Here is a 56,210-nt window from a genome sequence, read left to right as displayed (position 1 = left end):
CAGGGCCTGCTGGAGTCCTTCTCCGAGACCTGCGTCCACTGCAACGGCCGCGGTGTCATCGTCCACCTGGACCAGCCGTCGGCCGGTGCGGCGGGCGGCAAGCGCCGCAAGCGCGCCCGGGCCGGCGCCGAGCCGCACGAGCACGAGCACGAGGCCGTGGCGGCCGCCCCGGTCAGCGCCGAGGAGGAGGCCGAGACGGAGGCGGAGGTCGCCGCCGAGGTCGCCGAGCCGGCCGCGCTGCCCGCGCCCGAGATGGCGCCGGACGAGGAGCTGTACAGCAGCATCGCCGAGGCGGAGGCGGCGGCCTCCCGGGGCCGTGGCCGGCGCCGGACGAGCCGTCGGGCGTCCGCTCCGGCGGGTGCGCCGAGGGCCCTGGCCGACGGTGCCGCCCCGGCGCCCACGGCGCGGGAGGTCACCGCCGAGCGGGAGGCCGGGCGCCCGGTGCGCCCGGAGCCGGCCGCCGAGGCGCAGTCCGAGCCGGTGGCCGTCGAGGACCCGGTGGTCCCGGCCGCCGTGACCGAGGCCCCCGAGGCGCCCGCCGAGGAGGCCGCGCCGAAGGGCCGTACGCGCCGTCGCGCGACCCGCAAGGTGTCGGCGCCGGCCGGTTCCCCGGCGGGGGCCGAGGCCGCGGTCGTGACGGTGTCGGAGCCGGCCCGTCCGCAGGAGGCCTCCGAGGCCCCGGCGGAGCCGGAGGCGCGGGCCGTGACCGAGCCCGCGGCCGAGCCGGTGGCCGAGGCGCCCGCCGAGTCCGCCGCCCCGGCGCGTCCGCGCCGCCGCGCGGTGCGCAAGGCGACCGCGCCGACCGCGCCCGAGGAGACGGCCGTCGTGGTCGTCCCGTCGGCGCCGGCGGAGCCGCAGGCGGCCGAGGAGACCGGGGCCGCCGACGCGGTGGAGGCCGCCGAGGCCGACGGGAGCGGTGACGAGGGCGCCGCCCCGGCCAAGAAGACGGCCCGCAAGGTCGCCAAGAAGGCCACGGCGAAGAAGGCCGCCACCAAGAAGACGGCGGCCAAGAAGACGGTCGCGAAGAAGGCCACGGCCAAGAAGGCGACGAAGACCGCCAAGACGGCCACGGCCGCGAAGAAGTCGGCGTCGAAGAAGACGGCGGCGGCGCGCTCGGCGTCCGCCCCGTCCTCGGCCGACGAGTGACCGGCTGAGCGAACGCCCGTGTGGGCCCGGGGCGCACACCGTCCCGGGCCCGCCGCGGTTCACGGCCGCGTGGGCGGCCCGGCCGCACCGGGAGTGCGGAGACCGGCACGGGCACGGCTCGGGCGGGCGCGAGTCCGGGGGGTTCCTGCCCCCGCACGGCACCCGCCGTGCCCGCGGTGTCCGGCGTCCGCGGAGTCCGCCGCGCGCCCTGGCGTGAGGAGCCGCACACCCGCCGCGCCCCGCCCGGTTTGACCCCCGAGCGGGCGGGCCCGTAACCTTGACCGTCGGCGTGTCCGTTGCACATGCCACATCCCCGTAAACCTCTTCCTCCCGGGCACACGGCTGACCGGGAGAGGTCGTCCCTGTTCCAGGGCGACTGGCCTGCGGGGGTGCCGTTTCTTCGAGCGAAAGAGAGATCCGCGTGTACGCCATCGTGCGCAGCGGTGGTCGCCAGCACAAGGTTGCTGTCGGCGACATCGTTGAGGTTGACAAGATTTCCACCGCCAAGGTTGGCGACACGGTCGAGCTCTCGACCCTGCTCGTTGTCGACGGCGACGCTGTGACCAGCGACCCGTGGGTGCTGGCCGGCATCAAGGTCCAGGCCGAGGTCGTGGACCACCACAAGGGCCAGAAGATCGACATTCTGCGCTACAAGAACAAGACCGGCTACCGTCGTCGGCAGGGCCACCGCCAGCAGTACACGGCGATCAAGGTCACGTCGATCCCCGCGGCTGCGAAGTAAGGGACTGAGGAGACATGGCACACAAGAAGGGCGCATCGTCCACCCGGAACGGTCGCGACTCCAATGCCCAGCGGCTCGGCGTGAAGCGCTTCGGCGGTCAGGTCGTGAACGCCGGTGAGATCATCGTCCGCCAGCGCGGCACCCACTTCCACCCCGGCGCGGGCGTCGGCCGTGGCGGCGACGACACCCTGTTCGCGCTGCAGGCCGGTGCGGTGGAGTTCGGCTCCCACCGCGGCCGCAAGGTCGTGAACATCGTCCCGGTCGCCTGACCGGAGGCTTTCGCGAGGCGGACCTCACTTCCCGGTCGGGAAGGCGGGTCCGCCTTTCGCGTGTTACGCAAGAGACATCCCCGTAGTTCTGGAGGCACCTACCATGACCACCTTCGTGGACCGCGTCGAGTTGCACGTCGCCGCGGGTAACGGAGGCCACGGCTGTGCCTCCGTACACCGCGAGAAGTTCAAGCCGCTCGGCGGCCCGGACGGCGGCAACGGCGGGCGCGGCGGCGACGTGATCCTCACCGTCGACCAGTCCGTGACCACGCTGCTGGACTACCACCACTCGCCGCACCGCAAGGCCACCAACGGCAAGCCCGGTGAGGGCGGCAACCGCTCCGGCAAGGACGGCGCCGACCTGGTCCTGCCGGTGCCGGACGGCACCGTGGTGCTGGACCGCGCGGGCAACGTCCTCGCCGACCTGGTCGGCCACGGCACGTCCTACGTCGCCGCGCAGGGCGGCCGCGGCGGCCTCGGCAACGCGGCGCTGGCCTCGGCCCGCCGCAAGGCGCCCGGCTTCGCGCTGCTCGGCGAGCCGGGCGACGTCGGCGACATCGTCCTGGAGCTGAAGACCGTCGCCGACGTGGCGCTCGTCGGCTACCCGAGCGCCGGCAAGTCCTCGCTGATCTCGGTGCTGAGCGCGGCCAAGCCGAAGATCGCCGACTACCCGTTCACCACCCTGGTGCCGAACCTCGGTGTGGTGACGGCCGGTTCGACCGTCTACACGGTCGCCGACGTGCCCGGTCTGATCCCGGGCGCCAGCCAGGGGCGCGGTCTGGGACTCGAGTTCCTGCGCCATGTGGAGCGGTGCAGCGTCCTCGTGCACGTCCTGGACACCGCGACCCTGGAGTCCGACCGCGACCCGGTCTCCGACCTCGACGTCATCGAGGAGGAGCTGCGGCAGTACGGCGGCCTCGGCAACCGTCCGCGCATCGTCGTGCTGAACAAGATCGACGTGCCCGACGGCAAGGACCTCGCGGAGATGGTCCGCCCGGACCTGGAGTCGCGCGGTTACCGGGTCTTCGAGGTGTCGGCGGTGGCGCACACCGGCCTCAAGGAACTGTCGTACGCGCTGGCCGAACTGGTCGCAGGCGCGCGCGCCGCCCGTCCGAAGGAGGAGGCGACGCGGATCGTCATCCGGCCCAAGGCCGTGGACGACGCCGGCTTCACGGTCACCCGCGAGGAGGACGGCCTCTACCGCGTGCGCGGCGAGAAGCCCGAACGCTGGGTGCGCCAGACCGACTTCAACAACGACGAGGCCGTCGGCTACCTCGCCGACCGGCTGGGCCGCCTCGGTGTCGAGGAGGAGCTGATGAAGGCGGGCGCCCGCTCCGGCGACGGCGTGGCCATCGGCCCCGAGGACAACGCGGTCGTCTTCGACTGGGAGCCCTCGGTGATGGCCGGTGCGGAGATGCTGGGCCGCCGCGGTGAGGACCACCGTTTCGAGGCGCCCCGGCCGGCCGCGCAGCGCCGCCGCGACCGCCAGGCGGAGCGGGACGAGTCGCAGCAGGAGTTCGACGACTTCGAGCCCTTCTAGCCGTCCGCCCCCGGGCGGGGATCCGCGGGCCGTGCGCCCGCCCGGGCCGCGGAGACCACGTACGGAAGCCGCCTCGCCGATGTCCGGCGGGGCGGCTGTGACTTACTCAACGCCCGGCGTGAGTTATGTCCATTACGCAGCATTTGATGGCAGTTAAGGGTCTGGCACGGCTATGCAGACGTGAGGTAAACACACTGCATACTTGGTATCGCCTTACTTTTGCCTCATGGCCTAGCGGAGCGGGCCGTTCGCCGAGCCGTTCCCGTCAAGGAGTACCCGCAGTGCGAAATCCTGAAGCATCCCGATTGGTCGGTGTGTACCGGCGGGCGGTTCCGGTCGGCGCGCGACGTGTCATCGCCGAGCATGTCGGCACCGACTTCCGGGAGCAGCTGAAGTCGGGGATCGCCGCGGCCGCCGAGATGCGCAACCAGGTCAAGCGGGTACGGGTCGTGCGCCGCAACCGGGAGCTGCTGGCCCGCCACGACCGCCAGGTCGTCACCGTGGACGGCGCCCCGCGCATCGCCCATGTCGTCCCCGACGTCACTCCGCTCCAGGCCCGCAGGGCGAACCGCGACGAGGTGGCCGCCGCGCTCCGTGCCGCCGGCGTCGACTACTTCTGCGTGCGCTCCTCCTCCGAGACCTCGGCCGCGATAGCCGTCCGCGCGGACGACCGTGAGCGGGTCCTCACCGCACTGCGCCAGGCCTGCCGAATACGCCCCGGCTACGTCGTCCGGGTCCGCAAGGGCCAGCCGCACGAGGAGTCCGCACTGCCCGGCTACGGGCACGGCCCGTGGAAACGGGTGGCCAACGCCGACATCGTCCGCTGCACCTGGTACCTCACCGACCAGACCGGCCGGCTGATACTCGGCCTGCGCTACGGCTGCGACATCGAGTTCTGGCGGCAGGAGGGCGACCAGCTGGTCTCGCCCCGCCGCAACGCCGTCGCCGAGGCCGTACCGGTGGCCGAACCGGGGGCGGAGGCGGACGACAGCCTCTTCACCGACCTCGCACCGCTCCCGGAGGACGAAGAGGAGCCGGTGCGCGTGCGTACCCGCCCGGCCTTCGCGGCGGCGGCGGTGGGCCGCAGGACCTTCCCCATCGACGTCGTCTACACCTGGGTGGACGGCTCCGACCCGGAATGGCTGCGCCAGCGGGCCAGCTTCTCCGACACCCCGTACCACGACGAGGCGGCCAACGCCGCGCGCTATCTCAGCCGGGACGAGCTGCGCTACTCGCTGCGCTCGCTGCACCTGTACGCGCCCTGGGTCCGCAACATCTACCTCGTCACCGCCGACCAGACGCCGCCGTGGCTGAACACGGACCACCCGCGGATCAAGGTCGTCAGCCACAAGGACATCTTCCGGGACCCGGCGTCGCTGCCGACGTTCAACTCCCACGCCATCGAGAGCCAGCTGCACCACATCGACGGCCTCGCCGAGCACTTCCTGTACTTCAACGACGACGTGATGCTCGGTCAGGAGATCCTGCCGCAGCAGTTCTTCCTGCCCAACGGACTCGGCAAGTTCTACCTCTCGCCCGCCCTCGTCCCGTTCGGCGACCCCTCCCCGGAGGACCCGCCCGTGGCGGCGGCCGGCAAGAACAACCGCAGGCTGATCGCGGAGCGCTTCGGCGACAACATCTTCCAGAAGATGAAGCACGTCCCGCACGCCCTGCACCGCAGCGTTCTGGAGGAGATCGAGCGGGAGTTCCCCGAGGAGCACCGCCGCACCGAGGCGAGCCGGTTCCGCAGCACCGGCGACATCTCGGTGGCCTCCTCCCTCCACCACTACTACGCGTTCCACACGCAGCGTTCCTTCTCCGGCGAGGGGCTGGTCTACCGGTACTGCGACGTCGGCAAGCCCGGCGTCGAGCGGGTGCTGGGCCGGCTGCTGGCCGCGCGTGACGCGCATGTGTTCTGCCTCAACGACACGACCTCCACGGAGGCCGAACTCAGCCGCCAGCAGGCCCTCATGGCCCGCTTCCTGGACGAGTACTTCCCCTTCCCCAGCCCCTACGAGCGTGGTGCGGACAACTGATGAGACAACTTCCTACCCCGCACAAGGTGATGCGCAAGGGGTATGACGTGGTGCGCTCGGCACGGTCGCGACTGGACAGTCTCGTTCTGGTACCGCCGAGCGCCGACGACTGGCCGCGGGTCACCGCCCAGCACCTCTCCCTTCTGGACGGCAGGACCCTCAACTTCTGCGTCCGCGTCCCCGAGGGGATCTCCGCCTCGGCGGCCTCCCTGCTGCTGGGCGGCTCCTCCTCCCCGGTCGTCGTGCCGCTGACGCTCGTCCAGCGCGGTGACGGCTCGGTCGAGGCGTCGGGCACCGCCGTCCTCGACCTGATGGAGGCGGACGCCGGCGAGCAGCGGCCGGTGCCGGTACCCGCCGGGGTGCGCAGGTTCCTGCTGGGCTCCGGGCAGTGGCGGCTGTCCGTCGTCTTCACCGACGCCTCCGGGGAGGACCGCCGGTTCGCCGTCGCCAAGGCGCCGCGGCTCATGCCCGACGGCCCGACCGACCCGGAGCCGGTCCGCGAGGACGGCACCTACTGCCGGCTCATCGCCTCCGGCACCGGCCGCGCGTACGTCTCCCTGGGCCGCGGCGACGCCGAGGCCGAGCTGATCGCCGTACGGATCGGCTGGTCCGAGGTGACCATCGAGGGCCGGCTCGTCAACGCGCCGGCCGACGAGTGCCACGGCGACATCGAACTGGTCCGCAGGAACGGCCGGACGGCCCGCGCGGTGCCGACCACCTGGCAGGGCGACACCTTCGTCGGCTCGATCCGTACGGCCGACTTCGGTGACTTCAGCGCCAAGGAGCAGATCTTCGACGTACGTCTGCAGCGGCCGCGGCGCCGGTCGCTGAAGGTGTCCCGGCAGCGCACCGACGTACGCAGCCCCCGCGACGTCTTCCGGATGCCGCACCGGCTGCTGACCTCGGAGGGCGACGACGCCGTGCTGAGGATCAACCCGTACTACACGCCCATCGGAAGCCTCGCCTTCCGCGCGGCTCACCTCCCCTCTGGATGTTGACAATGAAGATCACGTTTCTGCTCACCTGGGGCGACGAGATGGGCGGCACGGAGCAGGCCGTCTACACCCAGGCGACACATCTGGCGCCGCGGCACACCGTCGAGGTCCTCAGCGTCTTCAAGACCCGGGAACGCCCCTTCTTCTCCGTGGACGAGCGGGTCCCCGTGCGCTACCTCGTGGACCGCACCGGCAAGACCGAACGCCCGGTCCGCGAGAGCGACATCGGCGCCGAGGAGTGCCGCCGCCTGGCCGGGCTGCCCAGCGACCTGATCAGCCCCAAGTGGGAGGCGACGTTCGACGCCCTCTCCGACGTCGAGATGAACCGCGCCCTGCGCACCCTCGACACCGACATCCTCATCACCACCTCGCCGGCCCTCATGTCCGCCGTCGCCGACCTGGTGCCCTCCCGGGTGATCACCATCCACCAGGAGCACCGGCCCTCGCAGCTGCGCGGCGCCACCGGCGAGCCGCTGCTGCTGCGGGCCCCGGAGATCGACGCGCTGGTCGTGCTGACCGAGCGCACCAAGCAGTGGCTGGAGGAGTCGCTCGGCAAGGCCGCCCCGCGCCTGGCCGCCATCCCGAACGCCATCCCCGAGGGCTTCCGCCCCCGCTCCAGCCTCACCGGCAAGAGCATCGTGATGCCGCGCCGGCTGGTGCCGGACAAGCAGGTCGACCACGCCATCCAGGCGTTCGCCAAGGCGCTGCCCGACCATCCCGGCTGGCGGCTGCGGGTCTTCGGCGACGGCCCGCAGATGTCCCGGCTGCGCAACATGGTCCAGGGCCTCGGTCTGCACGACGCCGTGGAGATCCTCGGCCCGAGCCAGCACATGACGGAGGAATGGGCCAAGGCCAGCCTCACCATGCTGCCCTCACAGGACGGCGAGGCCTTCCCGCTGGTCCTCCTGGAGGCGTTCGCGGCCGGCGTCCCGGCGGTGGCGTACGACATCGTCACCGGCCCCGCCGAGATCATCCGGCACGGTGTGGACGGGCTGCTCGTGGCGCCCAACGACATCGACGGTCTGGCCGAGTCCATCTCCCGGCTGATGGGCGACGAGGAACTCCTGCGCTCCTACGGGGAGCAGGCGTACGAGGGCTCCGCCCGCTTCGCCGCCGACGTCATCGTCAAGCAGTGGGAGGAGCTGTTCACCGAACTGCTCTACCGCCGCGACGACCCGCAGCGGATGGCCGAGCGCGCCGACCGCATGGCACACCGCGTCGCCCACGGCGGCGCGGGCCGCTTCCACGCCGCGGTCGCCGCGGACCGCACGGCGCCCTCCTCGGGCGACCAGCGCGCCCGCGAACTGGTGATCGGCGCGGCCAACCGCAACCTGGTGCGGGCCAGCGGCCGCCTCTCCGAGGTCCGCGACGACCTCCAGGGATCGGACGTCATCCAGCGCAACTTCGAGACGGTCGTCGCCGCGCTGGAGAATCACGGCGTCCCCTACGTCCTGCTGCGCGACCGGGACGACACCCCGCGCCGGCGTCTGGCCGTGGACACCGTCCACCAGCTGGCGGCCCGCAAGGCCCTGGCCGGCGACTACGAGGGCAAGGCGGTCTACGCCGAGCTCCTCAAGCCCCGGACGCACGCGCCCGGCGTGCTGCTCGCCGAACGCCTGGAGGGCGCCGGAGAGGTGGCCGGGCTGCGGGTCTTCCGTCCCGTGGTGACCTCCAGCCGCACGCTGCGCTTCGGTCCCGCCTACGGCTGCGACATCGAGTTCTGGCGCCAGGTGCCCGAGGAGGAGGGCGGCGACGGCCAGTTCGTCGCGCCGCTGCGCGCCAGCGCCGTCGGTTCCAAGCTGCCGACGCTCACCGCGGACGCCCGACTGCGGGTGCGCGACCGGGAGTACCCGACGCTGGAGCCCTTCACCAAGAAGCTGGTCAGCGACATCACCTTCCCGGTGGACGTCGTCTACACCTGGGTCGACGACTCGGACCCCAGCTGGCAGGAGCGGCGCGCGCGGCGGCGCGCGGAACTCGGCTTCACCGCCGAGGCCGCGGGCTCCGGTGACGAGGCCGCACGCTTCCGCAACCGCGACGAGCTGCGCTACTCGCTGCGCTCACTGGCGATGTTCGCGCCCTGGGTGCGCAAGGTCTACCTGGTCACCGACGACCAGACCCCGCAGTGGCTGAACACCGCGCACCCGGACATCAAGGTGGTGTCGCACCGCGACGTCTTCACCGACACGTCCTGCCTGCCGACGTTCAACTCGCACGCCATCGAAAGCCAGTTGCACCACATCGACGGGCTGTCCGAGCACTTCCTGTACATGAACGACGACGTGTTCATCGGCAGGCCGCTCACCGCGCAGAAGTTCTTCCAGCCGAACGGCACCAGCCGCTTCTTCTGGACCCCGACCACCGTGCCGATCGGCGAGCCGAGCGAGACGGACGAGGGCTACTTCGCCGCGGCGAAGAACAACCGCCGGCTGCTGGAGGAGCGCTTCGGGGTGACCGTGGCGAACAGCTTCGCGCACGCTCCGCACCCGCTGCGCAAGAGCGTCCTGGACAGCATCGAGGCGGACTTCCCCGAGAGCGTGGCCCGCACCGCCGCGAACCCCATGCGGGGCTGGCAGGACATCTCGATGGTCTCCTCGTTGCACCACCACTACGGGTACCTGACGGGCAAGGCGGTGCCGAGCAGCATCCGGTGCGCCTACATCGACGTCGGCAACTACTCGCGTCACCCGGAGCTGACGCGACTGCTGGCGATCCGCGGCCACGACGTGTTCTGCCTCGGCGAGTCCCAGGACGCCGAGGTCCCGGACCAGGAGCAGGCCCGCATCATCGGCTCGTTCCTGCGCGCGTACTTCCCGGTGAAGAGCCCGTACGAGCTCTGAGGAGACCGCGTGACGACGGGGGGCTGTCCCGGTGCCGGGACAGCCCCCCGTCCGTGCGCCGTACGCCGCACCACGAGGGTCGCCCCCTTCCTGCCGTGCCCGCTATGCCCCGTTGTGCCGCATTCGATTTTCGCCGGGGCATCGGTCAAGGTGGTCGAAACGGTACGGACAGAGGAGACGGGACCATGAACTGGCTGGTCACGGGAGGCGCCGGTTACATCGGGGCGCACGTGGTGCGCGCCCTGGCCGAGGGCGGCGAGAACGTGGTCGTCTACGACGACCTGTCGACCGGCTCGGCCGACCGCGTGCCCGACGGCGTGCCGCTGGTCGTGGGCACCGTGCTGGACGCGGACCTCCTGGAGCGCACCCTGCGCGACCACGACATCTCCGGTGTCGTGCACATCGCGGCCAAGAAGCAGGTGGGGGAGTCCGTCGAGCGGCCCCTGTACTACTACCGGGAGAACGTCACCGGTCTGCAGACCCTGCTGGCCGCCATGACCGCCACCGGCGTCGACCGGATCGTCTTCTCCTCCTCCGCCGCGGTGTACGGCATGCCGGACGTCGAACTCGTCACCGAGGACACCCCCTGCGCGCCCATGAGCCCCTACGGCGAGACCAAGCTGGTGGGCGAGTGGCTGATCGCCGCCGCCGCCCGGGCGCACGGCTTCAAGGCCGCCGCCCTGCGCTACTTCAACGTGGCCGGCGCGGCCACGCCGGAGCTGTCCGACTCGGGCGCCTCCAACCTCGTTCCGATGGTGTTCGAGCGGCTGGACGCCGGGCGGGCGCCCCTGGTCTTCGGCGACGACTACGCCACGCCGGACGGCACCTGCGTACGCGACTACATCCACGTCCAGGACATCGCCTCCGCCCACCTGGCCGCCGCCCGCCGCCTCGCCGACGCCCCCGAGGGCACCTCGCTCGTCCTCAACATCGGCCGCGGCGAAGGCAGTTCGGTACGCGAGATGGTGGACCTCATCCTCAAGACGACCGGCCGGGAGGACGTCGTCCCGGAGGTCGCCGACCGCCGTCCCGGCGACCCGGCGAGCGTCGTCGCCTCGGCCGACCGCATCCGCGCCGAGCTGGGCTGGAGCGCCCGGCACGGCCTGAACGACATGATCGAGTCCGCCTGGCGGGGCTGGCGCCACCGGCACGGCTGAGACCTCAGGTGTGCCGCCGTCGCCTCCGGGGCAGGCGGGCGGCGGTCCGGTGGCTGAAACGGACGGGCGTCGGCCCGCCCCCTTCGCGTAGATTCGGCGTGGACTGCCGGTGCGGCGGCCGGATCGACGCGAAGGGCAAGAGGACAAGGTGGCAGGGGCAAGGCAGAGCGGGACAGCGGTCAGGCAGCCGGTGGTCGAGGCCCGCAGGATCGTCGTCAAGGTGGGCTCCTCGTCGCTGACCACCGCGGCCGGCGGCCTGGACGCCGACCGCGTGGACGCGCTCGTGGACGTCCTCGCCAAGAGCCGGGACGGCGGGGAGAAGGAGATCGTCCTGGTCTCCTCCGGCGCCATCGCCGCCGGACTCGCCCCGCTGGGCCTGCGCCGCCGCCCCAAGGACCTCGCCCGCCAGCAGGCCGCCGCCAGCGTCGGCCAGGGCCTGCTCGTCGCCCGCTACACCGCCTCCTTCGCCCGCTACGGCGTCCGCGTCGGCCAGGTGCTGCTGACCGGTGACGACACCAGCCGCCGCGCCCACCACCGCAACGCCTCCCGCACCCTCGACAAGCTGCTGGCGATGGGCGCCCTGCCCGTCGTCAACGAGAACGACACCGTCGCCACCGACGAGATCCGCTTCGGCGACAACGACCGCCTCGCCGCCCTCGTCGCCCACCTCGTCCACGCCGACCTGCTCGTCCTGCTCTCCGACGTCGACGGCGTCTACGACGGCGACCCCAGCAGGCCCGGCACCTCCCGGATAGCCGAGGTGCGCGGCCCCGCCGACCTGGCCGGCGTCGAGATCGGCAGCGCGGGCAAGGCCGGCGTCGGCACCGGCGGCATGGTCACCAAGGTCGAGGCGGCCCGGATCGCCGCCGCCGCCGGCATCCCCGTGGTGCTCACCAGCGCCGTCCACGCCGCCGACGCCCTGTCCGGCGGCGACACCGGCACCTACTTCCACCCCACCGGCAAGCGCTCCGCCGACCGGCTGCTCTGGCTCCAGCACGCCTCCACCCCGCAGGGCTCGCTCACCCTCGACGACGGAGCGGTCCACGCGGTCGTCGAGGGCCGCAAGTCGCTGCTGCCGGCCGGCATCGCCGCCGTCGAGGGCGACTTCACCGCCGGCGACCCGGTCGAGCTGCGGGACGGGCGGGGGCGCGCGGTGGCCCGCGGCCTCGTCAACTTCGACGCCAAGGAGATCCCCCGGCTGATCGGCCGCTCCACCCGCGAACTCGCCCGCGAGCTGGGACCGGCGTACGAACGCGAGGTCGTACACAGGGACGGTCTGGTGGTCCTGGAGCCGTAATGCCCCGAAACGTCCGGGCGACCGGGCGTGGAATGCGGGGACGTTCCGCAAAACCGCCCCATGAAGCCGTGCGGGCTGCTGCACTTTGTCCGAGGGACACATTCCGCACGAGCACTGGGTGAAGGAGGCCGTCGTGAGACGAGTACGCCCTGGGGCGGCGGCGTCCCGCGGTGGTGCCGGCGGGTCCCCCTCCCGTACGACCGGCGCGGAACGCGCCCTGACCAGCGTGGCGACCGGCGACCGCCACGACCAGGAGCGCGAGGCCGGTCAGCCGCGCGGCCCGGAGCGCACCGCCGAGGACGTGCGGGAGGGACGCGAGCCGGTCCGGACGGCGCACGAGACGGGACCGGCCTGCGACGGCCGCGCCCAGCCGGCGGACCTGCCCCGGCTGTGGCACATCACCCTGCGGGTCTCCGGCGCCCGGACCCCGGTCCAGGAGGTCCGGCGCGGGCTCGAGCAGCTCGCCCACGACCACCCCTTCCTGCTGACCAGCCGCTACGCCGACGACCACGCGGAGGTCCGCTACTGGGAGGAGGCCCGCGACCTGCACGACGCCGCGGCCGTCGCCCTGAGACTGTGGGGCGAGCACCGGCGCACCGCCCAGCTGCCGCCCTGGGAGATCGTCGGCCTGGAGGTCGTCGACCGCGACGCCTACCACCAGCGCCTCGCCGAGGGCTACGGCCCGCCCCCGGCCACCCCGGTCGGCGTCCACCCCTTCTGAGGGCGCACGCCGGCGGCCGGGCTCCTGAGGGCACATGCCGGTGGCCCGGCCTCTGGGGGCGCACGTCGGTGACCCGGCTTCTGAAGGGCGCACGCCGGTGGACCGGCCGTCTGCCGCAGGTCCCTTTTGACCCGTCTCGCGGCGTCTCGGGGTGTGGGACGTCCGGTGAACGGGCGCGCGCCGCGCACTACCCTTCCCCCATGACCACGCTCTCGCCGTACGACTCGATGTCCCCGGTCGCCCAGGCCGCCTACCGGGCCAAGGCCGCCGCCGCCGACCTCGCGCCGCTGCCGCGCGCCGAGAAGGACGACGCGCTGCTCGCGGTCGCGGACGCCCTGGAGGTCCGCACCGGCGAGATCGTCGAGGCCAACGCCAAGGACGTCGCCAAGGCCCGCGCGGCCGGTACCGGCGAGGCCATCGTGGACCGGCTCACGCTCACCCCGGAGCGGGTGCGGGCCATCGCGGCCGACGTGCGCGACGTGGTGGCGCTGCCCGACCCGGTCGGCGAGGTGGTCCGCGGCTCCACCCTGCCCAACGGGCTCGACCTGCGCCAGGTCCGCGTCCCGCTCGGCGTGGTCGGCATCATCTACGAGGCCCGCCCCAACGTCACCGTCGACGCCGCCGCCCTGTGCCTGAAGTCGGGCAACGCGGTGCTGCTGCGCGGCTCCGCCTCCGCCTACGAGTCGAACACCGCCCTGGTCCGGGTGATCCGCGACGCGGTCGGCGGCGCCGGGCTGCCCGCCGACGCCGTGCAGCTGGTGCCCGGCGAGAGCCGGGAGAGCGTGCGCGAGCTGATGCGCGCCCGCGGCCTGGTCGACGTGCTGATCCCGCGCGGCGGCGCCTCCCTGATCCGGACCGTCGTCAACGAGTCCACCGTCCCGGTGATCGAGACCGGCACCGGCAACTGCCACGTCTACGTCGACGCCCAGGCCGACCTGGACATGGCCGTGGACATCCTGGTCAACTCCAAGGCCCAGCGCCCCAGCGTCTGCAACGCCGCCGAGACCCTGCTCGTCCACCAGGACATCGCCGCCGAGTTCCTGCCGCGCGCCCTGGACGCGCTCGCCGGCGCCGGGGTCACCGTGCACGCCGACGAGCGGGTCATGGCGTACGCCAAGGGCTCCCGGGCCACGGTCGTCGAGGCCACCCCGGAGGACTGGGACACCGAGTACCTGTCCTACGACATCGCCGCCGCCGTCGTGGACTCGCTGGACCGGGCCGTCGCGCACATCCGGCTGTGGTCCTCCGGCCACACCGAGGCGATCGTCACCACCTCGCAGCAGGCCGCCCGCCGGTTCACCCAGCTGGTCGACTCCACCACGGTCGCCGTGAACGCCTCCACCCGCTTCACCGACGGCGGCCAGTTCGGTTTCGGCGCGGAGATCGGCATCTCCACGCAGAAGCTGCACGCCCGCGGCCCGATGGGGCTGCCCGAGCTGACCAGCACGAAGTACATCGTCACCGGCGACGGGCACATCCGGCGCTGACGGTCGGGGGCCGCGAGGGACCTCCGGACGGCCCCGCCGGCGATGGCCGGAAACCACGTCTCAGCAGGTGGATGAATTTCCGTACCGTCTGCCCAAATTGACCCCCCAGGTCTACTCTGGGTCTGTGCCGGAGGACGTGGGGGGCACGCCGTTCCCTGACGGCTGGGAGCCCGACGACGACCACGACCGCGGGGTGTCGGACGAAGAGTTCGCCTCCGTGGTCTTCGACGAGGCCTTCGTACGGGCGGCCGTGATCCACGAGCCGACCGCTGTGGAACGCCTCCTGGCCGCCGCGCAGGCCAGGGCCGAGGCCTCCGAGGCCGAGGCCCGAAGAGCCCACGCCCGCGGCGAGCGCTACGACGACGCCTACGACCGCCGCGGCTACGGACCCGAACACGACTTCGACGACCTGGACGACCCCGACGTCCTCGACGGTCTCCACGGCGGCCCGGGAGCCTTCGGCAAACAGGTCCGCTGGCACCGCCCCGTCGCCTGGGTGCTCGCCCTGGTGATGGGCATCGGCATGGTCGCGCTGGCCTTCGCCGCGGTCTACCGGGGCGGCTCGTCCGGTGACCGGGACCAGATGCCGCCGCCCGCCTCCACCGGCCTGGAGCAGGGCACCGCCGCCGCCCCCTCCGTCGGCCACGCGCAGCCGCCCGTCCCGGCGGCGCCGCCCACCCGCTGACGGCCGTGCCCCGGCCCCGGTGGGAGCCGGGTCGTCGTCTGGGTGAGGGCATGTCAGAAGTTGGCCCGGGGCCGGGTGTTTACCCGCGCTGCGCGGAACCCACCCTGAAAGTATGGGAGGGCGTGGAGAGCCGCCCGATGGGCCCCCCGAGGGCGCCTTCTCGGGCGCGGAGGACGAATACCGGTCCGTCGTCTTCGACGAGTCGTTCGTCCGTGCTGCCCGCCTCCAGGAGTACTCCGCCCAGGAGCGGACGATCGACCACACGCCCGCCGTGCGCCGCCGCCGCACCCCGCACACCGGGCTGTCCCGGCAGGCGCTGGCCCTCCTGCTGGTGATCGCGCTCGCCTTCGCCACCGCGATCTTCATGGGCATCCGCACCCCCTACCGCAGCACCCTGGCCGAACGGCCCGTGGAGGAGCTGCGCACGACCGTCGTCCCGCTCGCCCCGCAGGGCCCGGTGCCCGGCGCCGCCGACCCCCAGGAGCTGTACGCGCACAGCCGGGCCGCCGACTTCGAGGTCGGCGCCGAGGGCATCCCGTGGCCCGCCCACGGGAGCACCGCCCACTTCTCCGACAGTCAGGTCGTCGCCGCGCTGACCTACGCGCGGGACTACATCGTCGCCTCGTCCCTCGACCCGGCGGTGCTGACCGGCGGTTCCCCGGACGCCGTGCGCTCGCTGCTCGATCCGGGGCAGCTCGACCAGTTCGACCAGAGCTTCGCGCACCCGGCCGCCGACGGCCGGCACGTGCCCACCGGCTGGCTCGTCCGCTTCGACCCGGCCCGCGTCCGGCTCGCCGACCCGCGGATCCGGATGCGGGGCAGCCTGCGGACGGCGGAGTCCGACGCCGACACCCTGGAGGTCGCCGCGGACCCCACGGTCGTCTACGCGCTGAGGCCGGCGGGCGCCGCCGCCGACGCGCGGTCCTCGCTGTTCACCGTGCGGCGCGAGCTGCTGTTCCGCTTCGACCGCGACGACCTGCGGCTGCACCAGGTCCGGCTGGTCTCCAGCAGCGTCCAGGCGGGGCCGCTGTCCTGCCCCGGGGACAGCACCGAGCGCTTCCGGCCGCTGCTGGCCGGACAGAGCGCTAAGACGGGCGGCCCGGCCGCCACGGACCCGTACGCCCCGGACGCCGCCCCGGCCCTGTGCGGCGCCCTCGCCCCGAACGCCCAGCCGACGACGTGAGGTCCGCAGTCACGAACGCCCAGCCGACGACGTGAGGTCCGCAGTCACGAACGCTCAGCCGACGACGTGAGGTCCGCAGTCCCGGAAGCCCGGAGACCTGGGGCCTGGAGACGCGGGGGCCGGGGAACGGCGGCCGGAACGGCGGCCCCCAGACCTGGAGGCCCGGCCGGAGTTCCGGTGGCCAGTCCCGGTCAGTCGGAGGGGGTGCCGTCCGTGGGCGGCCGGTCCTTCGGGCCGGCCTCGGGGCCGTCCCCCGGGCCGCCGTCGGAGTCGCCCTTGGCGCCGCCCTTGGGCGGGGCCGACGCGAAGCCCTCGAACCCGCGCCGGACCCGGCCGCCCAGATCGCCGGCCCCGCCCGCCAGATCGCTGACCAGCTTCATCAGCGGGTCCTTTGAGTTCTTCACGTGGCTGGCGTAGTGCGCGGCCGACTCGCGGAAGGAGTCGCCGACCGACGTGTCCTGGTCCTCGCTGCGCCTCGGGTAGTGGCCGTCCAGGATCCGCTGGTAGTCGCGCGACTCCGACCACTTCCTCAGCTCGGCCGCCCGCACGGTGGCGAACGGGTGGCTGCGGGGCAGCACGTTGAGGATCTTCAGCACGGAGTCGCGCAGATCGCCGGCCTCCTCGTACTCCTCGGCCTGGCGCAGGAACGCGTCCACGTTCATCTCGTGCAGGTGGTTCCCGCCCGCGATCTTCATCAGGCCGCGCATGGAGGCCCGCGGGTCCTGCCCGACCAGCAGCCCGGCCCGGTCGGCCGACAGCTCCGACTTGCGGAACCACTCGCGCAGCGCCGTCACGATGGCCGTGATCGCCAGGGTGCCCAGCGGGATCCACGCCACCCGTACGGCCAGACTGGTCAGGAACAGCAGGATCGTGCGGTACACCGCGTGACCGGACAGGGCGTGGCCCACCTCGTGCCCGATGACCGCCCGCATCTCCTCCTCGTCGAGCAGCTCCACCAGACCGGTGGTCACCACGATGACCGGCTCGTCCAGACCGACGCACATGGCGTTGGGCTGCGGGTCCTGGTTGACGTACATCGGCGGGACCTTCTCCAGGTCCAGGATGTAGCAGGCGTCCAGCAGCATGTCGTGGAGGTGTGTGAACTGCTGGTCGGACACGCGCACCGAGTCCGACAGGAACAGCAGCCTCAGGCTGCGCTCGGGCAGCAGACCGCTGAGCGCCTTGAACACCGTGTCGAAGCCGCTGAGCCTGCGCAGCGCGACCAGCGCGGACCGGTCGGCCGGGTGCTCGTACGCACGCGAGGAGATCCCCGGGAAGCGGCTGCGCCGCCGGCTCGGCACCTTCTCGTGCCCGTGGTGCTGGCGACCGTCGTCGGACATGTCATCCCCCATGTGCGTCAGATGCGTCTGTATGTGCACGTGTGTCCGTGCATGTGTGGCCGTGTACGGCTGTACGGCCGGTGTAAGGCATGTGCGGCTCTTTGCCGCTCATGTCGCCGATGCGCCCCCCGGGGCGGGAGCCGGACCGGACGGCGCTACCGTGGACGGGCAGTCAGCGAAGGAGTCCCGCCATGGAGCACCATCCCGCAGTCGTCCGGCTCACCGAGGCCGCGAACACCACGGCCCAGCATCAGGGATCGGGGGACCTCCTTCGGATCGTCCTGGTCGTGATGGTCCTGGGGTGCGTACTGACCGGCTGGTTCCTGTTGCGCGGCTACAAGCGCAACGACGACTGAGCCGCCCGGAAGGTTCCCCTCCGCCGGCGGCCGCCGCCCGGGACCGGGCACGGGCCGCAACGGTGGAGTCGGCGTGAGCGGTGCGGAGGCGGCCGCTTACGATGGGCGGACATCTTTATCCCGCCCACACCTGGATAGGTCTGCCGAGATGAGCCTCCACCGCGCCGCCGCCCCGCTGGTCAACCTCGCCGAGGGCGGCAACCACGAAAGTCTCAACCCCGCGGTGACCGGCGGAGCCGCGCTCGTCATCCTGCTGCTCCTGCTCTGGATCACCACCCGCTTCAACCGCGACCGCTGAGCGCCGCCGGCGCCCCGGCCGGGCCTGGGAAGCCGTTCCCGGCGATCTCCCGGACGGGGCCTTCAGGCCGGGCCGGTAGGGTCTGCACGCATGGGACAGCAGGACATGCCTACCGGTCCGGCGAGTGACACGGTGAAACACCCCGGCCCCGGCCCCGGCGGCGGCCCCGCGATGTCGGGCAAGCGCCGCCTCGGCGTCATGGGCGGAACGTTCGACCCGATCCACCACGGCCACCTCGTGGCGGCCAGCGAGGTCGTCGCGCAGTTCGACCTGGACGAGGTGGTGTTCGTCCCCACCGGTCAGCCCTGGCAGAAGAGCCACCGCCAGGTCTCCCTGGCCGAGGACCGCTACCTGATGACGGTCATCGCGACCGCCGAGAACCCGCAGTTCTCCGTCAGCCGTATCGACATCGACCGCGGCGGCCCCACCTACACCGTCGACACCCTGCGCGACCTGCGCGCCCTCAACCCGGACACGGATCTGTTCTTCATCACCGGCGCCGACGCGCTCGGCCAGATCCTGACCTGGCGGGACTCCGAGGAGCTCTTCTCCCTCGCGCACTTCATCGGCGTCACCCGGCCCGGCCACCTCCTCAGCGACCCCGGCCTGCCGGAGGGCGGCGTCTCGCTCGTCGAGGTCCCGGCCCTCGCCATCTCCTCCACGGACTGCCGTGCGAGAGTCGCCAAGGGCGACCCCATCTGGTACATGGTGCCGGACGGAGTCGTGCGCTACATCGCCAAGCGCCAGCTGTACCGCGGCGAGTGAGCCGAGAGGGGCACCGGTGAACGACCGATACGACGCTGGGTACGGGGGCGACGCGGGGTACGGCGGCGAGGAGTACGAACTCGTCGGCTACGACGAGTACGGCCGGCCGGTCTACCGCCCGGTCCCCGCACAGCAGACCCCCGAGCAGACGTACGACGCGTACGGACAGCAGGGCTACGCCCAGCAGAACCACGCACAGCAGTCCTACGGCTACGACCCGTACGCGGCGGGCGGACAGCAGCAGGGCGCGCCGTCCGGCTACGGCGGCTACGACACCGGTCAGCAGGCCCCCGTCCCCGCCTACGACCCCTACGGCGCCCACACCGCCCAGGGCACGCACACCGGCTACGACCCCTACGGGACCGTCGCCCCCGCCGCCCCGTACGACCCCTACGGCCAGAACGCCGGCGGGCAGCAGCCTCGCCCGGCCGGCCAGACCGCGCACATCCCGCAGCAGACCGGCCCCACGCAGCACCCCGGCCCGGCGCAGCCCTACGCCCGGGCCGGGACGCACGAGGCGGCCGACGACCGGACGGCCGCCGGGACCGACGACGCGGACCGCCCCGGTGACGGCCGCGCCGACGACGGCCCGGAGGAGTCCGGTTCCGGCGAACCGGACTACCGCACCGAGCAGTTCGCCTTCGTCGAGGAGCCGACCGACGACTCCGAGGACGTCATCGACTGGCTGAAGTTCACTGAGAACCGCACCGAGCGCCGCGAGGAGGCCCGCCGCCGCGCCCGCAGCCGCGTCATCGCCCTGGTCGTCGTGCTGGCCCTGGTCGCGGTGGGCGGCGTCGGCTACCTCTGGTACGCCGGGAAGCTGCCCGGACTGTCCTCCGGCGGCGCCGGGGACGGCACCGCCACGGCGTCCGGGGCCCAGAAGCGCGACGTGGTCGTCGTCCACCTGCACGACACCGCCAAGGGCGGCACCTCCACGGCGCTGCTCGTCGACAACACCACCACCAAGCAAGGCACCACCGTCCTGCTGCCCAACTCCCTCGCGCTGACGGGCGACGACGGCACCACCACGACGCTGGCCAAGTCCGTCCAGGACGACGGCTCCTCGGGGACCCGCGACCAGCTCGGCGCGGTCCTCGGCACGGACATCGAGGGCACCTGGCGCCTGGACACCCCCTACCTCCAGAACCTGGTGGACCTGGTCGGCGGCATCGAGGCCGACACCGACGCCGACGTACCCGACCCGGACGCGAAGAAGACGGACACGAACACCTCTGGCTCGAAGACGTCCGACTCGAAGAAGGCGGACACCGGGAAGACCGGCGCCGCCGTGCTCGTGCACCGGGGCCGGGGCCAGACCCTGAGCGGCAAGATGGCCGTCGCCTACGCCACCTACCGCGCCCCGGGCGAGTCCGAGAACGCCCAGCTCCAGCGCTTCGGCCAGGTGGTGCAGGGAGTGCTGCGCAAGCTGTCCTCCGACCCGCAGGCCGCCACCGTCACCGTGCAGACGCTGGCGCAGATCCTCGATCCCTCGCTCACCGACAAGGACCTCGGCTCCTTCCTCGCCAAGCTCGCCGAGCTGGCCAAGGGCGGCGACTACAAGTCGGCGCTGCTGCCGGTCCAGTCCGACGGCACGCTGAGCGCGCAGACCAGCGACAGCGTCGTCAAGGAGATCCTCGGCGGGACCGCCAAGAGCCCCGACCAGGGATCGGGCGTGCGCGTCTCGGTCCGCAACGCCTCCGGCGTCAAGGACGACACCGAGAAGGCCCGCGTGGTCCTGATCAACGGCGGCTTCACCTTCCTGGAAGGCGGCACCGCCACCACCCGGTCCGCCTCCCAGGTCGTGTACGCCGACGAAAAGGACAAGCAGAACGCCACCGAGGTCGCCAAGACCCTCGGCCTGCCCACCGGCTCCGTGACGAAGGGCACGGTCACCGGAAACGCCGACGTCTCCGTCGTCCTCGGCCGGGACTACAAGCCCGCCGACGGGCAGTGATCGGCTTATCGCGTGGGACGCCGTCGGCGGTCGTGAGACCCTTGGTGTCAAGTGACCGCCGACGGAAAGCCATGCAGTGACCGCGACCGACCGCTCCATCGAGCTGATCAACACCGCCGCCCAGGCGGCCGCCGACAAGCTCGCGCACGACATCATCGCCTACGACGTCAGCGACGTCCTGTCGATCACGGACGCCTTCCTCCTGGCGTCCGCACCCAACGACCGCCAGGTCAAGGCCATCGTCGACGAGATCGAGGAGCGGCTCCAGAAGGAGCTGGGGGCCAAGCCGGTGCGCCGCGAGGGCGACCGCGAGGCCCGCTGGGTCCTGCTCGACTACGTCGACATCGTCGTCCACGTCCAGCACAGCGAGGAGCGAGTCTTCTACGCCCTGGAGCGGCTGTGGAAGGACTGCCCCGAACTCGACCTGCCCGCCGACGCCAGGGCCACCCGGGGCAAGGCCGAGGAGCACGCCAAGCTGCAGGCCGCCGAGGAGTCGGCGGAGCCGGACGGTGAGTGGCGGTGACCGGCGCCGGTGAGGGGGCCGGCCGCACCCCTGGCCGGGGCCGCCGCATCATCCTGTGGCGGCACGGCCAGACCGCGTGGAACGTGGAGCGCCGCTTCCAGGGCTCCACGGACGTCGAGCTGACCGAGACCGGGATCGGCCAGGCCCGCCGGGCCGCCCGCCTGCTGGCCTCCCTCGGGCCCGACGCGATCGTCTCCTCGGACCTTCGGCGGGCCGCCGCGACGGCCGCCGAGCTGGCCGCCCTCACCGGCCTGGAGGTCATCCTCGACGAGGGCCTGCGCGAGACCTACGCCGGCGTCTGGCAGGGCCTGACGCACGAGGAGATCATCGCCCGGTACGGCGCCGAGTACGCCGCGTGGAAGCGCGGTGAGCCGGTGCGCCGCGGCGGCGGCGAACTGGAGACCGAGGTCGCCGACCGCGCCGCCCCCGTGGTGCTGCGGCACGTCGAGAAGCTGCCCGAGGACGGCACCCTCGTGGTGGTCAGCCACGGCGGCACCATCCGCACCACCATCGGGCGCCTCCTCGGCCTGGAGGCCCACCACTGGGAGAGCCTCGGCGGCCTCTCCAACTGCTGCTGGTCCGTCCTCGGCGAGGGCGCCCGCGGCTGGCGGCTGCTGGAGCACAACGCGGGCACCCTGCCGGAGCCCGTCCTCGGCGACGACACCTGAGCCGCTCCGGGCCGGGGTCGGCCCCCGCCGGACCCGATTTCACTTTCCGGCAGGTCGCAGGCTAAAGTTCTTCTTGTTCGCCCCGCCGAGCGGGAAGAACACCAAGCGGCTCAGCTGCTTGGAGCGAGGGGCTATAGCTCAGTTGGTAGAGCGCCTGCATGGCATGCAGGAGGTCAGGAGTTCAATTCTCCTTAGCTCCACGGATCGGCACTCTGTAGAGTTGTCAAAGATCGGTGACGAGAATCCCGCCCCCCAGGGGGCGGGATTCTCTGCGTTTCCCCCTGGGTGAATGCGTCGGCCTGCTCCTGTGTCGGAGGCCACAACCGCTCCCTCCTGTCTCTGGGCAGCGCGACCTTCGCGCACGTCTCCGCGTCGTCCGGCGTGCTGACGATGCGGCACTCCGACAGCCCGTGCGGCGGTGGTCCTGGCTGTCGCCGACCGCCTCCGCGGACGGCCGGCGACGGGCGGGTTCGTGCCGGCGGCGCTGTCGGTGACCGGTGTCGCACCGGCGATCAGCGGCGGCGACGGCGGCGCGCTCGTCCACCTCTCCTTCGCCGGCGTGGGCGGCGGGCTCGCGCTCGGCTTCGGCCCCACGGCCGCCGGCGTGCCGGCCGCCGTACGGCCCGATGGCGCGGCGGACGCCGGCGGGCTGCCCGCCGCGGTCGCGCAGCTCGGTCAGCTCATCGGAGCCGCGGCGTTCGGCACACTGTTCCCGGGCCGGCTTGAGTCACTGAGGGGCCTGGGGGCGTATACCTCTGCGACGGCGCTCCCGGTGTACGTGTTCGCGCCGGCCGGGACGGCGGCGGGCACCGTGGCCGGACTGGTACCGAGGCGTCGCTGACCGTATCGGCCCGGCCGTGGCAGAATCAAACGGCCGGAAGGGGGCGCGGCCCGACGGGAGGGAGTACCGATGCCTGCGAGCATCCTCGAGGAGGTCGGTCGTCTCCTCGACGCGGCGTTGCCGGCGAACACGGCCACCCGCCTCCTGTGCCCCTCCTGCGGCAGTCTCCATGTGGCCCAAGTCCTCGGCGACAACGGCGGCATCTCGTACGTCTGTACGGCCTGCGGCCACAGCTGGAGCTGAGTGATGGGTGCACACAGGCGGAAGTGCGACTGGTGCGGCAGCGGTACGCCGATCGTCCGCGACATGGAGCCGGTCAACCCCGACTACCAGTACTGGTGCGAGGAGTGCGCGCGGGCGCTGATCATAAAGGGCGACCCGATCGAGACGTACCGTGAGCTGGAGGGTGAGCCGATCTACGGCCGGCTCCTGGAGGAACACTGCACGCTCAAGCGCTTCTACTCGTTCGTGACCGCGTGACGCGTGCTGTCGGCCGGGGTCCCGCGCGGATCTCGGCCGAAGTCGTGCATAACGGTGATACGGGGCACACCGGAAACCGATTTGGTGGATCACCCCCTCGACCGTGTAATGTTGGCATCGCCGCCGGGGAAACCGGGCGGAACACCACAAGGGGCTATAGCTCAGTTGGTAGAGCGCCTGCATGGCATGCAGGAGGTCAGGAGTTCAATTCTCCTTAGCTCCACAGTAGTCGAGGGCGGATCATCCGATCGGATGATCCGCCCTCGGTGTTTCCCCAACGCTTCCCGTCCGCCGCGCACTTCACGCGCCGCGGCCGAACGGCGGGCCACCCGGGGGAGGGTGACCCGCCGCGGCGGACGTCAGCGGCCGAGGGCCCGCCGGCCCCGCCCCTGGGAGAGGACCGGCAGGTTCCGGGCCGGCGCCTGCGCGCGGGTGTCCTCCTCCAGGCGCAGCGCCAGCGCGGGGCAGCGGCGTACGGCGCGCAGCGCCTTGGCCTCGGCGTAGCGCGGCACCTGTGCCTGCGCGACGGTCGGGAAGCCGTCGGCGCCCAGTTCGAAGACCTCCGGGAGGATGTCCGCGCACAGGCCGTGGCCCCGGCACAGCGTCCAGTCGACGTAGATCTTCTGGCGGCTCGGGCCGGTCTCCTCGGCCTCGCCGCCCGGGATGCCCGTGGGCGCCCTGCCCCCCTCGAAGAGCGGCAGCACGCCCTCCACGGGGCGTCCGCAGCCGTTGCCGAGGACATGGGCCGCCAGGTCGTCGGTGAAGGCCTTGACGGTCGACTCCAGGAACATCGCGGAGCCGTCCGGGTGCGAGCACGCACCGCGCCGCTTGACGTTCCGGGCGACCTGCTTGAGCGCCTCCAGAGCGGCCGGACCGCCGCCGTTCAGGATGTCCTCCATGCCGCGCGCGGCGGCCGGCAGACCGAGGTAGCACGGGCCGCACTGGCCCGCGCTCTCCTCCGCCAGCCACTTGGCGACCTGGAGCGACTCGCCCAGCGGGCAGGTGTTCTGGCCGATCGGCAGGATCGCCCCCGCACCCAGCGAACCGCCCACCGCGTCCAGCGAGTTGCGCGAGACGATCGCCTCGTCGACGGTCGCCGCGTCGATCCACTTGCCGTGGTAGCCGCCGGTCAGCACGCCCTGCGGCACCGGCGGCGCGCCGGCCAGCTGCAGCACGTAGCGCAGCGGCACGCCCGTGGGGACCTCGATCACCATGGGGCGGGCGACGGCGCCGGAGACCGTGAGCATCACGGTGCCCGGCTCGTCGTACAGGCCGGTGTTGCCGTAGCGCTCGGGGCCGATGCGGGCGGCGATGGCCAGCTGGGCGAACGTCTCCGCGTTGGACAGCAGGGTGGGCGCGCCGCCCACGCCGGTCTGCGAGGCGCTGACCTTGCGGCCCGGCGGGATGGCGGGGCCGCCGTCGATGGAGCGGATCAGTGAGGCGGCGGCGCCGGTGACCATGCGCACCGGATTGCGCTGCACGCGCGCGCGCAGCGCCGACCGGCGGCCGTTGCCGAGGCCGCGCTCGGCGAGGGCGGCCTCCATGGAGCGCTGGGTGGACTCCCGGGTTACCCCCACCACGAGCGTGCGGGCGCCCAGGGCCTCGGCGCACAGCAGGGCGCCGTCCAGGATGAGGTGTGGGGCACGGTTGATGAGCACCGTGTCCTTGCGGCAGGCCGGTTCGTCCTCGCTGCCGTTGACGACGACGACCGGCCGTACGCCGCGCCTGATCGCCGCTTCGGCGACCGAGCGCAGTTTCTTGTGGAAGGGGAAGCCCGCGCCGCCGCGGCCCCTGAGGTTGATGGCCTCGGCGAGCTGTGCGAGCTGCTCGCCGCCCAGCGGTTCGAGCGGCCCGTGCACCTTGAGGTGCATGGGCAGGTCGAGTCGTTCGACAAGGTCGAAGCCCGACGTGAGCTGAGGAAGGCCGACGACGCGGACTTCCGGGACGTCGGGCAGGGCCTCGTTCACCTATGGCCTCCGGAAGGCATGTTCCAGGGTTCGCCCGAACCCGGCGCGTCGAAGGGGGCGCCGGGGGGTGGTTCAGTGGCGGGACCGCTCGTGTACGTGTGTGTGGAGTTGTACGTGCCGTACAGCGGGTTCGTCTCACCGGTGTCGTACACGTCACGTCCGCCGTAGGCGCCCGCGCCCGGATCGGTGTAGGCGGGGATGGTGTGTCCCGTGTCGGTCAGGGGGTCGTAGGCCGACGGGGGAGCCTCGCCGACGGGCGGCGGCGACGGCACGGGCCAGCCGCCCGCCGGGCTGCCGGGGCTCTCGACGCGCGGCATCTGCTCCGTGGCCCGCAGGTCGTACGAAGCGTCCGGGTACGCCGTGCGGTCCGGCTGCGGGGTCGAGACGGCCCGGTAGGCGGCCGCGAAACCGGCGGCGGGCTCGGCCGTCACCGGGGCGCCGTACGCCGGTGACGCGGCGGGCGGGACGCGCGGCAGGGGGCCGGTGCCGGCGGCGCGCGCGGACCGGTCGGACGCCGTGCTCCCGTAGCCCGGCAGTGCGGACCGGTCCGCCCGGGCGCGGCTCGCGTCCAGGTCGTCGAGTTCGGGGCGGTCGCCGCCGCCGAGGAGGTTCACCAGCCGGTCGGCGATCCTGCGCTTGACCGGGCGCGGCGCCGCGCGCAGCGCCAGCGCGCCCATGACGCCGAGCAGGGACAGGCTGTACAGGATCACGAAGATCGGCTTGGCCTGGCGGCCCGCGTACAGGCCGTGGACCAGGGCCGCGCACCAGGCCGGATAGGCCAGCATGTGCATGGCCCGCCAGCGGGCGGCGACCGGCGCGGGGGTGGCGAAGTTGCTGCGCAGCGCGCCGGTGATGCCCACGAAGACCATCAGCAGCCCGGCCAGGGAGCCGAGGCCGATCAGGCCGGCGCTGCCGGTGACGCCGAGCGAGAACGGGATCACCGCGGCGATCACCTGGGTGTGGTCCAGGGCGATCTTGGTGGTGATGTGCAGCAGGAGGAAGGCGATCGAGGCGACGGCGGTGGTGCGGTGCACGGCCTGGCCGACGATCCGCTGGCGGGTGTTGAGGAAGATGCGGTCCTGGGCGACCAGGCCCCAGATCACCGAGCAGCTGAGGGAGACCAGGGAGAGGACGCCCGCGCCGAAGTTCAGGAACTCGCGGAACTGGCTGCCTCCCACCAGTACGGCCACGGGTATCAGGAGCAGGACGACAGCGGACGCCACCCCGTAGGCCGAGCGGCCCGGTTTGGGGAGCGAGCTGTTACTGCGACGACGGTTCATGGGGGCGACTCCGAGCGGTTCGGGTGAGCGGTCCCGAGAGGACGAACTCTAAGCGGCTCCAAACCGGTCAGTACGCGGTTTGAGTTATTGCCTTGTTATCTACGTGGCGGAGGGGCTTTCCGTTGTCCTCATAGGGATCGTTACGCCCGGTAAGCTTTGAACTTCGTTCAGCTTTTCCGGTCCTCCACAACCGGATCACCGCCCTCCCGGGTGGTCGGGCGCGGCCGGGCGAAGCTCCGTCGCGGCGCGCTCGACGGCTGCGGTACCCTGACGCCATGCGTGCCGTACGCCTTCTGCTTAGCGAGCCGCGCTGATCAGTCCCGACCGCCGACGATGCGGGTGGTCGGAATCGGCGCGGCGTCCCCTCCTGTGCGAGGGGATTTTTCGTTTCCGAAAGTCGCAGCCGTCGGCAGAGTCGATCTGATGGAGCTTTGAGGATCATGAGCGAGACGAACCCCGCCACCACCGCCGCCGCGTCGGCGGAGGCGGCGCCGCACCGCTACACGGCCGCGACGGCGGCCGAGATCGAGGCACGCTGGCAGGACTTCTGGGACGCCGACGGGACGTACGCCGCGCCGAACCCCAAGGGCGACCTGGCCGGGGACCCCGCGGTGGTGGCCCGTCCCAAGAAGTTCATCATGGACATGTTCCCGTACCCCTCCGGTGCGGGCCTGCACGTCGGTCACCCTCTGGGCTACATCGCCACCGATGTATACGCCCGGTTCCAGCGGATGACCGGCCACAACGTCCTGCACACCCTGGGCTTCGACGCCTTCGGCCTGCCCGCCGAGCAGTACGCCGTGCAGACCGGCACGCACCCGCGCGTGTCCACCGAGGCCAACATGGAGAACATGAAGGCCCAGCTGCGCCGGCTGGGCCTGGGCCACGACAAGCGCCGGTCGTTCGCCACGATCGACCCCGAGTACTACAAGTGGACCCAGTGGATCTTCCTGCAGATCTTCGACTCCTGGTACGACGACAAGGCGGACAAGGCCCGCCCGATCGCCGAGCTGGTCGCACAGTTCGAGTCCGGTGAGCGCCCCGTGCCCGGGCACACGCGCGCGTGGAGCGAGCTGACCGCCGCCGAGCGCGCCGACGTCCTGGGCGAGTTCCGCCTGGCCTACGCCTCCGACGCGCCGGTCAACTGGTGCCCCGGCCTGGGCACCGTGCTGGCCAACGAGGAGGTCACCGCCGACGGCCGCTCCGAGCGCGGCAACTTCCCCGTCTTCAAGGCCAAGCTGCGCCAGTGGAACATGCGCATCACCGCCTACGCCGACCGGCTGCTGGAGGACCTGGAGGAGCTGGACTGGCCCGAGGCCATCAAGCTGCAGCAGCGCAACTGGATCGGCCGCTCCGAGGGCGCCCGCGTCGACTTCCCGATCGACGGCGAGCGCATCACCGTCTTCACCACCCGCCCGGACACCCTGTTCGGCGCCACCTACATGGTGCTGGCGCCCGAGCACCCGCTGGTCGAGAAGTTCACCCCCGAGGCCTGGCCCGAGGGCACCCACGAGGTGTGGACCGGCGGCCACGCCAGCCCCGCCGAGGCCGTCGCCGCCTACCGCGCGCGGGCCGCCTCCAAGTCCGACGTCGAACGCCAGGCCGAGGCCAAGGACAAGACCGGTGTCTTCATCGGCGCGTACGCCACCAACCCGGTCAACGGCGAGCGCATCCCGGTCTTCATCGCCGACTACGTCCTGATGGGCTACGGCACCGGCGCGATCATGGCCGTCCCCGCGGGCGACCAGCGCGACTTCGAGTTCGCGCGCGCCTTCGAGCTGCCCGTCCGCTGTGTGGTCGAGCCCACCGACGGCCGCGGCACCGACACCTCCACCTGGGAGGACGCCTTCGGGTCGTACGACGCGAAGATCATCAACTCCGCCAACGACCAGATCTCCCTGGACGGCCTGGGCGTCACCGAGGCCAAGGCGCGGATCACCGAGTGGCTGGAGCGGGCCGGCGTCGGCGAGGGCACCGTCAACTTCCGTCTGCGCGACTGGCTGTTCAGCCGCCAGCGCTACTGGGGCGAGCCCTTCCCGATCGTCTACGACGAGGAGGGCATCGCCCACCCGCTGCCCGAGTCGATGCTGCCCCTGGAACTGCCCGAGGTCGAGGACTACTCGCCGCGCACCTTCGACCCGGACGACGCCGACACCCAGCCCGAGACCCCGCTGTCGCGCAACGAGGACTGGGTCAACGTCACCCTGGACCTGGGCGACGGCCCCAAGAAGTACCGCCGCGAGACCAACACCATGCCCAACTGGGCCGGCTCCTGCTGGTACGAGCTGCGCTACCTGGACCCGCACAACGACCAGAAGCTGGTCGACCCGGAGATCGAGCGGTACTGGATGGGCCCGCGCGAGGGCCAGCCGCACGGCGGCGTCGACCTGTACGTCGGTGGCGCCGAGCACGCCGTGCTGCACCTGCTGTACGCGCGCTTCTGGTCCAAGGTCCTGTACGACCTGGGCCACGTCTCCTCCGCGGAGCCGTTCCACAAGCTGTTCAACCAGGGCATGATCCAGGCCTACGTCTACCGCGACAGCCGCGGCATCGCGGTGCCCGCCGCCGAGGTCGAGGAGCGCGACGGCGCCTACTACTACCAGGGCGAGAAGGTCTCCCGGCTGCTGGGCAAGATGGGCAAGTCCCTGAAGAACGCCGTCACGCCGGACGAGATCTGCGCCGAGTACGGCGCCGACACGCTGCGTCTGTACGAGATGGCGATGGGCCCGCTGGACGTGTCCCGGCCGTGGGACACGCGCGCGGTGGTGGGTCAGTTCCGGCTGCTGCAGCGGCTGTGGCGCAACATCGTCGACGAGACGACCGGCGAGGTCACCGTCACCGACGCCGAGCCGGACGAGGAGACGTTGCGCGCCCTGCACAAGGCGATCGACGGCGTCCGCCAGGACCTGGAGGGCCTGCGCTTCAACACGGCCATCGCCAAGGTCACCGAGCTGAACAACCACCTGACCAAGGCGGGCGGCCCGGTGCCGCGGTCGGTCGCCGAGCCGCTGGTGCTGATGGTCGCCCCGCTGGCCCCGCACGTCGCCGAGGAGCTGTGGCGCCGCCTGGGCCACACCGACTCGGTCGTCCACCAGGACTTCCCGGTCGCCGACCCGGCCTACGTCGTGGACGAGACGGTGACCTGCGTCGTCCAGATCAAGGGCAAGGTCAAGGCGCGACTGGAGGTGCCGCCGTCGATCTCCGAGGAGGACCTGGAGAAGACGGCGCTGGCCGACGAGAAGGTCGTCGCGGCACTGGGCGGAGCGGGCATCCGCAAGGTGATCGTGCGGGCGCCGAAGCTGGTGAACATCGTCCCGGCGTGACGCTGCGGCGGCGCGGGCGACGCGCCTCGCGCGGGTCTCTCCAGAAGGTCTTCGCGAGGGTCTTCGCGCGCGGGCGCGCGGGGCGGTGACGGGGGCGCCGCACGCGCGGCGCGGTGACGGGAGGGTGCGGGCCGGGGCGGACGGACGTCCCGGACGGCACGTGAGGTGACCGTCTCCGGGTAGTCCCCTACGGGCAGGTTCGGGGTTTTTCGGAACCCGGGGCCTGCCCGCTGCGTTTACCGTTGAAGAGCGGCGCGGCCCGTGCCGCCGAGCCCGAGGAGGAGCGTCGTGGAAGCAGTCGTCGCAGTCTTCGCCCTGCTCTTCCTGCTGTGCCTGGCCTTCGGCGCCTACGCCACGGTCAAGGCGGTCGGCGCGGCCAAGCGCGGCGTGGACCGCACCATCAGCCAGGCCCGCCGCACGGTGGAGGACCACACCCTGCGGGCCAGGTCCCTCGCCCAGCCGGGACCGGCGGGCGAGCTGGCCGAGCTGCGGCTCAGCCTGCGCACCTCGATGCGCGCCACCCAGGACGCCCTGTACGCCGGCGCGGCCGAGGACGAGTCCCTCAAGGAGTCCCTCGGCCTGTTCGAGCGCCTCAGCGCGCACGGCCACGAACTCGACGGCGAACTCAAGCGCCTGGAGTCGGAGCCGGACCGCGCGACGCTCGCCGCCCGGCTCCCGGACCTGCGCGCCCGCACCCGCCGCATCACCCGGTCCGCCGACTCCCTGCGGTGGGCGGCCCGCGACCGCGCCCGCCGCTTCGCCGACGACGACCTGGACGCGCTGAGCGCGCAGATCGACGTCGAGGCCGGCGCGCTGCGCCACTGGACGCGCGAGGAGCCGCCCGCCGAAGCCCCGCAGGAGCGTCAGGCCGCCGGCCACGACTGGCGCACCGACTCCGGAACCGCGGGACCGGACCCGGCTCGCCCGGACGCGGCGCGTTCGCCGGACTCCGCCGGTCCGGGCCCCGCGCGCCAGCTTGACCGTCCCGCCATCACCCCGCCGACCCGTCGCCCCGCCTACTCCTGGAACAAGAAGCCCCGCCCCGAGAGCACCACCTGATCCGGCCACGGAACACCCGGTCAGAGGGGCTGGGCTGCCGTCCGGGCACTACGGCAGGTAACCTCCAGCTCATGTCCCGCCATGTCGCGATCGTCACCGATTCAACGGCCTACCTGCCGCCGCGGACGATGGAGCGCCACGGCATCACCGCGGTTCCGCTGACCGTCGTCCTCGGCGACCAGGCCTTCGAAGAGGGCACCGAGATCTCCACCCGCTCGCTCGCCCAGGCCCTCCAGAAGCGACGGTCCGTCACCACCTCCCGCCCCAGCCCCCAGGTCTTCGCCGAGACCTACCGCAAGGTCGCGGAGTCCGGCGCGAGCGGCATCGTCTCCCTGCACCTGTCCGCGGAACTCTCCGGCACCTACGACGCCGCGGTGCTCGCGGCCCGCGAAGCCCCGGTGCCGGTGCGGGTCGTGGACACCGGCATGGTCGCGATGGCGCTCGGCTTCAGCGCCCTGGCCGCCGCGGAGACGGCCGAGAGCGGCGGCACGATGGACGAGGCGGTGACCGCTGCGGAGAAGCGCGCCGGGAGCACCTCCGCCCACTTCTACGTCGACACGCTCGACTATCTGCGCCGCGGCGGCCGGATCGGCGCCGCGCAGGCCCTGCTCGGCTCCGCCCTCGCCGTGAAGCCGCTGCTCCAGCTCCAGGGCGGCCGTATCGAGCTGCTGGAGAAGGTGCGCACGGCGTCCAGGGCGATCGCCCGCCTGGAGGAGATCGCCGCGGAGCGGGCGACCGGGGCCGGAATCGACATCGCCGTCCACCATCTCGCCGCTCCCGAGCGGGCGGCGGCCCTGGCCGACCGGCTCCGGGCCCGGGTGACCGGCCTGGCCGATCTGCATGTGAGCGAGGTCGGGGCGGTGATCGGGGCGCATACCGGTCCGGGGCTGCTGGGGGTCGTGGTCTCACCGCGGTGAACCGGGGCGCGGCGACTCGGTGGCCGTCACCGGGGGTGAGGCGAGTGGTCGCCCCGCGGGCTGAGGCCAGGGTCTGGTCACTCGTGTGAGTGACGGAGTTATCCACAACCGGGCGGTGGTCCCCGGGTTTCGACCATGATCAGCGCGGATGTGCCGGTCTGCCCCATGCTCGGCCCATGGCACTTCGATCACGTTCACGCACAGCGACCGCGACCAGCGGGCCGGGACGGGTCCCCGGCTCGGACGGCCGCACCCGCCACCGCCGGCCCTCCGGCGGGCGCGGGGACGGCCGTGGAGCCGAAGGCGGCTTCGGGCGCCGGGCCGGTCACCGGGACGCCGGGGGCCGGCACGCGTCGGCCGAGGACCTGCGCAGACGCGCGCATGTGCTGTTCGCCGAACATCCGGACGCGGCGCGGGAGTCGGACACCGCGGTGGGGGAGCCGATCGCCGGCCGTCCTTGGGCGGGAGCCGCCGGGGAGCACAACACCGCCCCGGCCACAGCGGACCGCTCGCTCACCCGGGCCGACGAAGACCATGGCCGAGGCGCCGTGGCGGACCCGCCCGGGCCGAGGGCGGCGATGGCGTCGGCGGCGCAGGAGCTGCCCGCCTGGCGGGAGCGGGCCGGGGCCGCGCTGCGGGACCGCATGCCGCTGTGGTTGCAGACCCGCTGCGCCCTGGAGCGCAGGAACGTGGTCGCGCTCACGGTGGTGCTGGCCGTCGCCGCGGCCGTGGCCCTCCAGCACTTCTGGACGGGCCGCACCGAGACGGTACGGGCACCCGAGGCCGTCCGCGCCATGGCCCCCTACCCGAGCCGGGCACCGGGCGGGAGGACGGACAGGGAGACCGAGCCGGGAGGCTCCGTACCGCAGCCGTCCACCGGAGCCACCGGTGGCACGGCCCCGTCCGGCCCGGAGATCGTCGTGGACGTCAGCGGCAAGGTCCGGCGTCCGGGGATCCACCGCCTCCCGGCGGGCTCCCGGGTCGTCGATGCGCTGCGGGCTGCGGGCGGCACCCGCCCCGGCACCGACCTCGGCGGACTCAACCGGGCCAGGTTCCTGGTGGACGGCGAACAGGTGGTCGTGGGCGGCCCCGCCCCGGCGGCAGGCGCGGCCGTACCGGGATCGGCCGCGGGCGGCACGTCCGGCTCGGGCGGGGCGGCCGGTCCGACGGCCCCGGTCTCCCTCAGCACCGCCACGGTCGACCAGTTGGAGACCCTGCCGGGCGTCGGGCCGGTGCTGGCCCAGCACATCGTGGACTACCGCACCCGCCACGGGGGATTCCGCTCGGTGGACCAACTGCGCGAGGTGAACGGCATCGGTGAGCCGAGATAGTGCAGCTAACCTCTAACCATGAAGCCTGAGCGCGCTGTGTTGCTGCTCCGAATCTCTTACAGGAAACCCGAAGACGGCCAGGCGGAAGACGACCTCGCCGCAGCCAGGGCACGCCGCCGACAAGCCATCAGCAAGGGAATCGGCCGGCAGGAAGAAGACGGCCGCAACCTCGCCGCTCGACTCGGCTGGACCATCGCCAAGGTGATCCCCGAAGACGACACCTCCGCCTACAAGCGGCGCAAGGTCAAGCTGCCCGACGGCACCACCGCGCTACGCACTGTCCGGCCCGGCTTCCGCGCTGCCCTCGAAGGGCTCGCCTCCGGCGAGTACGACGGGCTCATCGCCGACGACCTCGACCGCGTAGCCCGCGACCCCCGCGACCTCGAAGACCTCATCGACGTGGTCGAGTCCCGCACCCCGAACATCCCGGTCACCTCCGTCACCGGCTCCCTCCGCCTCGACACCGACGCTGGCATCTCCATGGCCCGCGTCATGGTGTCCATCGCCAACAAGTCTTCACGCGACACCGCCCGCCGCGTCGCCCGCAAGCACCAGGAACTCGCAGCCGAGGGCAAGCCGGGCGGGGGAGGGTTCCGCCCCTACGGCTACACCGCCAAGTCCCGCGAACCCATCGACGCCGAGGCCGCCGTAGTCCGCGAGATCGCCGCCCGCATCCTGGGGGAGTGGGACGGCTGGACCCCCGAACAGCGCGGGAAGATCCAGCCCAGCGTGGGGGAATCACTCAGCTCCATCGCCGCCGACCTCAACCGGCGCGGCATCCCTACCGCCACGGGCGTCCCCTGGTCAGACCGGTCCGTGCGCAGCGTCGTGTCCAAGGCCTCTGTCGCAGGCCTGCGTGAGCACCGCGGCGAGGTCGTCGGGAAAGCGGTCTGGCCCGCCATCCTCGAACCTCCCGTCTGGGAACGGGTCTGTGCCCGCCTCGCTGGCCGCAACCGGGCTGTCGACCTCACGCTGCAGCGATGGCTCACAGGCGTGCTGCGCTGCTCAAGCTGCCAGCGGATGCTGATGGGCTGGCAGGGCAACAACGGGCCGCGCTACTGGTGCGCCACCCCCGAAGGCGGCTGCGGGAAGATCGCCGTCAAAGCATCGTTCGCGGAAGACGAAGTCCAGCGGCAGATACTCGAACTGCTGTCGCAGCCCGGCATCCTTGAAGGGCTGCGGACCCTCGCCGACACCGACACCACCGAGGCGGCCCGCGCCGAACTCGCCGAGGACGAAGCACAGCTCAAGCAGATGGCCGGTATGTGGGCGCGCCGGGAGATCACGTTCATCGAGTACACGGAAGCCCGCCGCATCGTCGAAGGCCGCGTAAAGCAGTCCCGCGCGCTGCTCGTCTCCCGGGCGCCGCGCATCCTGCGCAGCCTGCTCGCCGGAAACGTGGCAGAAGGCTGGGCAGCGCTGACCCCGGCCGACAAGCGGGAAGTCGTGCTGTCCCTCGTGCCCGGCTACGACGTACTCCCGCACGACCGCAGCAAGGGCAACCGCTTCGATCCCGGCCGGCTCGTCCCCTTCTCCGGCGCCGAGGCGTAGACGACGAAGCCCCCCGCCGATCCGTCGACGGGGGGGCTCGTGGGGGGCTACTCCAGCTCGGAGGCGAGGCCGCCCAGTTCCTCGCTGGTCAACTCGATCTGCTCAAGCTCGGCCTCCAGCTTCCGCAGCCGGAGCCGGGCCGCGCGCAGGGACCGCTTCACCTTCGCCGGGTCATCGCCGTCCCGCTCTGCGGTCTGCACCAGACGGGTCACCATCTCGGCCAGCTCCTGCGCTTCCCGGTTAGCCGGATGCTCCGCCGCCCGCCGCCGCTCCGCCGGCAACGCCAGAGCACGGAACTCCTCGGCCGCCTTGTAGGCGGCCTGGTCGTCTGCTTCCGGATCAGCGTCAACAGCCGGCGTGAGCCCCTGTCCCCACAACCATGCCGTCCGGGACTGTACGCGACGCCGCTCGGTCAGCCAGACATCGTCATCGCTCCAGGAGTCAGGGAGCAGGAGTGTCAACGGCGAGACGTTCAGGGCCAGAGCCAAGACAACAAGGTCGTCAGCGTCCACTCGGCGAGTACCAGCAGCGAGGCGGGACATGCCCAGCGGGGGGATGGGGCGCTTGAGCAAGGCCGTCGCCTCTGAAAGCTCCCGCTTCGACATGTTGCGCGCCTCGCGGATGCGCTCAACGTTGGCCCTCACCCGATCGCCCACGGGGCCCAGGGGGTTCTTCTTGTCATCAGCCACTTGGCCACTCTCGCATCGAAACGATTACGCCTCAACTCCAACGCGTCCCATCCCGGCACCTAGTTGATATCCGGGCAACTCAGGGATAGTGTCGATTACGCGAATCATCGAAGTGTTTATCGCGCTGATCGAAGGGATCGCTCATGCCTGCACGGCTGCTCACCGCTCCTCCGGAGGACGCGCAGCTTTTGCCTCGCGAAGCAGCTCGCCTGATCAACGTCTCACCCAAAACCCTCGCCAACTGGCGCGCGAGCGGCACCGGCCCCCGCTACACCAAGCTGTCGCCGGGGCGCGGGGGCCGTATCCGCTATCCGTTGAGCGCGGTCACGGACTGGCTCGCCGAGCGCAACGCCTTTCGCGAGGCCGTGTGATGGCCGACCGGAAGCAGATCACGCTGCTCGACATCTACCGCGAGCGGGACTTCAAGCTCACCCGCGAACAGGCCCGCAAGATCGTCACCTTGCTGCGTCTCACCGAAGAACGGCCGGCCCCCGCAGACACGCAGCCGAAGAAGCCCGACGTCGCATGACCCCAAACGCAGAAACACCCCGGGTGATAGCCGGGATGTTCCAGATCGACTCCGCTGGCACGCGGTGGTCTGCGTCCATCGTCGCACAGCCCTCCCGCACCAGGGCAGTGCACCCCAGCGGTGCCCACATCCGATCGCGAGTGCACGCCCACAAGCGGCGTCAGGACCGGCGCTCGCCTCGCGACAGGACACCCCACATGACCAGCAAGACCCCCGGAGCCTGGCCCGTCGACGACCCCGTCGACCTCGACGCCATCGAGGCACAAGCCGAAGCCGAGTACGGCGCGCAGTACATGCAGGCACAGGCCGAGAAAGCCCGCCGCCACCACGTCTTCGCCAGCATCCAGCAGCACCTGACGGAACAGCCCAACGCGCGCGCCATCAGGTCCGTGATCCGCCGCTACAAAGCCGACCTCGACCGCCTCGGCGACGCCGTCATCGCCGACAAGCAGAGCACGGAGACCAGCCAGTGAACCGCAAGCACCCCGCCCGTGAGCGCGGAAACCGGGTCATCCTCACCCCCGGCGGTGCGGCATGAACGTGAAAATCCCCCTGTGGTTCGCCAGCCTGGACGTTCACGTCTTCCCGTTCCGGCCCGACGACAACAAGCCTTACGGCAACTGCAAGCGGTGCGCACCCACCCTGCGAGACGGGAAGACCACCAACCCCGACTACATCCGGCACGAGCCGACCGCCTGCCCCTGCACCGCAGAAGGCGGCCGCTGCCACGGCCTGCACGCAGCCACCACCAACCCGGACATCATCCGCAAGTGGTGGGAAGAAACGCCCGACGCCAACGCGGGCGCCCACTGCGGTCGCTCCAACGTCGTCGGTATCGACCTCGACGCCCACGGGCACCAGCCCCCGGAGGACGGCGTGTTCATCCGCGGCGAGACCATCAGCCCAGCCGGCATCACCGACGGCTTGGACGTGTTCGCGGCCCTGTGCGAACTACGCGGCAGGTGCCTGCCGTGGATCGAACACGAGACGCTGACGGTCCGCACCAAGTCCGGCGGACTGCAGGCGTGGTTCCGTGTCCCCAACGGCTACGAGTGGCGTGGCGGTGACTCGGTCCGGGCCGGCTTCGGATGGCAAGCCGACTTCAAGGCAGGTGACCAGTCGCTGACCCTGCCCGGCACCGTGACTCGAAAGGGCAGCTACCGGGCGCTCGGTGAAGCACGGTCCATCGCACCTCTCCCGGCCTGGCTGCGTACCGAGCTGGAGCGTATCGGACGGTGGGTCGATCCGAACCCACGCCCGAGGTACATCGCTCCTCCAGCTCCGCCCAAGGATCTGTCCCGCTATACGGCGCGGGCGCTGGAGCGCGAGCTTGGCGACCTGGCTGCCGCGCAGCCCGGCGCCCTGCACGACGCTGTCCGGGACTGCTCGTACAGCATCGGCCAACTGGTCGGTGCCGGACTCATCGACTACACCGCCGCGCACGACGCGATCACCGCAGCGGCGGCACAAGCCGGGGTCAGCCCCGAAGAACGGAAGGCGCAGAGCACGATCCGCGACGGACTCAATGCCGGAATGCGATCGCCTCGCCAGATCGGAGAAGCCGCATGACCGCAGTATTCGATCCGGCCGCGATCGCCGCACAACTCACCGGACACATCGACCAGCGGCCCCGCTGCGAGCGTCACCCCGAGCAGGTGAAGCCCTGCCAGCACATGCTGTGCCGACCGCTCGCAGAGGTGGACTCCGAGGCTGATCGGGCCGACGACGCGGCAGATGACACGCACGATGAGGTTGAAACCGAACTCGCGCGCCGCATCACCGAACTGTCAATCCCCGAGCACCTGTGGGAACTCCCTCACCTGAAGTGGATCAAGCAGGAGGCGGACGCGATCAACGTCAAGCCCGAAGGGCTGCTACTCAAAGTCGGCAACCGGGCCGCCTGCATTGCGGGGCCACGCGTCGTCGGACACATCGACGCACGCGGAAACTTCCCCCTCACAGGGATCACCGCCACCGTCGGCCGGTCGTCCGCAGGATCGGGCACTTCCGACAGCGCCGTAAACCGGCTGCTGCCTGTACCCGCCGAGTTGAAGCAGCAGGCGCCTACCGCAGTCGACTTCGCCAGCCAGGCCGACACAATCGATTTCGGCTACCTGAGCCTCAACCCGTCCAGCGGATCAGCGCTTCTGGACCGGATGCAGAGGCGTCTCCCCGTCCTGAAGAAGGACAATGACGACGCCGAGGTGGAGACCGTGACCGTGGTCGTTCCCCGCGTGGAACTGAACTACGGGGAAGGCTCCACGCTGCTCAACACGCTTGAGAAGTCGAAGGGCTCAGGCAACAGCGGTGCCGGCCTCGAGAACATCATCTTGGACGCGTACTTCGGGGCGGAGCTGAAGTACGACACGACCGGAGAAAAGAGCCGAACGGCGATCCCGGCAGGCTCATACGCGATGGCGGTCAACGCGTACTTCCAGGTCGAGTTCATCGGGCAGGCACTCAGCCACACCCACGGCCTTGTGCAGCGCATGCCGATCGTTCCCATCGTCAAACCGGCCGGCGACGCCGAGGTGGCCAAGGCTGGGCTACGGGTGGCGAACGGCGAGGGCTTCACCGTCGAGGAGATTGAGGAGCGCCTTGCTGGCGTCCCTGAGCGGCCAGAGTCACCAGGGGAGATGCCGAACGTCGTCGACTTCCTAATGCAGCGCGACGGCGCTCCCGCCACTCCGTACAAGCGGATGACGATGTGCCGGTTGATGGCTCTGAACCTGCGGCTGATGGAAGCCGAGCGGTCCGGTGTCGCTGACCTCGATCCGCTGAAGGGGCACGCCGGGCAGGTGCAGTACCGGATTGCCGCGTGGATGGCGCTCCTGCGGTGCTCCTACCACATCAACGAGGACGACTGGGAAGTGGCTCAGGCGTTCGCAAGGGTGAGCGCGCAGGCGATCGAGCTGTGCCGAGAGTGGGCTGCAGCCGAAGACCGCAAGGCGGACTCCGAGGACAACACGAAGACGGCTCGGCGGGCTCGTGTCTCCGAGGAAGCTCGCACCCTCGCCCGCGGCGAGGCTCCACGGATCGTCAAGATGATCGGCCGGCGGATGCGGGAGCGGCTGAAGAAGAAGGGCGACCTCTCGGCATCGGACTTGACCGTGAGCGTCAGCCCGGCGGACGGCAGGGCGTGGGCGGAGATCGGCGGCGAAGGCGGTCGCAACGGCCTGCGAAACGCCGCACTGGAGTGGGGTCTGCAGCAGGGGTATTTCGTGCGGGTAGGCCGCCGGTACAGCGTGATCGCGGACTAGGAAATAATCACTCTGCGTAGCTGTCGGGAGTCTTGAGTGAAGCGGCCGACCAGACCCCTGACAGCTACCCCCTGACACCCCTGACACCCCTGACTACCCAGCGAGGAAAAGTCTCGGGTTTTACCCCAACGAAAACCCATAAAACGGACATCAAAATTCGCCTGTTGCAAACCAATAATCGCTGTTCAACGCATTCCATATGTCCGATTCAGCACTCCGCCAGCAGTCAGGGGTGTCAGGGGTGTCAGGGGGTGAGAGTCAGGGGTGAAGATCACACGCCCAAACCCAACGCAGCCACTAACTCTCCGTAGAGGACCGCAGTGAAGCAGCAGCAGCCGACAGACCGCACCAGACGACCTCCCCACGCTCCTCCACTCGCCCTCTCCGCGACCCACAACCAGCACGCGAAGGAGTCCGCCGTGTCCACCATCCTCAACTTCCATCCCGCGCCCCGCCCGATGTGGGTGCTCTTCAGCGACGACGAAGGCGGCACCACCTTCGCCCTCATGCCCGGATGGGCCACCTCCCGCAGCGACGACGGCTTCACCTGGACGAACCTCACCTGGCAGAACCTGCACAACTTCGAAGCCGACGTACTCGACCCGGAGTCCCACACCCTGATCCGCATGTGGGACTCCGGGACCCACCCGCGCCCCGCCCTCGACGAAGTCCTCGCAGCACTCCAAGCCCGCCCACGCGGCGCGACCACCGAGGAACTGGAAGCAGCCAGCACCGACTACCGGATGTGGTTCCCCACCCAGCCGACCGAGAACGACAGGCCCCTGGCCGCCAGCCACGACGCCTGACAGCACGACGGCGGGGCCCGCCCGTAGCAGGCCCCGGCCACCCCCAGTGTCCTCCAAGCCCCCGCCCGGATTCGGAGAGACCATGAGCGCGACGGACAGTCGCCAGCTCATCGAGAAGGCCCTCGCATCAGTCGAGGACCGCGTACAGCAGCAGATAGCCGAAGCCGTCGCCCGCCGCGAGAAGAACCGCCAGCAGCGCGCCCAGCTTGCCGCAGCACGACAAGCCGGCATCGCCCGACGGCACGCCGCACGGCTCCGCCACCAGGCCAGCCTTGGGGATACGCCCACAACTGCTGCTCAGCGTGGGGCAGCAGCCCACGCAGCTATGGGCCAGCAGCCCACAACCGTGGTGCAGCAGACCACGGTTGCCCGGACGGCAACCTTTGCTCAGACGGCAACGGTAGCCGGGCCCCCGAAGGACCAACGCGCCGAAGGGGGTTCCCCGCGGTCCCAGGAAAACCCCATCACTGAGGCTGCCGAGCGGGAAGCTTCCCGGCGCCGAGAGGCTTTCGGGCCGCTCGGGTGACCGGTGTGGTGCGGGTCGCGTGCAGGCGCGCGCGGAAGGCTCTCACCAGGAACATTGCGCACATCCGCAAAGTTGGTCGCGTGCAGGCGCGCGCGGAAGGCTCGACGAACGAAGGTGCACGATCATGAAACTTGGGATGCGAGATCTGCGCTGGCACGACGAGATCACGTCGCTGGCGCGTCGCCTCGGCTGGGTGGTGTTCGAGCAGGGCCGGGCGCAGCAGCGGCCCGAGGACCCGACGTTCATCGCGGTGCGCGGCGGTGCGGTGATCGCGGTGTGGCTGCGGTCGGCGGCGGTGCGGCCGTCGCGGGTGCCGCCGGTGGACCGGTTCCCCGGGGTGGCCGGCTACTGCTGGTCGCCGCTGGATATGGCGAAGGCGAGGGCGGTGCTGACGTCTTCGCCCACGGCGCCGGTGGGGGTGCTCGATGGGGCGGCGTGATCTGCCGCCGGGTGCGGTGCGGCTGTTGCGTGCGGACGGGTCGGTCCTGGTCCCGCCGAGCATCGCCGCCGAGGTGCTGAGGATCATCCTTCGTGATCTCGGGGCGCGGTTGTCGGTGGACGGGGGGAAGCTGTCGCCGACGGTCCACTCGGTTCTGTGGGCTCTGGATGCAGCGGCCAGCGCCGAGGACGCGAAAGGGTCCGGTCTGGTCCGGACCCCTGGCGGTTCCGTGCCCGGAACTCCCGTGGCGCCAGCGGTCAGTGTGGAGATCAGCACCGCGGAAGCGGCCCGCCGGATGGGCTGCTCGGAGTCTTACCTGCGGCGCCTTGCCCGGCGGGGTCGGGTGCCGGCGCGGAAGGTCGGAGCGGTGTGGCTGATCGAAAGGGCGGCCGGTGCCGCCGACGACGAGACGGAGGCGGCATGACGGAGATGGAGGCGCGGGCCCAGCTCGAGGACGCGCGACGCGAGAAGGCCGAACTCGACGAGCTGATCGCGGGTCTGGAGCAGCAGGTCCGGGAGGGCGACGAGACGGAGGCGCAGCGGGCACTCGCCGAGCGGTACGGGCTGCAGCGTCTGGCGCAGCTGCGGGCGGACGCTGCCGAGGAGCGGGTGCGCCAGGCGGAGGCTGCGGCCCTCGAGGAGCGGCGCCGGGAGGCGGAGGCCGCGGCTGCGGCGGATCTGGAGATCCTGAGCGTGGACCGGATCGCGGACGCGCTCACTGCGGCCGTGGACGCACTGGCCGAGCTGCAGCGCCTCGGCGATGCCCGGCAGGCGGCCATCGAGCGGCACGCGAAGACGTTCGTCGAGCTGGGGATGAGCGACCGCATCGCCCACCGGGACGGCGGGTGGGTGGTGTTCACGGCGGGCGGCGGCCGGTACGACACCGCCCAGGACGGATGCCAGGGGAAGCGTCTGGTGGAGCTGGCCGGCGAGGAGCTGGTGCGGCGCGGGCAGGCCGAGCAGCGCGCGGCGAAGGGGCACGGCCCGCTGGCACCGTTGCCGCACCCGGTGACCCGTTGCATCGCGCGACGCGAGGCGGAAGGGAAGGCGGCCTGATGGCTGAGCAGATCGGAGCGGAGCGCCTGGCGCTCATGTCGTCATGGGAGATCGACCAGGCGCGGCAGGCGGGGCAGCTCGACGACTACGTGGCCGAGCTGAGCACGCCGGTGTCGCACGCGCGGCCGTACACGGCGCCGACGGGCCCGGACGGGAAGCCGGTCGTGCAGTTGACTGCGGCGGAGGTGGAAGCTCTCTCCCCGCGGGAGAAGGCTGCGGCGCTGCAGGCGGGCCAGTTGCACGCGTACATGGCGGGCGACCTCGACCCGGCGAAGCCTGAACCGGAGGCGCCGAAGCGGGCGGCGACGCAGTTCACGGCGGCGCACGTGGCGCTGATGTCCCCGGAGGATGTGGAGTTCTTCCGGGCGGAGGGGAAGCTCGTCGACTACGACTCCGCCCAGGCGGCCGACGCGGCGCAGCCGGCGGGGGGTGTCGAACTGTGAGCGAGCAGCGGCCGGCGGAGGTGCTGGCCTACGAGGTGCTGCGGGCGCGGCTGTCGGGGGATGAGGCGCGGGCGCATCTGCTGGTGCGTCGGCTGCCGCGGCGGGAGTTGTTGACGTTCACGGAGGCTATGGCCGGTATCACCATCGAGACGCTGACGGAGATCCTGCGGGCGACTGGTTACGAGGACCCGGAGGGCTGGCTGTCGAACCTGTTGGAGCGGTCGTCGGAGGCGGCCGTCGATCGGGTCATCGCCGCCCAGGTCTTCGAGGACCCGCCCCCGACGGCCTGACCCCCGCCCACTGTGCCCGGCTGCCCCTGCGGCGGCCGGGCGCAGGCGTGCCTGGGGCTGTTAGGCCGGGACGTAGATGCCGGCGGCCCGCGCGATCTGGCGCACGTTCATGGCTGGCTGCAGGGGCGACGGCTTCCATCCGGTGGCCTCTTGGATGAAGCCTCCCTTGTCGGCCTGCTTGGCGTTCCACGCTCGGTCGAGGACGGGCAGGCGCATCCAGTTGAGGGGCTCGCCGGTGTTGGCGTTCACTGGGTGGGTCATGTGGGTCAGGAAGTCCTCGCGGAGCGGGAAGTCCGGCGGGTAGTCCTGGTGCGGTGCTGCCTCGAAGGTGCCGCCGCGGCCGACCGACGTGATGAACCAGAAGATCGGGACCTGTCCGGGCCTGTAGGTGTCGGGGCGCTTTCGGTGGTAGTAGTCGGCGTAGTCGTTGGCCCACTGGCGCCAGAGTTGTTGGGCGTCGGCTTCCTGGGGCAGGTAGTCGTCGCTCATCGCGGAACCGTCCGGCTCCCAGTAGAGGGCGAGGCGCGTGGTGTGTTCGTAACCGCCCCGCTTGCTGACGAACTTCCAGACGGTGGCAGCCGAGTAAGGCTGAACAGTGCTCATGGGCGCAGCGTAGATGTCGCCCGTGAGGCATGCCCTAGGTTATGAGTCTGACTCCGGATAATCTTTATTCTCTGTAGTTGGAACAGGGTCTTTCTGAGGGGGAGTTGATGACCGAGCTCGAGCGCCGGGAACAGCCCAGCGCGCCAGTCGTCCGGCAGTTGTCACCCGAGGCGCGAGCCGCGCTCGCCGCCGGCCGAGCGGACTCGACCCGCAAGGCATACCGCGAGGACCGACAGGCGTTCATCAACTGGTGCAAGAAGCGTGGCGAAACGGCGCTGCCCGCTACCCAGGAGCTGCTCGTCGAGTACGTCACCCACCTGACCCGCACGCCTCGCCCGCGCACCGGCCGGCCGTCGGCGCCGAGCTCCATCGAGCGGATGCTGTCCGCCGTCACGACGATGCACGCCGAGCTGAACCTGCCGAAGCCAGAGACGAAGGGCGCCCGCACCGTCATCGCCGGCTACAAGCACCAGCTGGCCATCGACAAGAAGCCCGGCGGCCGTCAGCGGCAGGCAAAGGCCGCGCTGCCGCCTGCACTGCGGAAGATGCTGGCCACCCTCGACCGCGACACGCTAATTGGCAAGCGAGACGCGGCCATGCTGCTGCTCGGCTACGCCGCGGCCACTCGCTCCTCGGAACTGGTCGGCCTGGACATCGGTGACCCTGTCGAGTGCGACGAGGGCTACATGGTGCAGGTCTACCGGGTGAAGATGAAGAAGTTCACCGATAGCGCTGTGCCTTACGGCAAGAACCCTGCTACCTGTCCCGTCCGCGCCGTCCGTGCGCTCATTGCCGCGATGCGGGAGGCCGGCCGTACCGAAGGGCCGCTGTTCGTGAGGATCGACCGGCACGGGCGTATCGCCCCGCCGATGAAGCGGCGCGGCAAGCCGATCGGTGACCCCTCCGGGCGGCTCACCCCAGAGGCCGCGTCCGACGTCATCGAGCGCCTGGCGGAGGCCGCCGGCTTCGAGGGCCGTTGGCGCGGCCATTCCCTGCGCCGAGGGTTTGCCACCGCGGCCCAGCGTGGCGGTGCCTCGATGATTCGCGTCGCACGACAAGGCGGCTGGGCCGACAACTCGACGTCGCTGGCCCGGTACTTCGACGAGGGCGACCCGTGGGAGGACAACCCGGTCACGGGCCTGTGAGGCGAGCCGCGACACTCCGAACAACCCTGGAGAGCCCTGCTGTCCGTGGCGGCCATGGTGACCTAACTGTGCCGACCCGTGACATTGGTTCCACGGACTGAGCCCGCACGCCTGAACTTCTCAACTTGTTGACAAGTTACGATGCCGCCCCTAACTTCGTAACAAGTTAGGAAGTCAGGGAGGTGGGGCATGCTTCAGATCCAGATTGGTCCCGAAAAGGCCGCGGACCCGGACGACAGCCTGGAGCGGTCGACGATCGGATGGCGCCCGGGGATGACGGAAGACGAAGCCTGGGAAGCCGGGCGTGGCATCTGGAAGTTCAACGCGGACCGGGCCCTGGCACAGGATGAGGTGCAGATCGTCAACACCGAGGGCATGGTGCTCGCGGTCGCCACGATCACCGGTATCTCCAAGCATGGGGACCGGTACGCCCTCCAGGGGGAGTTGCTGCGCGGTGACGCGAGGGTGGGCAAGCCCACCGCGACGCCGCATCGGTCGCGGAACTCCGTCGCCTACTTCTGACCGGCGGCCGGACGGTGCGCATGTGACCGACGACACCCGCGCACCGTCCAGGGCTGGACGGTAAGCCGACCGGATGTCAGCGATGTTGAGGGCACGTTCAGGAGGGGAGTTCCATGTCCCGCTGGTTTGCCAATCCCGACGCCATTGCCGCGCCCGACGACGTGGAGTGGGCACCGTGGGTGCGCTACACGCGCATGCCGCCGGTGTACGACGCGCCTGGAACCAAGGAGGTGGCGGCGTACACGCCGGAGGAGCAGGCGCTGAACTCTGCTGTCCACGAGTCCGGGCACGCGGTCCTCTACATGGCCGCAGGCCACCGGATCAACAGCATCACCCTCGACCCGGCCGACGGTCTCCAGCGCGAGGCCCAGGCCAGTGTCGATTACGACCCGGGGGCCACCGGGCCGTGGCTGGACTTCGTGCTCAAGGACGCGGCCGGCGAACGAGCCGAGACTCGATGGCTGCACGAGACCGGCCGCTGGACACCGGGGCGCGCATGGGTAGCGGAACGCCACGCCTGGCACGACCGCAAGCACGCTGACGAGGTCATGAGGACGTGCCACGGCCGTGAACTGACCTTCAACGGCGACCACGGCGACTGGGGCGACTACGCATGGATCATGGACCGTACCGACGAGGCACTGGACCCGGTATGGGACCAGGTCCTCACCCTGGCCCACTACGTCGCCGAACACCGGCAGGTCACGGGCGAGGAAGCCGCCCAGATCACGGGCTTCGCCCGCTGAGTGGCCGCGCATCGCAACGCACCGCTGACACCGGAAGGACGGTTACGGCTGTGCCAACGCATAGACGCCGGGCGGCCTGTCGCACATGTCGCCGCCGAGGCCGGGATCTCCCGCCGATGCATCGCCAAGTGGTACGCACGCTGGCAGGCGCACGGGGAGAATGGCCTGCTCGACCACTCTTCCCGGCCCACTGAACTACTACAACCACGAACGGCCCCACGCCGCCCTCGGGGGTCGACCGCCGATCAGCCGGACCCCCGGCAGCGACTACCGCGTCACCTTCGACCAGCCGCCGGAACCACTCGACACGTTCCCGCAGCAACTTGTCTTCGAGGACTTCGTGTAACCAACGTCCTGCGACACCACACTTAGGCGCGTGCCTGTAGTGCGATGTTCTGCAGGACCTGGGCGGAAGTGACTTCAGGGTCGTGCCGGTCATGCTCGGCGGCGAGCTGGTGGAAGGCAGCGGCGAACGCTCCGAAGGCGGTGAAGATCGGACTGCTGATCGCCTTGGCGATGGCAGACGCGACCTCTTGTGGGGCAGCGTCATCGGCGACGTCGACAGTCCTCGGGAACATGTCCTTCACCAGTTCGTTGAGAAGGGCTTCACCGGGAGCGTCAAGCTCCGGGGAGCCGTCACCGATGTACTCGCGGGTCTTGGTGAGAATCGCGACCACGCGCAACATCACTTCTTCATCAGTCATGGCGCGAGCCTAGATTCCCCAGAGAACCCCCGTTCGCGAACTAGGCTCTAACCGCATAAGGGATGCGGTAGTACGTCCCTGACCTGTGGTGTTTTAGCCTGGTTACTCGCTGATGGCACAGCCGGTCTGCTGGGGCGAGTAGTCCGCGCACCGACGAGCCCCGCCCGAGTGGCGGGGCTTCGTCATGCCGTGGCCTGTCACATCCGGTGAGGCAGTCGGAGAGCGGTGATGGTGCCGGTGAGGCCGGTGGAGAAGTCGACGTGCAACCGGCCGCCGGACTGCTGGAAGCGGGTCTCGCTGAACGGGCCGATGAACGTCTCGCCGTTGGCGGCGACCGGTGCAGTCAGGTCGCCCTGTCCGGCCATCCAGGCGGCGGTGCTGTCGCCCGCCCGCACGGTGACGGTCCCGCTGCTGCTGGCGGTGTTCGTGACGCGCAGGACGGTGCGTTCGAAGTCGGCGCCGGTGATGGCTGCCCCGTTCGCCACCAGGGTGGAGTTGATGGTGAGGCCCGCCGGGGTGGCGCTGTAGTCGTTCGGGGCGAGTGGCGCAGGGGGCAGGTTCGTTCGTGTCATGACGGACTCCTTGGCGGGGTTGGTTATGCGCTGGTGCGCGCGGGGTGGGAGCGGCCGGCGTCGTCGACGGCCGCCGCGTACAGCTGGCGGCACTCCGGGAGCGTCAGGCCGAGCGTGCTGGCGAGCGATTCGGCGACCACCATCGACGGCGTGCGCCGGCCGGCCTCGATGAAAGACAGGTAGGGCTGAGGGATGCCGGCCTGCCGTGCCGCCTCGCCCTGGCTGAGGCCCATCCGCTCCCGAGCCGCGCGCAGGAGAGGCCCGAGGGCCTTCGGAGGGACGCGTCGCACCCGCACGTAAGCCTTTGAAGGCATGGTCGCACGTCCAATCTGCCTTTGAATCCTAGGTTAATCCATACCCTAGGTTATAGAATCTTGTGCTAGGTGCCTGTGTCTGCCTTGGGACGGTCTCGGACACGGGCACCGCCTACCAGAGGCGGGAGCACAGGCATGGCAGAGCCAACGGTCGTTGGCAGGACCCGGGTCTCACTGACCCCGGACACGTCCAAGTTCGGGCCGCAACTGCTCGCCGACCTGCCCAAGGCGGTACGGCCTGGCGCCCTCGCCGCCGGCGACGCCATCGCCGACACGCTGACCCGCAAGGTCAACGAGGCCGTCGCCAAGATGAAGCCGGTCATCAAGGTCGGGCTCGACCTCGACACGGCCGCGGCGAAGACCAAGCTCGACAAGCTGACCGCTCCGCGCACCATCAAGCTCGACATCGACCTCGACACCGGCCCGGCGAAGGCCAAGCTCGACAAACTAACGGCAGCGCGCACCGTGAAGGTCACCGCCGACCTCGACGACAGGGCGGCCACCACCGCCCTCGACAAGCTCACCGCGGACCGCCGGGTGAAGGTGACCGTCGACGTCGACGAGACGGCCGCACAGCGGAAGCTGTCCGGTCTCCTCGGTCAGCGCACCGTGGACGTCCTCCCGACGATCCAGCAGGCCGCCTACGACCGTGCGGCGAAGCTCCTCGACAAGCTGTGCGCGGACCGCGTCGTCAACATCCGCGCCTCAGTCGACACCCGGGTCGCCGCGAACGAGATCCGCAACTTGATTCAGCGCCGTCAGGTCCGTATCGGTGTCGACGTCGACACACGCGTCGCCGCCGACAGCCTGGCGAACCTGACGCGGCGCCGGTCCATGACGATCCAGGCGCGCGCCGACACGGCCGGTGCCGATGCCGCGATCCGCGCGGCCACCCGCGACCGCACCGTGAACGTGCGCGTGAACTCGCGGGGCCTCGGTGACCTCACCCGGTCACTGGGGAGAGCGGGCGGCAGTGGCGGCGGCCTGGGCTCACTGACCGGGGCCCTGACAAGCCTGCCCATGCTGATCGCGTCGTCACTGCCCACGATCGCCTCCTTCGGGCAGGCCCTCGCCCAGATGGGTCCGCTCGCCGCGACTGCCGCCCCCGCCATTGCGCTGCTCGGCGGGGCGTTCGCCGCTATCAAAGTCGGCACGTCGGGCGTGGGTGATGCGATCAAGGCGGCGTTCCAGCCGACCACCGCGGAAGCGAACAAGGCCGCCTCCGCCACGAAGGCTGTCGAGTCCGCACAGCGATCCCTCGCCCGCGCCCAACAGTCCCTGAGCGACGCCCAGGTGCAGGCCGCCGAGAGGGTGCAGCAGGCGCAGCAGCAGGTCGGGAACGCCGAACGGCAACTCACCTCAGCGCAGCGCGACGCCCGGCAGGCGCAGGCCGATCTCACAGCGGCCCGCAAGCAGGCCGTGCGGGATCTGCAGGACATGAACGCGCAGCTCGCAGACGCTCAGCTCGACCAGCGGGCGGCCACCCTCGCCGTGCAGCAGGCCGAGGAAGACCTCGCCCGCGTGCGTTCCGACCCGGCCGCGACCCAGCTGCAGATTCAGCAGGCGGAGCTGGCTAAGGACCGGGCGGTGCAGGCACTGTCCGAGCAGAGCACCGCCACGCAGCGCCTGCAGAAGGACACGGCCGCAGCGAACAAGGCCGGCGTCGAGGGCTCGAAGGCGGTCGTGCAGGCCCGCCAGCAAGTCCAGCAGGCCAACCAGCAGGTCGCCGACCAGCAGCGCTCTCTCGCGCAGGCGCAGGCCGACGTGGCCAAGGCGCAGGCGGACGGGCAGCGGCAGATCGCCGACGCCCAACAGGCCGTAGCCGACGCCGCCAGGGGTGTGGCGGAGGCGCAGCAGGCCGCGGCCTCGCAGACGTCCGCGTTGGGTGACGCCCTGGCCAAGCTCAGCCCGAACGCGCGTGCGTTCGTCGGGACGATCCAGAGCATGGCGCCGGCCTGGCGGTCGATGAAGCTCGACACCCAGGACGCGCTGTTCGCCGGGCTCGGAGCGCGGCTGAGTCAGGTGGGTGGGCAGATCCTGCCGACCGTGCGGACCGGCCTCACTGGCGCCGCCAGCGAACTGAACCTGATGGGCAAGAACGCCCTGACGGCGGTCTCGAACCTGGAGAAGGCCGGCACGCTGGGGAAGGTCTTCGACGGCGTCAAGCAGTCCCTCGGCAACCTCAACCGGATACCCGGCCAGCTCGTCACCGGCTTCGCCCAGCTCTCAGTGGCTGCCCAGCCGGCGTTCGACCGGATGACAGCAGGCGCGGGGTCGGCCGTCGACCGGGTCATGGCCAAGCTTGAGGCGGGCCTCAAGAACGGTCAGCTGGAGAAGGCCATCAGTAATGCGCTCGACGTGGCGGTGCAGTTCGGGCACGTGCTCGGCAACGTCGGCGGCATCCTGTCGGGGATCTTCAAGGCCGCCAGCGCTGCGGGTGGTGACTTCTTCGGGACGATCGGCGCGGCCCTCGCAGAGATCAACCGGGTCATCAATATGCCCGAGGTGCAGAAGGCGCTGACTCAGGTCTTCGTCGCGTTGAACGCCGTGGCGAAGCTCCTGGCCGGCGCGCTCGGGCAGGCCCTGCAGGCGGTCATGCCGATCCTCGCCGCCATCGCCCCCGTCATCACCCAGCTCGCCACCCAGCTCGCCCCCGTCTTCGGGCAGGTCATCGGGACGCTGGCTCAGGCGCTCATGCCGATCGTGCAGGCCCTGCTTCCGATCGTCGCCCAGGTCATCACGGTCGTGGCGCAGATGGCGCAGATCCTGCTGCCGCTGCTCCAGCCGGTCGGACAGCTCCTCGGCGTGATCCTGCAGGCGCTCGCCCCGATCATCACGATGATCGGCCAGAACCTGAAGATCGCACTCGCGGCGTTCGTCCAGTTCCTCACCCCGGTGATCACAGCCCTGATCCCGGCGGTGCAGTTGTTCGGGCAGTTGTTCGCACAGCTCGCCCCGCTGTTTCCGCCGTTGTACGCGGCACTGCTCCCGCTGATCCCTCCGCTGGCGCAGCTCACTGTCGCCCTGATCCGCTTGGCCATTCAGGTCATCACCCCGCTGATGCCGCTCATCGTGGGCTTGGCGCAGCTCCTGACGGGCGTCCTGGCCGGCGCCGTCAGCTTCCTGGTGCCGATCGTGACGACGGTGATCGGCTGGTTCACCAAGTTCGTCAACGCGGCTTCGACCGCGGTGAAGTGGGTGGTGAAGGGCTTCCAGTGGCTGTTCGACGTCCTGCTGGGGCACAGCATCATCCCCGACATCGTGCGCGGCACGATCGACTGGTTCTCCCGCCTGTGGACGAAGATCAAGCAGATCGTCGGGTGGATCGTCTCCGGGATCGTGGACCGGTTCACCGACATCAAGAACGGCGCGGAGCGGATCTGGAGAGGCTTCTGGAACACGATCAAGTCCGTCGCGTCCGGGGCATGGGACACCATCCGCAAGGGATTCGACAGTTTCGCTGACACGTTCAGGGGTGCGTTCCGTGACCTGAGGGACGGCATCGGCACCGTCTGGAACGGCCTCAAGAAGCTCGCCGCCGCACCGATCCGCTTCTTCATCGACACCGTCTACAACAACGGCCTCGTCCGGGTGTGGAACGCGACCGCGGGCAAGATCCCCGGCATCCCCGACATGGCGAAGATGCCCATACCGAAGGGCCTCGCTCGCGGTGGCATCCTCCCTGGCTGGTCCACGTGGCGTGACGGCGACGACCAACTCGTCCCGATGCGGCGCGGCGAAGGCGTCTACGTCTCCGAGGTCATGCGCGACCCGTATGAGCGGGCCCGCCTCCACGCCCTCAACGCGGCCGCGATACGAGGCACCCACCCCGCTATCGCCCGCGCCCAGTACGGCTTCGCCGAGGGCGGCATCTTCGGCGGCATAAAGAGCATCGGCTCGTCCATCGCCGACGGTGTCGGCTCCGTGCTGAAGAAGGGCGAAGGAGCGGTCCGCGGCGGCCTCGCCGACGTCGCCGAGAAGGCTTTCAAGCCGATCAAGGCAGGTGTCACCAAGGCCCTCGGCGCGAACCCGCGTACCTGGCCCGGCGCGGTCGCCCAAGCTCCCCTGAACCTGATCGACAAGGCGATCGACTACATCCGCGGCAAGGACATCCCCGACGCGTCCGGGCGGTGGATCAAACCGGTGAACGCTGCATTCGGCACCCGCTTCGGGGTGAAGGGGGCCATGTGGTCGTCGGGCCGGCACACCGGCCTCGACTTCCCTGCCGCGACCGGCACGAAGGTCGTCGCGGTCGACAACGGCACCGTCGCCAAGGTGGAATCCGGCGGCCCTTACGGCAAGCACGTCACCATCTCCCACGGCGGCGGCCTGTCCTCCCTGTATGCGCACATGTCCGCGATGGTCGCGAAGGCCGGCGCGAGTATCCGGCAGGGCGCACGGGTCGGTTCCGTCGGCGCGACCGGTAACGTCACCGGGCCCCACCTCCACCTCGAGGCCCGCATCAACGGCAAGCCGGTGGACCCCATGCCCTACCTCACCAGCGGCGGCGACGGCGGATCCGGGGTGCAGCGGTGGCGTGGCGTCGTCCAGCAGGCCCTCGGCGAAGTCCACCAATCCCTGTCCCTGGTCAACACGACGCTGCGCCGCATGAACCAGGAGTCCGGCGGCAACCCCACCGCCGTCAACCGCTACGACTCCAACTGGAAAGCCGGACACCCCTCCGTCGGGTTGATGCAGGTCATCGAGGGTACCTTCCGCCGCTTCGCCGGGAAGTACCGCAACACCGGCCCCTTCATGTACGGCGTCAGCACCAACCCCATGGCCAACGTGTACGCGTCGATGAAGTACGCGCTGGCCACCTACGGCAGCCTGTCCCGCGCCTACAACCGGCCCGGCGGCTACTCCCTCGGCGGCATCGTCAACATCCACCGCGGCCAGCCCCGCGGCTACGCGTCCGGCGGCGTCATCAACGTCGCCGGAAAGCGCATCGACACCGGCCCCATCGCCGCGTCCGTGGGCGCCGACTTCCTCAAGCAGCTCGCCGGCACGGCCTCGGCTATCGACTCGGCGATGTCGAAGGTGGCCACCGCGATCCGGAACGCGTTCAAGGGCGTCAAGACGACCCTGGACGACCGGCTGCTGTACGCCATCAAGACGCAGACGGCGAAGCTGGACGCGCTCGCCAAGCAGCGCGACGCGATCGCCGCGAAGATCGCCGCCGCGAACCAGCTGGCCGCCGACGCCACCGGGCAAGCCGTCCAGTACACCGCCCTCACCAGCCTCCCCAACGGGGGCAACGTGTTTGACGCGGGCGGCATCCTCGCCGGACTCAACACCAGGCTCGCCCAGCTGAAGAAGTTCGGCGCCAACCTGACCATCCTCGCCAAGCGCGGACTCAACAAGACCTTGCTGCAGCAGATCATCACCGCGGGCCCCGAGTCCGGCGCCGCCTACGCGCAGGCTCTCGTCGACGCCACTCCCGCGCAGCTCACCCAGATCAACGCCGCGCAGTCCGCGATCACCAAGGCCACCGGCGCGTTCGGGAAGGACGCTGCGGACGCCATGTACGACGCGGGCGTCGACTCGGGTAAGGGCTACCTGGCCGGCCTGGCCTCCACGCAGAAGGCCATCGAAGCGCAGATGGCGAAGATCGCGAAGGCCGTGCAGAAGACCATCAAGGTCCAACTGCAGATCAAGTCGCCGTCGCAGGTGTTGCGTGGCCTGGGCCGGTTCACCGGCCTCGGCTACGCGCAGGGCGTCGAGGACACGGTGCCGCAGGCGCAGGCCGCCGCCGCCCGGATGGCCGGCACGGTCCGCGCTACCGCCACAGCGACCGCCGCGAGCATCCGCAACCAGCAGACCATCAACCAGGGCGGCGACCGGCACCTCCACTACAACGCCGCCGTCCGCGAAGTCCCCACCCGCCAGAGCATCCTCGACGCCCTCGCCATCGACGACATGCTCCACCGAACCGCCGTGGTCGGAGGCTGACAGCTTGGGCAGGCCGGCCGGAAGGGTGAGAGCCGTCCGCGCCGCGCCCACACAGCCCCTCGCCGGGAGGCGCGGGCACGCGAGAGGCCCTCAGGGGAAGCGGAGCCCTGGGGGCCTCTCACACGCTGCCGGTGGCCGTCCCTGACGGGGGACAGGGGCGGCCACCTACCCGCGGCCGGTGCGGTCGGCGACACAGCCGGCCACGGGCGTTCAAGGGCGCGCGGGGGCCGTCTGCCGAGGCACGGCCGGCCGGCATCCGTGCGGGTGCAGGAAGACGTTCGGCGCGGCCCCGCTCGGCGAGTCAACGGGAATCTCCACAGGGGTGCCGTTGATCGGCTTGTCGCAGTGGTCGCAGATCACCATGCCGCTGCCTCCCCCGTCAGCCGGTAGCCGCCGGGGCCGAACGCCGCGGCGACCACGGCGGGATCGTTGAGCCGCCCGGTACCGTCCGGACTGCGCAGCCAGAACCGGCCTTCTGACTGGACACCGACAGGCGGGCAGCGAAGCACCCAGCCCGGTGGGTGCACCCGGAGCTGGCGCACGTCGTCCAACTCGTCAGCGGCGTCGATCGGGACGAGCCACCACAGCCGGTCTCCGTTCGGGTCGGCCAGGATGGGGCCGCGTTGGTCCTCGCGGATGCGGCTGGCCGGCCGCCACCCGGACGTGAGGCGGGACTCGGCGACGAGCCAGCGCCCGCCGGTCATCAGCGGTGCCAGACAGTCGGCGTCCCAGATGAGTTGCACAAGGTCGGGGCGGTCGGTGCAGTCGGCGAGCCACGCGTTCCCTGCCTGGTGCCGCCCGGCGAGAGTAGAAAGGGCCATGACCGGCAAGCTAGGGCGTGCAATTGCATGACCGGGCGGTGATTGCGCCTGATTGCGTGGGCTGTTGCGCAGGTTGGCCGGGATTGCTCAAGCGGAGTTGAGCGACGTCAGGGAGGCGCGAGCACGGCCGATGAGCTGGCGGGCCCGTGGCCCGGTCTCGGCGGACTCGGCGAGCCAGTCGAAGGCCCGCTCATACAGGGCGATGTCCTCGTCGCCGGTCAGCCACAGTTCCTCACTGATCGTCTCGACGATGACCAGGCGCCGGTCATAGATCCAGAAGCCGTGCGGCGGGCTACGGCGCAGCTGCGCCCCAAACGGCAGGATGCCCAGTTCGATACGCCGCTGCCCGACCAAGTTGTACAGGCGGTCCAGCTGCTCCGCCATCACGTCGACGGGGCACGGCCGGTGATACAGGGCGGCCTCGCACAGCAGGAACCGGAACGTCTTGCCCGGCGTGTACAGGGCCTCTTGGCGGCGCATGCGCGCCTCGACCGCGGCGTCCGTCGTCGGGGGGATCTGCCGGAAGTCGGCGAGCGCGTCGAACACGCAGCGGGCGTACTCCGGGGTCTGGAACAGGCCCGGGATGCGGGACACCTCGAGGCCGCGGATCAGCTTCGTGTCCTCAGTCTGCCGGACGGCTATCTCCTGCCGGCCGCGGTGCCCGCCCGCCAGAGAGCGGCGCCAGGACCGGTGCCGCTGCTTCATGTCCAGCGCGGCCAGCAGACCGTGCAGCTCACCCTCGACGTCGGGGCGTCCGACCGCGTGCGCCCAGGCGGTGAGGTCGTCGCGGCTCGGGGTCTGCTTCCCGGTCTGCAGCCGCGACACCTTCGACGTCTGCCAGCCCAGCGCGGCCGCGATCCCTTTGCCTTCCATGCCGGCCTCGACGCGCAGCTCCCGCAGGCGCGCGCCGAGGGCTTCCCGGGCGGTCTGGAAGTCGGTGCTCACACCAGTGAAGCTACCGCTTCGCGAAGACGCGCGCGGGCACAGCGTGATGCCAGGCGGCATCCCGTGCCTGGCAGGCGGCGACGACTTCGGCGGGGTCCTCGGTGACGTACACGCCGAGGGTGGTGTCGTCCTCGTCGAACGCGAACCGGGCCACGGTGCGGGAGTCGAACAGCCAGAAGTCGTAGTCGGGTAGCCGCAGCTGCTCGGCCTGGCCGCGGGTGAGGTGGCGGATGTCCTCCCCGGCGGCGACGTTGCCGGGTGCGCTGGCCATGAGGAACCGCTGCCCCTCGGTGGCGGGCTCGTCGACGATCCGCACCCGCTCGAACCGTTTCCCGGCCTCGACCTGCACGGCCACGTTCTGCCGCCAGGCGTTCGCCGGTTCGGCGGCGATGTCCTCGCCGGCCAGCCAGCGCTGCCACTTCTCGCTGCGCCGGTCGGAGGCGTAGCCGCAGCGGGTCTCCAGCCGCCAGGCGGTGTGCCGGAACTCGCGGAACAGGTGGGCGATGGACGAGAACGGGCGCAGCTCGGGGGCGGGGGTGCGCGGCGCGTACCGGGTCAGGAGACTGCGGGGCACCCGGACGAACGTCTCGGACGGCTTCACGTCCCGCAGCTGCACCAGGTGGCCGGGGTCGGTCTCGCGGTCGCCCTGGACAAGGATCTCGTCCGTCTCGGGCACCTCGTACAGGGTGGGGCAGTCGCCGTCGTCGCTGGTGGTGCCGAGGAACCTGAGCGTCATCGCATCCTCCGTCGCTGCTGGTCGGAGAACCAGGATGCGTGCAACTGCGCAAGCCCAACCGGGGATTGCAGCGGATTGCTCAACTGGTGGGCAGGGCCCTGGTTGCGCGCAACCCCTATCAACGCGGAAGGGCCCCCAGCCGAAGCGTGGGGCCCCGAAGCGTGAGACGGGCTACTGTCCTACTTATCGCCGTCGGTTTGTGCGTCGTCTATCTCGATCTGCAATGAAGCCTGCTGGCACTTGTACAGGTAGACATCCAGGTCGTCCAACGATCCGTGTGCTCGCTCGCCGAGCGATACGGCCAAGGCCGCGAGCGACAAGGAAAGGGTGCGGAGATCGTTGCTGGCCATCAGGTTGGTCA

At 71.1% G+C, this 56,210-nt stretch carries 55 protein-coding genes, 2 tRNA genes and 1 pseudogene (2 of these 58 running past the window's edge); 46 read left to right on the top strand and 12 right to left on the bottom strand.

Annotated features, from left to right (window positions below):
* The 13 genes from AB0N63_RS07930 to AB0N63_RS07870 form a co-directional block, all read left to right on the top strand.
* Positions 1–1,146, top strand: the final stretch of a protein-coding gene (locus AB0N63_RS07930) for an Rne/Rng family ribonuclease (RefSeq protein ID WP_365525603.1). 3,195 nt of this gene lie to the left of the window's left edge; the window shows 1,146 of its 4,341 coding nt (coding positions 3,196–4,341); the start codon falls outside the window, past its left edge; it ends in the stop codon at positions 1,144–1,146.
* A 421-nt stretch (positions 1,147–1,567) separates the two neighbouring features.
* Positions 1,568–1,888 carry a 50S ribosomal protein L21 gene (gene rplU / locus AB0N63_RS07925; RefSeq protein WP_030749991.1) on the top strand — a complete coding sequence of 107 codons (321 nt, stop codon included), beginning with the start codon at positions 1,568–1,570 and terminating at the stop codon, positions 1,886–1,888.
* 14 nt (positions 1,889–1,902) lie between these two features.
* A complete protein-coding gene (gene rpmA / locus AB0N63_RS07920) occupies positions 1,903–2,157 on the top strand; it encodes a 50S ribosomal protein L27 (RefSeq protein WP_009188584.1) in 255 nt (84 codons plus the stop codon).
* A gap of 103 nt (positions 2,158–2,260) precedes the next feature.
* A complete protein-coding gene (gene obgE / locus AB0N63_RS07915) occupies positions 2,261–3,697 on the top strand; it encodes a GTPase ObgE (RefSeq protein ID WP_365525598.1) in 1,437 nt (478 codons plus the stop codon).
* Between the two features lie 281 nt (positions 3,698–3,978).
* Positions 3,979–5,733 (top strand): stealth family protein, encoded by a 1,755-nt coding sequence (locus AB0N63_RS07910; protein ID WP_365525596.1) that lies wholly within the window; start codon positions 3,979–3,981, stop codon positions 5,731–5,733.
* Complete coding sequence (locus tag AB0N63_RS07905) at positions 5,733–6,731, top strand: hypothetical protein (RefSeq protein WP_365525593.1); 999 nt, start codon at positions 5,733–5,735, stop codon at positions 6,729–6,731. The genes AB0N63_RS07910 and AB0N63_RS07905 overlap by 1 nt, the downstream gene beginning before the upstream one ends.
* A 2-nt stretch (positions 6,732–6,733) precedes the next feature.
* Positions 6,734–9,568 (top strand): stealth conserved region 3 domain-containing protein, encoded by a 2,835-nt coding sequence (locus AB0N63_RS07900; RefSeq protein ID WP_365525592.1) that lies wholly within the window; start codon positions 6,734–6,736, stop codon positions 9,566–9,568.
* A 185-nt stretch (positions 9,569–9,753) separates the two neighbouring features.
* Complete coding sequence (galE, locus tag AB0N63_RS07895) at positions 9,754–10,725, top strand: UDP-glucose 4-epimerase GalE (protein WP_365525589.1); 972 nt, start codon at positions 9,754–9,756, stop codon at positions 10,723–10,725.
* Positions 10,726–10,915: 190 nt separating this feature from the next.
* The gene (gene proB, locus AB0N63_RS07890; protein WP_365525687.1) at positions 10,916–12,022 is read left to right on the top strand and encodes a glutamate 5-kinase; all 1,107 of its coding nucleotides are present in this window, start codon (positions 10,916–10,918) and stop codon (positions 12,020–12,022) included.
* Positions 12,023–12,155: 133 nt separating this feature from the next.
* Positions 12,156–12,743 (top strand): hypothetical protein, encoded by a 588-nt coding sequence (locus AB0N63_RS07885; RefSeq protein ID WP_365525586.1) that lies wholly within the window; start codon positions 12,156–12,158, stop codon positions 12,741–12,743.
* Between the two features lie 200 nt (positions 12,744–12,943).
* Complete coding sequence (locus AB0N63_RS07880; RefSeq protein ID WP_365525584.1) at positions 12,944–14,230, top strand: glutamate-5-semialdehyde dehydrogenase; 1,287 nt, start codon at positions 12,944–12,946, stop codon at positions 14,228–14,230.
* Positions 14,231–14,327: 97 nt separating this feature from the next.
* Positions 14,328–14,915 carry a hypothetical protein gene (locus AB0N63_RS07875; protein ID WP_365525581.1) on the top strand — a complete coding sequence of 196 codons (588 nt, stop codon included), beginning with the start codon at positions 14,328–14,330 and terminating at the stop codon, positions 14,913–14,915.
* 112 nt (positions 14,916–15,027) lie between these two features.
* Positions 15,028–16,098 carry a hypothetical protein gene (locus AB0N63_RS07870; RefSeq protein WP_365525579.1) on the top strand — a complete coding sequence of 357 codons (1,071 nt, stop codon included), beginning with the start codon at positions 15,028–15,030 and terminating at the stop codon, positions 16,096–16,098.
* Between the two features lie 191 nt (positions 16,099–16,289).
* Here AB0N63_RS07870 and AB0N63_RS07865 read toward each other — a convergent pair whose 3' ends face one another.
* A complete protein-coding gene (locus tag AB0N63_RS07865; protein ID WP_365525576.1) occupies positions 16,290–17,438 on the bottom strand; it encodes a M48 family metallopeptidase in 1,149 nt (382 codons plus the stop codon).
* A gap of 191 nt (positions 17,439–17,629) precedes the next feature.
* Between AB0N63_RS07865 and AB0N63_RS07860 the strand changes: the two genes are divergently transcribed.
* The 11 genes from AB0N63_RS07860 (at position 17,630) to AB0N63_RS07810 (ending at position 23,546) form a co-directional block, all read left to right on the top strand.
* On the top strand, positions 17,630–17,794 hold the full coding sequence (locus AB0N63_RS07860) for a hypothetical protein (RefSeq protein WP_019982342.1): 165 nt from the start codon (positions 17,630–17,632) through the stop codon (positions 17,792–17,794).
* Between the two features lie 148 nt (positions 17,795–17,942).
* Positions 17,943–18,092 carry a hypothetical protein gene (locus tag AB0N63_RS07855; protein ID WP_019982341.1) on the top strand — a complete coding sequence of 50 codons (150 nt, stop codon included), beginning with the start codon at positions 17,943–17,945 and terminating at the stop codon, positions 18,090–18,092.
* Positions 18,093–18,182: 90 nt separating this feature from the next.
* Positions 18,183–18,857, top strand: a complete 675-nt coding sequence (gene nadD, locus AB0N63_RS07850; protein WP_365525573.1) for a nicotinate-nucleotide adenylyltransferase — start codon at positions 18,183–18,185, stop codon at positions 18,855–18,857.
* Positions 18,858–18,873: 16 nt separating this feature from the next.
* Entirely contained in the window at positions 18,874–20,811 is a 1,938-nt protein-coding gene (locus AB0N63_RS07845; protein ID WP_365525571.1) for a LytR C-terminal domain-containing protein, read from the top strand.
* 76 nt (positions 20,812–20,887) lie between these two features.
* Entirely contained in the window at positions 20,888–21,334 is a 447-nt protein-coding gene (gene rsfS / locus AB0N63_RS07840; RefSeq protein WP_365525569.1) for a ribosome silencing factor, read from the top strand.
* Positions 21,325–22,002, top strand: a complete 678-nt coding sequence (locus AB0N63_RS07835) for a histidine phosphatase family protein (protein WP_365525566.1) — start codon at positions 21,325–21,327, stop codon at positions 22,000–22,002. The genes rsfS and AB0N63_RS07835 overlap by 10 nt, the downstream gene beginning before the upstream one ends.
* Before the next feature lie 127 nt (positions 22,003–22,129).
* Positions 22,130–22,202: transfer RNA gene (locus AB0N63_RS07830), tRNA-Ala, on the top strand.
* 218 nt (positions 22,203–22,420) lie between these two features.
* Positions 22,421–22,843 carry a hypothetical protein gene (locus AB0N63_RS07825; RefSeq protein ID WP_365525563.1) on the top strand — a complete coding sequence of 141 codons (423 nt, stop codon included), beginning with the start codon at positions 22,421–22,423 and terminating at the stop codon, positions 22,841–22,843.
* Positions 22,844–22,912: 69 nt separating this feature from the next.
* Complete coding sequence (locus AB0N63_RS07820) at positions 22,913–23,086, top strand: hypothetical protein (protein WP_365525560.1); 174 nt, start codon at positions 22,913–22,915, stop codon at positions 23,084–23,086.
* A gap of 3 nt (positions 23,087–23,089) precedes the next feature.
* Positions 23,090–23,323 carry a hypothetical protein gene (locus AB0N63_RS07815; RefSeq protein ID WP_003976229.1) on the top strand — a complete coding sequence of 78 codons (234 nt, stop codon included), beginning with the start codon at positions 23,090–23,092 and terminating at the stop codon, positions 23,321–23,323.
* Positions 23,324–23,473: 150 nt separating this feature from the next.
* Positions 23,474–23,546 (top strand) — tRNA-Ala (locus AB0N63_RS07810).
* A 136-nt stretch (positions 23,547–23,682) separates the two neighbouring features.
* Here the strand turns inward: AB0N63_RS07810 and AB0N63_RS07805 are convergent.
* Positions 23,683–25,290, bottom strand: coding sequence for an NADH-ubiquinone oxidoreductase-F iron-sulfur binding region domain-containing protein (locus AB0N63_RS07805; RefSeq protein ID WP_365525558.1), 1,608 nt, complete (start codon positions 25,288–25,290; stop codon positions 23,683–23,685).
* The gene (locus AB0N63_RS07800) at positions 25,287–26,570 is read right to left on the bottom strand and encodes a cytochrome b/b6 domain-containing protein (RefSeq protein ID WP_365525555.1); all 1,284 of its coding nucleotides are present in this window, start codon (positions 26,568–26,570) and stop codon (positions 25,287–25,289) included. The genes AB0N63_RS07805 and AB0N63_RS07800 overlap by 4 nt, the downstream gene beginning before the upstream one ends.
* A gap of 440 nt (positions 26,571–27,010) precedes the next feature.
* Between AB0N63_RS07800 and leuS the strand changes: the two genes are divergently transcribed.
* From leuS to AB0N63_RS07775, 5 genes are all read left to right on the top strand, one after another.
* Positions 27,011–29,893, top strand: a complete 2,883-nt coding sequence (gene leuS, locus AB0N63_RS07795; protein WP_365525552.1) for a leucine--tRNA ligase — start codon at positions 27,011–27,013, stop codon at positions 29,891–29,893.
* Positions 29,894–30,181: 288 nt separating this feature from the next.
* Positions 30,182–30,952 carry a hypothetical protein gene (locus AB0N63_RS07790; RefSeq protein ID WP_365525550.1) on the top strand — a complete coding sequence of 257 codons (771 nt, stop codon included), beginning with the start codon at positions 30,182–30,184 and terminating at the stop codon, positions 30,950–30,952.
* A 71-nt stretch (positions 30,953–31,023) separates the two neighbouring features.
* Positions 31,024–31,869, top strand: a complete 846-nt coding sequence (locus AB0N63_RS07785) for a DegV family protein (RefSeq protein WP_365525547.1) — start codon at positions 31,024–31,026, stop codon at positions 31,867–31,869.
* A 176-nt stretch (positions 31,870–32,045) separates the two neighbouring features.
* Entirely contained in the window at positions 32,046–33,200 is a 1,155-nt protein-coding gene (locus AB0N63_RS07780) for a ComEA family DNA-binding protein (RefSeq protein ID WP_365525544.1), read from the top strand.
* Between the two features lie 18 nt (positions 33,201–33,218).
* A complete protein-coding gene (locus AB0N63_RS07775) occupies positions 33,219–34,751 on the top strand; it encodes a recombinase family protein (protein WP_365525542.1) in 1,533 nt (510 codons plus the stop codon).
* 47 nt (positions 34,752–34,798) lie between these two features.
* On the opposite strand, the gene AB0N63_RS07770 is transcribed toward AB0N63_RS07775, so the two are convergent.
* On the bottom strand, positions 34,799–35,440 hold the full coding sequence (locus tag AB0N63_RS07770) for a hypothetical protein (protein WP_365525539.1): 642 nt from the start codon (positions 35,438–35,440) through the stop codon (positions 34,799–34,801).
* Between the two features lie 143 nt (positions 35,441–35,583).
* Between AB0N63_RS07770 and AB0N63_RS07765 the strand changes: the two genes are divergently transcribed.
* From AB0N63_RS07765 to AB0N63_RS07715, 11 genes are all read left to right on the top strand, one after another.
* A complete protein-coding gene (locus AB0N63_RS07765; RefSeq protein ID WP_365525537.1) occupies positions 35,584–35,811 on the top strand; it encodes a helix-turn-helix domain-containing protein in 228 nt (75 codons plus the stop codon).
* On the top strand, positions 35,811–35,969 hold the full coding sequence (locus AB0N63_RS07760; RefSeq protein WP_365525534.1) for a hypothetical protein: 159 nt from the start codon (positions 35,811–35,813) through the stop codon (positions 35,967–35,969). Before AB0N63_RS07765 ends, AB0N63_RS07760 begins: the two co-directional genes overlap by 1 nt.
* Before the next feature lie 197 nt (positions 35,970–36,166).
* Complete coding sequence (locus AB0N63_RS07755) at positions 36,167–36,442, top strand: hypothetical protein (RefSeq protein ID WP_365525531.1); 276 nt, start codon at positions 36,167–36,169, stop codon at positions 36,440–36,442.
* Positions 36,443–36,503: 61 nt separating this feature from the next.
* On the top strand, positions 36,504–37,538 hold the full coding sequence (locus AB0N63_RS07750; protein ID WP_365525528.1) for a bifunctional DNA primase/polymerase: 1,035 nt from the start codon (positions 36,504–36,506) through the stop codon (positions 37,536–37,538).
* Positions 37,535–39,229: a hypothetical protein gene (locus AB0N63_RS07745; RefSeq protein WP_365525526.1), complete on the top strand. Its 1,695-nt coding sequence runs from the start codon at positions 37,535–37,537 to the stop codon at positions 39,227–39,229. The genes AB0N63_RS07750 and AB0N63_RS07745 overlap by 4 nt, the downstream gene beginning before the upstream one ends.
* A gap of 419 nt (positions 39,230–39,648) precedes the next feature.
* Positions 39,649–40,035 (top strand): hypothetical protein, encoded by a 387-nt coding sequence (locus AB0N63_RS07740; RefSeq protein WP_365525523.1) that lies wholly within the window; start codon positions 39,649–39,651, stop codon positions 40,033–40,035.
* 650 nt (positions 40,036–40,685) lie between these two features.
* A complete protein-coding gene (locus tag AB0N63_RS07735) occupies positions 40,686–41,000 on the top strand; it encodes a hypothetical protein (RefSeq protein WP_365525520.1) in 315 nt (104 codons plus the stop codon).
* Positions 40,987–41,424, top strand: a complete 438-nt coding sequence (locus AB0N63_RS07730; RefSeq protein ID WP_365525517.1) for a helix-turn-helix domain-containing protein — start codon at positions 40,987–40,989, stop codon at positions 41,422–41,424. The genes AB0N63_RS07735 and AB0N63_RS07730 overlap by 14 nt, the downstream gene beginning before the upstream one ends.
* A complete protein-coding gene (locus AB0N63_RS07725) occupies positions 41,421–42,056 on the top strand; it encodes a hypothetical protein (protein ID WP_365525514.1) in 636 nt (211 codons plus the stop codon). Before AB0N63_RS07730 ends, AB0N63_RS07725 begins: the two co-directional genes overlap by 4 nt.
* Positions 42,056–42,499 carry a hypothetical protein gene (locus AB0N63_RS07720; protein WP_365525512.1) on the top strand — a complete coding sequence of 148 codons (444 nt, stop codon included), beginning with the start codon at positions 42,056–42,058 and terminating at the stop codon, positions 42,497–42,499. The genes AB0N63_RS07725 and AB0N63_RS07720 overlap by 1 nt, the downstream gene beginning before the upstream one ends.
* Complete coding sequence (locus AB0N63_RS07715; RefSeq protein ID WP_365525509.1) at positions 42,496–42,789, top strand: hypothetical protein; 294 nt, start codon at positions 42,496–42,498, stop codon at positions 42,787–42,789. Before AB0N63_RS07720 ends, AB0N63_RS07715 begins: the two co-directional genes overlap by 4 nt.
* Positions 42,790–42,849: 60 nt before the next feature.
* Here the strand turns inward: AB0N63_RS07715 and AB0N63_RS07710 are convergent, their stop codons facing one another.
* Complete coding sequence (locus AB0N63_RS07710) at positions 42,850–43,392, bottom strand: hypothetical protein (RefSeq protein WP_365525506.1); 543 nt, start codon at positions 43,390–43,392, stop codon at positions 42,850–42,852.
* A gap of 107 nt (positions 43,393–43,499) precedes the next feature.
* Between AB0N63_RS07710 and AB0N63_RS07705 the strand changes: the two genes are divergently transcribed.
* The 5 genes and pseudogenes from AB0N63_RS07705 (at position 43,500) to AB0N63_RS07685 (ending at position 46,151) form a co-directional block, all read left to right on the top strand.
* Positions 43,500–44,537, top strand: coding sequence for a tyrosine-type recombinase/integrase (locus tag AB0N63_RS07705; protein WP_365525503.1), 1,038 nt, complete (start codon positions 43,500–43,502; stop codon positions 44,535–44,537).
* Positions 44,538–44,726: 189 nt separating this feature from the next.
* Positions 44,727–45,059: a hypothetical protein gene (locus tag AB0N63_RS07700; protein ID WP_365525500.1), complete on the top strand. Its 333-nt coding sequence runs from the start codon at positions 44,727–44,729 to the stop codon at positions 45,057–45,059.
* A 113-nt stretch (positions 45,060–45,172) separates the two neighbouring features.
* Positions 45,173–45,805, top strand: coding sequence for a hypothetical protein (locus AB0N63_RS07695; RefSeq protein ID WP_365525498.1), 633 nt, complete (start codon positions 45,173–45,175; stop codon positions 45,803–45,805).
* A pseudogene (locus AB0N63_RS07690) lies at positions 45,806–46,000 on the top strand (leucine zipper domain-containing protein); the annotation flags it as partial.
* Entirely contained in the window at positions 45,966–46,151 is a 186-nt protein-coding gene (locus AB0N63_RS07685; protein ID WP_365525691.1) for a hypothetical protein, read from the top strand. The pseudogene AB0N63_RS07690 and the gene AB0N63_RS07685, both read left to right, overlap by 35 nt.
* A 22-nt stretch (positions 46,152–46,173) precedes the next feature.
* On the opposite strand, the gene AB0N63_RS07680 is transcribed toward AB0N63_RS07685, so the two are convergent.
* The 3 genes from AB0N63_RS07680 to AB0N63_RS07670 form a co-directional block, all read right to left on the bottom strand.
* On the bottom strand, positions 46,174–46,509 hold the full coding sequence (locus AB0N63_RS07680) for a hypothetical protein (protein ID WP_365525495.1): 336 nt from the start codon (positions 46,507–46,509) through the stop codon (positions 46,174–46,176).
* A 197-nt stretch (positions 46,510–46,706) separates the two neighbouring features.
* Positions 46,707–47,081: a hypothetical protein gene (locus tag AB0N63_RS07675; RefSeq protein WP_365525493.1), complete on the bottom strand. Its 375-nt coding sequence runs from the start codon at positions 47,079–47,081 to the stop codon at positions 46,707–46,709.
* Positions 47,082–47,104: 23 nt separating this feature from the next.
* Positions 47,105–47,395, bottom strand: a complete 291-nt coding sequence (locus AB0N63_RS07670; protein ID WP_365525490.1) for a helix-turn-helix transcriptional regulator — start codon at positions 47,393–47,395, stop codon at positions 47,105–47,107.
* Between the two features lie 135 nt (positions 47,396–47,530).
* Here AB0N63_RS07670 and AB0N63_RS07665 point away from each other — a divergent pair, with 135 nt between their 5' ends.
* Positions 47,531–53,347 carry a peptidoglycan DD-metalloendopeptidase family protein gene (locus AB0N63_RS07665; protein ID WP_365525487.1) on the top strand — a complete coding sequence of 1,939 codons (5,817 nt, stop codon included), beginning with the start codon at positions 47,531–47,533 and terminating at the stop codon, positions 53,345–53,347.
* A 356-nt stretch (positions 53,348–53,703) separates the two neighbouring features.
* On the opposite strand, the gene AB0N63_RS07660 is transcribed toward AB0N63_RS07665, so the two are convergent.
* The 4 genes from AB0N63_RS07660 to AB0N63_RS07645 form a co-directional block, all read right to left on the bottom strand.
* Positions 53,704–54,168 carry a hypothetical protein gene (locus AB0N63_RS07660; protein WP_365525485.1) on the bottom strand — a complete coding sequence of 155 codons (465 nt, stop codon included), beginning with the start codon at positions 54,166–54,168 and terminating at the stop codon, positions 53,704–53,706.
* A gap of 87 nt (positions 54,169–54,255) precedes the next feature.
* Positions 54,256–55,113: a helix-turn-helix transcriptional regulator gene (locus AB0N63_RS07655; RefSeq protein ID WP_365525482.1), complete on the bottom strand. Its 858-nt coding sequence runs from the start codon at positions 55,111–55,113 to the stop codon at positions 54,256–54,258.
* A 10-nt stretch (positions 55,114–55,123) separates the two neighbouring features.
* The gene (locus AB0N63_RS07650) at positions 55,124–55,849 is read right to left on the bottom strand and encodes a DUF6879 family protein (protein WP_365525480.1); all 726 of its coding nucleotides are present in this window, start codon (positions 55,847–55,849) and stop codon (positions 55,124–55,126) included.
* Positions 55,850–56,028: 179 nt separating this feature from the next.
* Positions 56,029–56,210, bottom strand: partial view of a hypothetical protein gene (locus AB0N63_RS07645; protein WP_365525477.1) — the 3' portion only. Its footprint extends 103 nt past the window's final position; 182 of the gene's 285 nt are visible here — the last part of the coding sequence; its start codon lies beyond the right edge, outside the window — the gene reads right to left on this strand; it ends in the stop codon at positions 56,029–56,031.

It is taken from the genome of Streptomyces sp. NPDC093260 (assembly GCF_040683715.1).
Taxonomy (GTDB): Bacteria; Actinomycetota; Actinomycetes; order Streptomycetales; family Streptomycetaceae; genus Streptomyces; species Streptomyces sennicomposti.
The sequence above is the reverse complement of the archived record's forward strand: the minus strand, read 5'-3'. Positions and strand labels throughout refer to the sequence as shown.

Excerpts from the sequence above, each read along its gene's own strand:
- AB0N63_RS07765 (WP_365525537.1), top strand. The coding sequence starts at position 35,584 with ATGCCTGCACGGCTGCTCACCGCTCCTCCGGAGGACGCGCAGCTTTTG.
- AB0N63_RS07675 (WP_365525493.1), bottom strand. The coding sequence starts at position 47,081 with ATGACACGAACGAACCTGCCCCCTGCGCCACTCGCCCCGAACGACTAC.
- AB0N63_RS07650 (WP_365525480.1), bottom strand. The coding sequence starts at position 55,849 with ATGACGCTCAGGTTCCTCGGCACCACCAGCGACGACGGCGACTGCCCC.
- galE (WP_365525589.1), top strand. The coding sequence starts at position 9,754 with ATGAACTGGCTGGTCACGGGAGGCGCCGGTTACATCGGGGCGCACGTG.
- AB0N63_RS07900 (WP_365525592.1), top strand. The coding sequence starts at position 6,734 with ATGAAGATCACGTTTCTGCTCACCTGGGGCGACGAGATGGGCGGCACG.
- AB0N63_RS07855 (WP_019982341.1), top strand. The coding sequence starts at position 17,943 with ATGAGCCTCCACCGCGCCGCCGCCCCGCTGGTCAACCTCGCCGAGGGC.
- AB0N63_RS07780 (WP_365525544.1), top strand. The coding sequence starts at position 32,046 with ATGGCACTTCGATCACGTTCACGCACAGCGACCGCGACCAGCGGGCCG.
- AB0N63_RS07865 (WP_365525576.1), bottom strand. The coding sequence starts at position 17,438 with ATGTCCGACGACGGTCGCCAGCACCACGGGCACGAGAAGGTGCCGAGC.
- AB0N63_RS07785 (WP_365525547.1), top strand. The coding sequence starts at position 31,024 with ATGTCCCGCCATGTCGCGATCGTCACCGATTCAACGGCCTACCTGCCG.
- AB0N63_RS07700 (WP_365525500.1), top strand. The coding sequence starts at position 44,727 with ATGCTTCAGATCCAGATTGGTCCCGAAAAGGCCGCGGACCCGGACGAC.
- nadD (WP_365525573.1), top strand. The coding sequence starts at position 18,183 with ATGGGACAGCAGGACATGCCTACCGGTCCGGCGAGTGACACGGTGAAA.
- AB0N63_RS07680 (WP_365525495.1), bottom strand. The coding sequence starts at position 46,509 with ATGACTGATGAAGAAGTGATGTTGCGCGTGGTCGCGATTCTCACCAAG.
- leuS (WP_365525552.1), top strand. The coding sequence starts at position 27,011 with ATGAGCGAGACGAACCCCGCCACCACCGCCGCCGCGTCGGCGGAGGCG.
- AB0N63_RS07665 (WP_365525487.1), top strand. The coding sequence starts at position 47,531 with ATGGCAGAGCCAACGGTCGTTGGCAGGACCCGGGTCTCACTGACCCCG.
- AB0N63_RS07660 (WP_365525485.1), bottom strand. The coding sequence starts at position 54,168 with ATGGCCCTTTCTACTCTCGCCGGGCGGCACCAGGCAGGGAACGCGTGG.
- AB0N63_RS07685 (WP_365525691.1), top strand. The coding sequence starts at position 45,966 with ATGGCCTGCTCGACCACTCTTCCCGGCCCACTGAACTACTACAACCAC.
- AB0N63_RS07760 (WP_365525534.1), top strand. The coding sequence starts at position 35,811 with ATGGCCGACCGGAAGCAGATCACGCTGCTCGACATCTACCGCGAGCGG.
- AB0N63_RS07880 (WP_365525584.1), top strand. The coding sequence starts at position 12,944 with ATGACCACGCTCTCGCCGTACGACTCGATGTCCCCGGTCGCCCAGGCC.
- AB0N63_RS07735 (WP_365525520.1), top strand. The coding sequence starts at position 40,686 with ATGAAACTTGGGATGCGAGATCTGCGCTGGCACGACGAGATCACGTCG.
- rpmA (WP_009188584.1), top strand. The coding sequence starts at position 1,903 with ATGGCACACAAGAAGGGCGCATCGTCCACCCGGAACGGTCGCGACTCC.
- AB0N63_RS07720 (WP_365525512.1), top strand. The coding sequence starts at position 42,056 with ATGGCTGAGCAGATCGGAGCGGAGCGCCTGGCGCTCATGTCGTCATGG.
- AB0N63_RS07775 (WP_365525542.1), top strand. The coding sequence starts at position 33,219 with ATGAAGCCTGAGCGCGCTGTGTTGCTGCTCCGAATCTCTTACAGGAAA.
- AB0N63_RS07800 (WP_365525555.1), bottom strand. The coding sequence starts at position 26,570 with ATGAACCGTCGTCGCAGTAACAGCTCGCTCCCCAAACCGGGCCGCTCG.
- AB0N63_RS07870 (WP_365525579.1), top strand. The coding sequence starts at position 15,028 with ATGGGAGGGCGTGGAGAGCCGCCCGATGGGCCCCCCGAGGGCGCCTTC.
- AB0N63_RS07695 (WP_365525498.1), top strand. The coding sequence starts at position 45,173 with ATGTCCCGCTGGTTTGCCAATCCCGACGCCATTGCCGCGCCCGACGAC.
- AB0N63_RS07755 (WP_365525531.1), top strand. The coding sequence starts at position 36,167 with ATGACCAGCAAGACCCCCGGAGCCTGGCCCGTCGACGACCCCGTCGAC.
- AB0N63_RS07705 (WP_365525503.1), top strand. The coding sequence starts at position 43,500 with ATGACCGAGCTCGAGCGCCGGGAACAGCCCAGCGCGCCAGTCGTCCGG.
- AB0N63_RS07815 (WP_003976229.1), top strand. The coding sequence starts at position 23,090 with ATGGGTGCACACAGGCGGAAGTGCGACTGGTGCGGCAGCGGTACGCCG.
- AB0N63_RS07860 (WP_019982342.1), top strand. The coding sequence starts at position 17,630 with ATGGAGCACCATCCCGCAGTCGTCCGGCTCACCGAGGCCGCGAACACC.
- AB0N63_RS07750 (WP_365525528.1), top strand. The coding sequence starts at position 36,504 with ATGAACGTGAAAATCCCCCTGTGGTTCGCCAGCCTGGACGTTCACGTC.
- AB0N63_RS07745 (WP_365525526.1), top strand. The coding sequence starts at position 37,535 with ATGACCGCAGTATTCGATCCGGCCGCGATCGCCGCACAACTCACCGGA.
- AB0N63_RS07725 (WP_365525514.1), top strand. The coding sequence starts at position 41,421 with ATGACGGAGATGGAGGCGCGGGCCCAGCTCGAGGACGCGCGACGCGAG.
- AB0N63_RS07710 (WP_365525506.1), bottom strand. The coding sequence starts at position 43,392 with ATGAGCACTGTTCAGCCTTACTCGGCTGCCACCGTCTGGAAGTTCGTC.
- AB0N63_RS07820 (WP_365525560.1), top strand. The coding sequence starts at position 22,913 with ATGCCTGCGAGCATCCTCGAGGAGGTCGGTCGTCTCCTCGACGCGGCG.
- AB0N63_RS07670 (WP_365525490.1), bottom strand. The coding sequence starts at position 47,395 with ATGCCTTCAAAGGCTTACGTGCGGGTGCGACGCGTCCCTCCGAAGGCC.
- AB0N63_RS07730 (WP_365525517.1), top strand. The coding sequence starts at position 40,987 with ATGGGGCGGCGTGATCTGCCGCCGGGTGCGGTGCGGCTGTTGCGTGCG.
- AB0N63_RS07905 (WP_365525593.1), top strand. The coding sequence starts at position 5,733 with ATGAGACAACTTCCTACCCCGCACAAGGTGATGCGCAAGGGGTATGAC.
- obgE (WP_365525598.1), top strand. The coding sequence starts at position 2,261 with ATGACCACCTTCGTGGACCGCGTCGAGTTGCACGTCGCCGCGGGTAAC.